Origin of the sequence: Thioclava arctica, assembly GCF_040892615.1 — a bacterium.
Lineage (GTDB): Bacteria > Pseudomonadota > Alphaproteobacteria > Rhodobacterales > Rhodobacteraceae > Thioclava > Thioclava arctica.
Window position 1 is genome coordinate 57,349 of record NZ_JBFRYC010000012.1, and the last position, 47,582, is coordinate 104,930.

Consider the following 47,582-nt stretch of genomic DNA (forward strand, 5'->3'; position numbering starts at 1 on the left):
CACGTGGCGGGTGAGACCAAGGTGCGGATCGTGGCCGATAGATTGAAACCTGACGGCGACGGTGAGTGCGACTGCTGCGCGGTAGGGGCTCCTGTGTGAGGCCCAATCGCCTGCCTGGGACGGCAGTTGCTTTCAACGCAGGGCAGGCGATCGGGCGGCTAGAACGGCACGAACACTGTCTGACACCAGCGCCTATGGGTTCAAAGTGCGAGATTTGATAGCCAGCGCTGACCCGGGACAGAAGTATTTTGCGCGGTGATGAGGGGGTGTCTAATTTTCTCTTGCGGCTCATGTGGGCTGTTTTGATCCCAGCGATAGGGGCGACTGGCGAATGAAACGACCCCGACACCTGTAGGGGGGCTGTGAGCCATGTGTTGGTGCCGCAATCACTCTCCACAGGACCTTGTTCAGTTAATGTGACACCTCCCCCGCGACCGTTCGGATCTCGGGGGAGGTAAGACGGGCGGGCTTACATCGCCCAGGGGCCGTGGAAATCCGTGCCATCGCGATCCGTCCGCTCGAAGCCGTGCGCGCCGAAGAAATCGCGCTGACCCTGGATCATGTTGGCGGTGCCGCGTTCGGTGCGCATCGTGTCGAAATAGCTCAGCGCCATCGACAGGGCCGGAACGGCGAGGCCATAAGTGGCTGCAACGCTTACCATCTTGCGCAGCGCCGCGTGATGGGTCTTGAGCAGGGCCGCGAAATAGGGCGCGTACATCAGGTTGCGCTCGGGCGCTTCGGTCAGCGCGCGTGCCATATCATCGAGCATCGCAGAGCGGATTATGCAGCCGTCACGCCAGATCAGTGCGATCTCGGGCAGTGGCAGATCCCAGTCGAAGGGCGCATTGGCCGAACGCAGCATTTCGAACCCCTGCGCATAGCACAGGATCTTGCCCGCGATCAGTGCGTGCTCCGGGTCATCGGCGCTCAGCGTGCCCTCGGGCAACGCTTCGGGGGCGGACCCGAAAAGATCCTGCCCCTGCTTGCGCGCCTCTAGCCGAGCCGACAGGTTGCGCGCCATTACGGCGGCCTCGATCACCGGAACGGGGGCGGCGAGATGCTGCGCCTCGATCACGGTCCAGCGTCCGGTGCCCTTCTGGCCCGCGCGGTCAAGGATGATGTCGAGCATCGGCTTGCCGCTCTCGGGATCGGCGGTGCGGGCGACCTTGCCGGAGATCTCGATCAGGTAGGATTTCAGGGGGCCCTCATCCCACTTGGCAAAGGCGTCGCCGCAATCCTGTGCGCTCATCTTCATCCCGTCGCGCATCACGCCATAGATCTCGGCGATCATCTCCATGTCGGCATATTCGATGCCGTTATGCACGGCTTTCACGAAATGACCGGAGCCGCCCTTGCCCATGAAGCCCGCGCAAGGGGTGCCGTCGAACTTGGCCGCGATCGCAGTGAGGACGGGCGCCACGCGGTCCCAGTCCTGCTGTTCGCCCCCGCCCATGATCGCGGGTCCGTTGCGCGCGCCTTCCTCACCGCCCGAGACGCCAATTCCGAGAAAGCGCGGGCCGGCCTTGGCGGCCTCTGCCGCGCGGCGGTCGGTGTCGTGGAAATTCGCGTTGCCTGCATCAATGATCAGATCATCGGGATCAAGATAGTCCCGAAGCGCCGCGATCTGCTGGTCCACGGGATCGCCCGCAGGCACCATCAGGATGATCGCGCGTGGCTTGGCGATGGCGTGCACCAGCGCTTCAATCGTCTCGCAGGGCGTGATTTTCGAAGCGAGCCCGCCCGCATTTTCGTGGAAGGTCTTCGTCACGCTCGTGGTGCGGTTGAAGACCGCGATGTCAAAGCCCTTTTCGGCGATGTTAAGCGCGAGCATTGCGCCCATGGTGCCAAGGCCGATCAGGCCGATTTGCGAGTGTGACACGAGGTTTGTCTCCAAAAATAGTTGCGCAGGCGATAGCCCGCCCTTTGGGTCTTATGGGCCGGACGAAAGCCACGGACCGGCGTGAAGCTGCGAATGCGTGGGCCGTTGCAATACTGTGCGGCCGTGGGTTGAGAGCAGGATGTGGTGTTTTCCTGCGGCTTCAGTGAAACTGTTTGGCCACAAAGTCGATCTCCTTGGCAACCCCGATCCAGCAGTTCGAGAACTGTCCTTTACAGATGATGCGCCGGGCATCGATGTCAGCGAGGGTAATTTTAGCTCCGGCCAGGCTGACGGCTATTGGCATGTGATGGCTCAAACGCTGACAGATCGGCGTCATCTCAAACGTCGCAAGCTGGTGCAACATAAGGGGCATCGTCAAGTTGTTGCCTTATGCTGAGAAATTGGCGATTTGCGTCAGCTCATGCGGCGAGTTCACCCGCGTATTTGTCCCACTGACGAAATGCATCAGCTCGGTTCTGGCGGAAGGTTGTTGCGTTCATCTTATGACGGCGGGGGCGGAACAGGTTCGCGGTTTCCTCATGGATAGCCAGGAACCTCTGGGCTTGGCGCGAGGATTTGAACCGGCCCTGTATCTTCTCCCGTTTTCGCGTCGGCCTGTGTGATCCTTCAACGCGATTATTCAGCCCCTTGTGCACTCGGTGGTCCAGCTCCAACCCAAGCTTGCGTAAGGCCGCGCCGTAGCTGCGCAACTTGTCTGTAATGATGATACGCGGTATTGGTAAACACGGCGACGCCGCGACGACCCGTGCGAACAACAAGTCGCCATGGGACACGATGCATCCTGGTCGCAAATGGGCCGAAGGAAATCCAGAGGCCAAATACGCTGACGATATTCGCACGGATGTTGCTGAGCATTTTCGAACCAAACCTATGTTTAGAACAACAGAAGATGTATTTCGCGCTTTTGCGGAAGGCATACGACAAGCTGATCGTCTCGATCCTGACGACGAGACCAAAATGGAAGACGAAGCGGATGAGATCAGCTGATTATTCGCGCAATCTTTACATAAGACGGATTACAGGATTATTGTATGTAAGCGCAAAGTTAGAATGTCTCACATCTGCAAAGTAGAAGTGTCACACTTCCCTGTCGATCAAGCAGGATTGGAGTGTGGCCGTGGGATTGATCATCATGAGCGAACGCGAGCTGAACCGCATTGAAGTACTGAGCCAACTGACACGCGGTGCGATGACGGCCGTAACAGCTGCCAACGTGCTGGGCCTGAGCCGACGACAGGTCCACAGGCTGCTGAAGGATTTTCTAATTGGAGGTCCTGGTGCCATCCGGCACAAGGCGCGTGGCCGAAGATCCAACAACCGGATCGATCCTGCGATACGCGACTTCGCCGTCCTGTTGGTGCGTGAGCATTACATCGATTTCGGGCCTACGTTTGCCGCCGAGAAGCTCGCGGAAGATCATGGTTTGAAGGTCTCGCGTGAGACACTGCGCAAATGGATGCAGGACGCCGGGATCTGGCTGTCACGCAAGCAGCGCCGCACGTTCCATCAGCCCAGATTGCGTCGTGAATGCCTGGGCGAGTTGATCCAGATCGACGGCTCTGATCATCATTGGTTCGAGGATCGCGGTCCGGCCTGCACCCTGTTGGTGTTCATTGACGATGCGACGAGCACGCTGATGCAACTGCGGTTGGTGCCCTCTGAGAGTACGTTCAGTTATTTTGAAGCGCTGGACTTGTATCTGACAACGCATGGCAAGCCGGTTGCGTTCTATTCCGACAAGCACTCCGTGTTCCGTGTGGCCCAGCAAGGGGCCAAAACCGGTCACGGGATGACCCAGTTCGGGCGTGCCATGACTGAGCTGAACATCGAGATTCTGTTTGCCAACAGCTCTCAAGCCAAAGGGCGTGTCGAAAGGTCAAACCGCACGCTGCAGGACCGGTTGGTCAAGGAGCTCCGGCTGGCTGGGATCTCGGACATGGAGGCTGCGAATGCCTTTCTGCCTGTCTTCATGGAACGCCATAACGCCAAGTTTGCAAGGGTTCCGCGCCGTCCTGACAATCTGCACAGGCCCATGAACATCGAGCCGGACCGGTTGCGCGATGTCTTTTGCCTGCGCGATGAACGCTACGTCGGCGCGCAACTGACGTTCTCCTTCGAGCGGCAGCGGATCATCCTGGCGCAGAACGAGATTACGCGGGGCCTTGTGGGCAAATACGTCGACAGCTACGCCTTTCCGGATGGCCGGCTGGAGTTTCGCTGGCAGGGTATCTCACTGCCCTACTCTATCTTCGACAAGGACCAGCGCGTCACGCATGCGGCGATCACCGAGAACAAGCATCTCAGCGCGGTGCTGGAGCATATCAAGGCCGAACAGGACAAGGCACCCCCGAAGCCGCGCCGGGCTGGCAAGCAGGCGACGGTCTATGTTCCGAACGGCCGACGCAATGCCGAAGGCTGGAATTCAAAGCTCGCGCGAAGGGCAAAGCAGAAAGCTGAAGCTGCCGCGCCACATCCCGCCGAATGACCCAAACAGCATGGCTGTTCAGGGCTGCGATAGATGAGGTCTCCGCCCTGCCCAGCCATGCTGCGACACTGCATTTGAGACATTTCTACTTTGCACACCGAGGGACATTTCAACTTGGTTGCAACATTGTATATGATTAAAGCGTGCTCCAAACTGGGCCTCGAAATTTTCGCTAAATTATTGTTAATAAAAGAAAAATGAAAGTTGGCGCATATAAGGCAACACCTGCGCGAGCGATGCGCGATTGACGGTATATCGGGAATCTTCATTCCCTTCCGCGATGAGAGCCTACACGCAAATTAGTGAAAATGGAGATCAAGAGAAGGGTCACCATGAGGGGGTCACGGCTTTCAAAATTGATCAGAAATCCATTGGCCCCAATCGTAAACATCGCGACGCTGCACAAGAGATACGTTTGCAACTGCTGGAACGTATCGCGCACAGACAGGTCTGCCCCCTCCCCGCGTATTATTACGTTGCGGGCAGGCGGGCAGACCAGCTAGCCGCATGCCTGCGACTTTACTCAGCCGGAACGACGGCGGGTGTGGTTAACCAAGGGTGGGACGCAAAGCTGACGGCTTGTCCGGTTACGATCGATTCTTGCACCGCCTGCCCGATCGCTACGGCCGCCCAACCGTCCGCCAGACCCACTTCTGGCGCATCACGCTCACCGCGTACCAATGCCAAAAATCCTTCGTGCTGATGGAAGGTCGAGCCGTTATGATCGCCCGCTGCCAGCAACTCGGGTGGCACGGGCAGTTCGCGCTCAATCGGGCCGCTGGGATTGCGCGGCGAGATCACCAGCTTGGGCACCGGTGGTGCGCCCAGATGGTCGGGCCAGAACCGGGTCGGTCCGGGTACCAGTGCCTCGATCTTGCCCTTAGGCCCGACTGCGCAAACCTCTTCCTGATAGCGCGAGCCCTCGGCATACATGCACAGCTCCAGCATCGCGCGCGCGCCATTGGCGAACTCCAAAATCGCATAGCCCGCGTCCAGAATGTCGGGCACGCCCTCTTCGTTGATATGGTTGCGCGAGGGCGGGGCCGAGGCCATGACCCGCACCGGCTCGGACCCAATAGCCAGCCGCATCAGGTCGAAGAAATGACAGCATTTCTCAACAAAAGTGCCGCCCGTGTAGCGGTTGAAGCGATTCCAGTTGCCAACTTTGAACAAGAAGGGAAAGCGGTGCTCGCGGATGGTGAGCATGTTCAGTCCGCCAGTAGCCTCTTGCACCTGTTCTAAAAACGCGGCGATGGGGGGCATGTAGCGGTATTCCATCGCAACCCATACCGGCGCGGGGTAGCTGTCGTGGAACGCCATCAGGCGCGCAGTTTGATCGGGAGCCGTGAAAAGCGGCTTTTCCACCAGTACCGGCAGGGGCCGCGTCGTGGCGATCTCTTCGAGCTGCTCGAGATGGCGGAAATTCGGGCTGGTGATCACCAAACAATCGAGCGCCTCATGGGCCAGCGCCTCGGCGATCGAGCCCACCAGCTTGGCCGTGGGCGCAAAGTGCAGCGCTTGCGCGGCCATCTCGGCATCGGGCTCAAAAATCACCGTCACCTCTGCCCCGTCGAGCAGCGCGATGTTGCGCAGATGCTCCTGCCCCATCATCCCGCAACCGATCATCCCGTAGCGTATCTTTTCGCTCATAGGGTTTGTCCTCCTCTTTCGTCTCATCTCATGCGTTGAACGTAATGCGCGCGGCTGGTGTCGAACCAAGTGCGCGAAAATTCGATCGAATCTGCCGTATCAGCCCAGCTTAAGCGCTCGATATAACCAGCGGTGTCGCCGGGTTTGCAGGCAAGCGCGGGTGGGCCCCAGTCGGGCAGCGGAGCAAAGCTCACCCGGTCCTCGGCACGGGTGATCCAGAAATTGAGCGCGCGCTTGTAGTATTCATAAAGCGAATCCTCGAGGCCATCTGCAGCAACCTCGCCCATCGATCCATCAAGCCAGATCTCTTCCAGCGCGATCGGCGTCTCATCCAGCAGGCGCAAGCGGCGGATGCGGCTGGCGCGCGGCGCGGTGCCGAATGCGGGGAGATCATCGGGCTTGTCGAGCACATCGATCGACAGGACGCGCGCATTGGGAAACCCACCACCTTCCAGCAGCTCGATGCGGAACATCGAATAGAAATGGCTTCGCAGGTTTTGCGTGCGGATGTAGTTCCCCGAGCCCTGTACCCGCTCAAGCAAGCCCTTCTCTTCAAGATCTTCGAGCGCGCGGCGCAAGGTGCCCACCGCGATTCCGATATCGGCGGCCATGACGCGCTCGGGGGGCAGCCGTTCGCCATCAGGCAATCGGCCCGCTGCGATGTCACGAATCAGCATTTCGGAAATCTGCTGATAAATCGGCAGTCCGGTGCGCGCCTGCGGCTGATTTGCCTGTGTCATTTGGTCGCTCCGAAAATTGATACAGTATTGATCTATATCAAGGCGGCTGCTAAGTGAAGGGAAATCGCACGGATTCTCTGGGAGGAATTGATGACTGTTGTGCCGGTAAAATCAGCCAATCTGGATGCAGCCGAGGTATCGTGGTTCGCGGCGCTGTGCTCGGATGATTACCGCTACTTAGGCCAGCCCGAGGGGGATCTGCGTTCGAACTGGGCGCATTGCTCTGATATCGTTCGCGAGGCCGAGCGGCAGGGGTTTCGCAACATCCTGTGCCCCTCCTCCTATCAGGTCGGGCAAGACACGCTGAGCTTTGTGGCCGGAGCCAGCCAAGTTACCAACCGGATGAATTTCCTTGCCGCCGTGCGCTGTGGCGAGATGCAGCCGATCATGCTGGCGCGCACGATTGCGACGCTTGATCACATGCTGGAAGGTCGACTGACGGTGAACATCATCTCGTCGGATTTTCCGGGTCAAAAGGAAGACAGCGCCTATCGCTACCAGCGCTCGCGCGAGGTGGTCGAAATTCTCAAACAGGCCTGGACCCGCGATGAGATCAATTTCAAGGGTGAGATCTACGACTTCAAAGGGCTAAGCACCGATCCGGTGAAACCCTATCAAACCGGCGGCCCGCTGTTGTATTTCGGCGGCTATTCGCCCGCTGCGGTCGAGCTTTGCGCCGAGCATTGTGATGTTTACCTGATGTGGCCCGAGACCAAAGAAGAATTGGCAGGCCGCATGAAAGTGGTCAACGAGGCCGCCGAACGTCACGGGCGGGTTCTTGATTACGGGCTGCGGGCGCATGTGATCGTGCGCGACACCGAGGCCGAGGCCAAGGAATACGCGCAAGAACTGGTATCCAAGCTGGATGACGAAGAAGGGCGCAAAATCCGCGAGCGCGCGCTGGATGCTGGGTCGTTGGGCGTGTCCAAACAGGCGCGCAACCGCGAGTTGGCCGATGAGAGCGGCTATGTCGAGCCCAACCTGTGGACCGGCGTGGGCCGGGCACGCTCGGGCTGTGGCGCGGCGCTGGTGGGTTCTGCCGATCAAGTGCTGAGCAAACTGGAAGAGTATCGCAAGATGGGCATTCGCGCCTTCATCCTGTCGGGCTATCCCCATATCGATGAAGCCCGCCATTTCGGTCGCCTCGTGATGCCCCATCTCGATACGGTCTCGCTGCCCGAGGTCTATGGCCGTGTGCCGATGGGGCCACCCGCCACACCACTGGCCGAAGGGGAGCGCCGCTGATGGAAAAGATCAAACTCAGTGATGACGTGGCGCTCAGCCGGATCGTCTATGGCATGTGGCGTCTTGGCGATGATGCTGACACCTCGCCCACCCATGTGCGCGCCAAGATCGACGCTTGCCTTAACCAAGGCATCACCACCTTTGACCACGCCGATATCTATGGTGATTACGGGGCCGAGGGGATTTTCGGCGCGGCTTTGCGCGCGGATCCCGCCCTGCGCGACCAAATCGAAATCGTCACAAAATGCGATATCGTGGCCCCGATCGGACGCTATGCGGATCGCCCTGTGAAACATTACGACACCTCGCGCGCCCACATCATGGCGTCGGTCGAAACCTCGCTGCGTGAACTCGCCACCGACCGGATTGATCTGCTGCTGATCCACCGCCCCGATCCGTTCATGGACCATCATGAGACCGGCGCCGCGCTGGATGATCTGGTGGCCTCGGGCAAGGTGCGCGCGGTGGGCGTGTCTAATTTCCGCCCCTGGGATTGTGAATTGCTGCAATCGGGCATGCAAACCCCGCTTGCGACGAACCAGATCGAGATCAGCCTGTCGCGACTTTCGCCCTTCACAGATGGCGATCTGGCCTTTCATCAGCGCAAGGGGCAGCCTGTGATGGCCTGGTCGCCGCTGGGTGGCGGCGCGCTGATGTCGGCTCAGGGCCCTGCGCAAGACGTGCTGGATACGGTCGCTGCCGATCACGGGGTTGATCGCGCCGCCGTCGCCACTGCGTTCTTACTGGCCCACCCGGCCCGAATTCTGCCAGTGATGGGCACTAATACCTTGTCGCGGATCACAGCACTGTCGGATGCGCTGAAGGTCAAGCTCGACCGGGAAACGTGGTTTCGCCTGTATGAAGCGGGTCTTGGTCAGGAGGTTCCGTGATGAATGCCGCCCCCGAGTTCCAACCCCGCGCATTTGTGCCTGGCCCCGACAACACCCGACTGCTGCGCGACGCCTTTGGCCGCTTTGCAACCGGCGTGACGATCGTCACCGCCGCAAGTGAGTCCGGCCCCGTCGCGATCACCGCCAACAGCTTTTCGTCGGTCTCGCTTGATCCGCCGCTGGTGATCTGGGCGCCGGACCGGAATTCCCGACGCTTCCCGCATTTCGAGAGCGCCGAGCATTACGCGATCCACGTGCTGGCCGCTGATCAGGATGCGCTGTGCTTTGCCACCGCCAAAAATGTGCACGCCTTGCTTGAGCACAGCCACCACACCAACGCCCATGGCGTCCCCCTGATCGATGGCTGCCTTGCGCGGTTCGAGTGTCGCCGGGTTGCCTGCCATGAAGGCGGCGATCATCTGCTGGTGCTGGGCCAGGTCGAGCGCGCAGTTCTGCGCGACGATGGCGATGCGCTGGCATTTTTCCGCGGACAGGTCCGCAAGATCGACATGAACTGATGTGATAGAGACATGCCCCGCGCGCGCCTGTTGAGGAGGAAACGCAGGCGCGGGCAATGGGGCCGTGGGAGGAAACGCGCGAATGACAACGACTTTAAGTCTGCTCAGGCCCTTGGTCTGGTTGAACGATGTGCTGCTTTTGGCCGGCCGCTGGATTGGCGTGCTGGCCGTGGCGCTTATGGTCTTGGCGATCCTGATCCAGATCTGGTTTCGCTACGTCCTCAACAATGCGCTGCCATGGCCCGATGAGGCCGCGCGATTTTGCATGCTTTGGATGGCGGGGCTGATGGCCCCTTCGGCCCTGCGCGCGGGCGGGTTCGTAGCCATTGACATGTTGACATCAATGCTGCCGCGCGGCATCGGCAAAATACTGGCACTTGTGCTTTTGGTACTCTCGCTGATCGTCAGCGTCACCGCGTTGAAGCTGGGCTGGGCGGGGGTTACGGGCTTTGGCGGCAAATTCGCCACCGCCTCGCTTTGGATGCCAGACAGTCTGGCTTTTGATCACTGGATGAGGGTGCCACGCAGCTGGATGATGGCTTCACTGGTGGTGGGCTTCGCGATGCTTGTTCTGGTAAATATAGAATTGCTCGCGCGCAATCTGCTTTCGCTATTTACAGGCGCGGACCCGCTGCCTGCCATTATGTCCATCGCCGGGGGGGCTGAGTGATGCTGGTCTGGTTCCTCCCACTCTTTCTGGTTTTGATCATGATCGGGTTTCCGATCTTTTTCGCGCTGCTGGCTGCCCCCGGCGCAATGTTGCTTCTCAACGGGCAAGAACGCGATTTTGCGCTGCTTTATCGTAATCTTTATAACGGGATGGACAGTTTTCCGCTGCTCGCGATCCCGTTCTTCATGTTGGCCGGCGAGATGATGAATTCGGGCGGTATCACCCGTCGTCTGGTCGAGTTCTCCGAAGCGATGATGGGCCATTTGCGCGGCGGGCTGGCGCATGTGAACATCCTCTCCTCAATGTTGTTCGCGGGGCTTTCGGGCTCGGCTGTGGCCGATACTTCCGCCCTTGGCTCGATGTTGATCCCGGCGATGGAGCAACAGGGGTATACTCGGAAATTTGCCGCCGCGATCACCGCAGCGAGCTCGGTGATCGGGCCGATTATCCCGCCCTCGGGGATCATGATCATTTACGCCTATGTGATGGGCCAATCGGTCGCGGCGCTGTTTCTGGCCGGAATTGTGCCGGGGATCTTGGTGGGCGTGGGGCTGATGTTGATGGTCAAGTTCATGGCCAACAAATACGATTTTCCGATCGCCAAGCCCCGCTCGAACTGGCCTGAGCGCGGGCAGGCCTCCTTGCGCGCCTTTTTCCCGCTGATGACCCCGGTGATCATCTTGGGCGGTATCTTGGGCGGCATCTTTACCCCGACCGAGGCCGCAGCCATCGCGGTCGCTTATGCCTTGATCGTGGGGCTGTTCATCTTGCGCACTCTACGCTTTGGCGACTTGCCCAACATCCTGATGCGGGCGGGGCTGACATCGTCGGTGGTGCTGTTGCTGGTGGGCGCGGCCATGGCGTTCAAAACGGTTGTCAGCCTTGCCCACGCGCCCGAAGCGCTGGCGAGCTTTATCCTCGGCCTGTCCGATAATCCGCTGATATTGCTGTTCCTGATCAACATCTTGCTGTTCATCGTGGGTATGTTTTTGGATGCTGGGCCCGCGATCATCGTGCTGGGGCCGATCTTGGCGCCGATCTTTACCGGGCTGGGTGTCGACCCGATTCATTTTGCTATCATTATGAGCGTGAACCTGACGGTGGGGCTTGCCACGCCCCCAATGGGGTTGGTGCTATTCGTGGCCGCTGCTGTGTCTAAAGAAAAGGTCGAGACGATAGCGCGCGCGATCTTGCCGTTCCTTGCGGTGGAAGTGGTCGTGATCTTTTTGATCACCTATTTCCCCGCGATTTCCATGACCATTCCCCGTCTGACGGGGTTCGCCAACTGAATTGCAGAGCATAAGGGAGGATACAATGCTCAGAAACTTTATCACCACACTGGCCCTCAGCGCCACAATGGCTGCGGGCTTTGCCGGCACCGCGCTGGCCCAGACCAGCACGATCACGCTGCGCGCGGTCGCCAACTCCAACACCAATGACGAGGATTACGACGGGCTCGTCGTGTTCAAAAACTATGTCGAGAACGCCTCGAACGGCAAGATCAAGGTTGATCTGTTCATCGGCACGCAACTTTGTTCGAACGGGGCGGAATGTCTGCAAGGCATCTCGGATGGCTCGCTTGATATCTACATCTCGACCTCGGGGGGGGCGTCGGGGATCTTCCCCTATGTTCAGGTGCTTGACCTGCCCTATCTGATGCCCAATGATCGGGTCGCCGAAGAGGTGCTGACCCATACCGCCTTCACCTCCGAGCTGCGCAAGATGGCGTTGGCTGATAGCGAAGATACGATCCGCCTGATGACCATCGGGAATACTGGAGGCTGGCGCAACTTCGCCAACACCAAGAAAACGGTGAAAACGCCCGCTGATCTGAAGGGCATGAAAATCCGCACGATTGTCGCCGATCTGCCGCAAGAGCTGGTCAAGGCGATGGGAGCTTCGCCGACGCCGATCCCGTGGCCCGAGCTGTTCACCGCGATGCAGACCGGCGTGGTCGACGGCACCAAGAACGGTATCACCGACATCATGAACATGAAGTTTCCCGAAGCGGGGCTAAAGCATCTGACCCTTGACGGTCACGCCTACATGGCGGCGCTGTGGTGGATGAACAACCAGAAGTTTCAGGAAATGTCGCCCGACATGCAGCGCGTGATCCTCGACGGCTTTTATGCGTTGCAACAGGCGACCTTCGCTTCGCCCAAGCGTAAATCCATCGCTGCCTATGAAGAGTTCAAGAAAGACGGCGGCGAGATCTACGTGCCGACCCCCGACGAGAAGGCGCGATTCCAAGAGGCCGCCCAACCCGTCTACGGTTGGTTCAAGGACAATGTCCAAGGCGGGGATAAGGCCTTCACCGACCTACAAGCCGCCGTTGATACCGCGCAAAAGACGATCAAGGCCCAGCGTGAATCCGAGCTGAACTAAGCGACGAGATCTCGCCCTTTCAAACAAAGAGCCCGTGCCTATGGCGCGGGCTCTGCCATTCCACGATCACACAAGATATGCGCTGACATCGGTCGTTTCGCAATGGGCCGGGGGGGTTGAAATATGAACAATCAAGCCGCGTAAGCCGCAGCCTCAATAAGCACTTAAGTTACGTCGAGACCTCTGCTGATTTCAGAAATACCGGACAGCGATTACGCTAATTCCCGGACAGCTCGGGCACGGCTGATCCTCTGCCTGCGATCATGTTTCGGTTGGGATAGTTTCGGTGTTTTCGGCGGAGGTCAAGGCCGCGTTCCGATCCTTTCTGCGCACGCTGTCTCCCTTGAGTTCAATGCGGTGTGCGTTGCGGACGATCCGGTCGAGGATGGCATCTGCAATGGTGGGCTCGCCGATCATGTCATGCCATCCTGACACGGGCAGCTGGGCGGTAATGATGGTGGCGCTCAAGCTGCCAGAAGATGTGGCGGCGCGGCCGTGGCCTCTTCAGCACGCAGGGCGCTGAGCCGGTCGGTGTATTCGTCCGTCAGAAGACAGAATGCACACCGCAAACCCGGTACCCTCAGCGTCAGTCGTAGTGCGGGCGCAGTTGTGGAGATATAGAATTAGCGGTGTCCTGAAGCCATGGGAGAATCTCGGCACGGATGCGTTCTACACTCCAATGATGGGATGACACCGAACAATGTACAGCCGCGTAGGCGCGTCCGTCGGGGCCGCAAATTGCACAGGCGATGCCTACCTCGTTCAAGATCATCTGGTTGTGGGTGATGGCGTAACCTGCTCTTGACGCTGCGTCGATTTGGCAAGCGATTTCCGCGCGGTCCATGGTAGTTCGCGGTGTATGCGAGTGCAGGCCCCAATCTCGCACGGCCTGCGCGCGTTCCTCCGGTGGGAAGCTGGCCAATATGACCTGCCCCGCAGAAGTGTTCAGCGCGGGCACCATGCGCCCCGGCACCGATGCGGCGAAGATTGTCCGCGTGCAAGGAAGGCGCGCGGCATAGATGATGTTCTGACCTGAGAGTTCGGCCAGATTTACCGTTTCTCCGAGGCGTTGCGACAAATCGATCAGCTTGGGCATCGCGCGCGCGATCAGTGGATCGGACCAGTAATAGGCATAGGCCATTTGCAGCCAGGCATGGGATGGACGATAACGCCGCGTTACCGGATCCTTATCTAGCATCCCCTCAATATGCAGAGTGTTGGCCATTCTTTGCACCGCGCTTTTGTCGAGCCCGGTGAGTTGTGCGATGTCACCCAAAGACAATTCGGTATGAGTTTCGTCAAATGCCCGCAGCACGCGCAGGCCCTTGGCAAGGGTGCCAGCGAAGAGGGTATTTTGCTTACTCTTTTTGCTCTCGTTCATGGGATCGTCGCTCTCGTTAGAAAAATTGAACGCTTCGTGAAGTTGAGGGTTGATTTTCAAATCATCCCGACGTTCAAATAGATTATATCATGATCTATGGTATCATTATTTGATACATAGGGTTGTGGAATTGTCAATGCGATCATCAATAGCGACAGCGCGGCTGTGGCATGGAGGGTTTGAAATGAAAGTGACATTGCTTAAGGCCAGCGCACTTGTTCTGGCCGTTTCGGTGGCTGCCACTGGCGCCGCGTTGGCCGACAAGGCCAACGACACGCTGAAAGTCGCCTATACGAAAGAGTTGGAGAACGTCGATAGCTACTTCAACTCGTCTCGCGAGGGCGTCGTGTTACAGCGCGCTATCTGGGATGGTTTGATCTACCGCGATCCGATCACGAACGAATACAAAGGCAACCTTGCGACCAGTTGGAAATGGGTCGATGATAAGACGCTCGAATTGAAACTGCGCGAAGGCGTGAAATTCCACGACGGGTCGGACTTCGACGCCGATGACGTCGTTGCTACAGTCAATTTCGTCGCGGACGAGGCCAACGGCGTCAAGACGCAGCGCAACGTGAACTGGATGGAATCTGCCGAGAAGGTGGACCAATACACTGTAAGGATCCACACCAAGGACGTGTTCCCGGCGGCGATCGAATTCCTATCCGGTCCGGTATCGATGTATCCGGCCGAATACTATGCCAAAGTCGGTCCATCGGGCATGGGGCTGAAGCCCGTCGGCACCGGCCCCTATAAGGCGGTCGAGGTCGTTCCGGGTCAGCATTTTGTGCTGGAGAAGAACGAGAACTACTTTGACGGACCCAAGGGCCAGCCGACAATCGGCAAGATCGACATCCGCACGATTCCAGACGTCAACACCCAGATCGCCGAACTCTTTTCGGGCAATCTTGATCTAATCTGGCAGGTCCCTGCGGATCAGGCGGAGAAGCTGGCCGAAATGGGCGATCGTTTCACAGTGGCGAATGAATCGACTATGCGCATCGGCTATTTGACAATGGACGCAGCCGGGCGCTCAGGCGCGGACAACCCCTTCACCAACTTGAAGGTACGGCAGGCTGTCAACTATGCCATCGACCGCAATGCGCTGGTGAATAACCTGCTGAAAGGCAAGTCGAAGGTTGTTTGGTCGGCATGTTTCCCCAGCCAGTTCGGCTGCACGTCGGATGTCCAAGAATACGCCTATGACCCCGAAAAGGCAAAGCAACTGCTAGCCGAGGCAGGTTACAAAGACGGTTTCACAACGCCCTTTTATGCCTATCGTAACCGCGACTACGCCGAGGCGATTTCCAGCTACCTGAACGCCGTGGGTATCAAGACCGACTTTAAGATGCTGCAATATTCTGCCTTGCGCGAGAAAAGCATGAAGGGCGAGATCCCGTTGCAATTCCTGACTTGGGGCAGCTTCTCGATCAATGACGCGTCGGCGATCGTAAGCCAGTTCTTCAAGGGTGGCGAATTGGACGATGCACGCGACAAGCAGGTCGAGGAATGGCTCGCGGTGGCCGACAGTGCAACCGACCCCGAGAAGCGTAAGGAGTACTACAAAAAGGCGTTGCAGCGTATCGCAGACGAAGCCTATTGGGCGCCGATGTTCAGCTACAACACAAATTACGTTTCCTCCAAAGAGGTGAACTACACCCCGACGGCAGACGAGGTGCTGCGCTTTACCACTATGAAGTGGAACTGATCAGTTCAATGCAGGATCCGGCGGTATCCGGGTCCTGTTGCTCGGGCGGGCCGTTGCGGCTCGCCCCCTTTTCAGCCAGGAGATTTTCGTCACAATGATGCGCTACATCCTCAAGCGGGTCGGCCTTGCGATCCTTGTGGCATTCACCGTCAGCCTCATTAGTTTTTCACTGCTGTATTTATCGGGTGATCCGGCTGTTGCACTTGCGGGTGAAGGAGCCAATGCCAATGACATTGAATCGTTGCGTGTGCTCTACGGTTTTGATCGCCCGATGCTGGTGCAGTATGGCGACTGGTTGTGGCACGCGCTACAGGGTGACTTCGGACAGAGCTATTATTTCAAGCTGCCGGTCGCCAGCCTGATTGCCGACCGCTTGTCGATCACAATGACGCTTGGCGCCTGCGGTATTTCTTTTGCTCTGCTGACGGCTGTGCCCTTGGGTGTCGCCGCGGCTATCCGCCCCAATTCGATCGTGGATCGTGTGGCGCTCTTCTTGTCGGTGGCAGGGCAGGCGTTGCCAAGCTTTTGGTTTGGCCTGATCCTTATCGTGCTCTTTACGATCAAGCTCGGTTGGTTGCCGGCCTCTGGCTCAACTGGTTGGCAGAATTACGTAATGCCGACAGTCGTTTTAGGCTATTATGCCATGCCCGCCATCATGCGCCTGACGCGTGCAGGGATGCTGGATGTATTAAATTCCGATTATATCCGCACCGCACGAGCCAAGGGTGCGGGCGAGTGGCGCGTGATGTTTAAGCATGCGCTGCGGAACGCGATCATCCCGGTGGTCAGCTTGGCGGCCGTGCAGATGGGCTTCATGCTGGGGGGCTCAATCGTGGTCGAGTCGGTCTTTGCACTACACGGCGCAGGCTATCTGGCTTGGGAAAGTATCGCGCGCAACGACCTGCCGACAGTGCAGGCACTAATATTAGTTTTTTCGATGTTCTACATCGTCTTCACGTTTCTTGCGGATGTGCTGAATGCATGGCTCGATCCGCGCATGAGGAGTTCCTGAGATGGCCGAACTGGATATGGCTGGGCAAAAGCTGGGCGACCCGCTGCTTGAAGAAATTTCCGGTCCGTCTCCGCGCCAGATCTTGCGTAAGCGAGCACTGGGGCATCTCGGGTTGATCTTTGGAGTTAGCGTGGTGGCGCTATTGCTGGCGGTGGCGATCTTTGCTCCGCTGCTGGCACCGCACAGTCCCTACGCTCAGAGTCTTGGCGAAAGGATGCTGCGCCCGGTCTTTATGGGTGGCTCTTGGGATCACATCCTAGGGACCGATCACTTGGGCCGCGACTACCTATCACGGCTGATCTACGGCGCACGGGTGTCGCTGCTGATCGGCGCGGTGGCCGCGCTGATTTCGGGGGTTATCGGAACCACGCTAGGCGTCGCTGCGGGCTATTTCGGGGGCAAGGTGGATGCGGTCGTTACCTTTCTGATCAATGTGCGTCTTGCCATGCCGGTCGTTCTGGTCGCACTTGCTGTCGTGGCTATTCTTGGCGGGTCGTTGAACGTTTTGATCGGAGTGTTGGGGCTGCTGCTGTGGGACCGCTTTGCAGTGGTGATGCGCGCCTCGACGCTTCAGGTCGTACGGCGTGAATACATCTCTGCCGCGCAAGCAATCGGTGCATCGACGCGCCGCGTGATCCTGTCCGAGATCATGCCAAATATCGTCAATAACCTGATCGTGATCGTAACGCTGGAAATGGCCCATGCGATCCTGCTGGAGGCGGCGCTGTCCTTCCTCGGGCTTGGCGTTCAACCGCCTACGCCTAGTTGGGGCCTGATGGTGAGCGAAGGCAAGAACATGATGCTGTTCGAACCGTGGCTTGTGCTGATCCCCGGTGCCGTCCTTTTCGTGCTGGTGCTGGCGATCAACTTGATGGGCGACGGTCTGCGCGACGTCACCGCCCCCGAAAACCGGAGCTGACCTGATGACAGACGCAACCGCCAAACCCCTTCTATCCGTGCGGGGCTTGACGCTGGATATCCCCTTGGCCAGCGGAATTCTGCACGCAGTGCGTGGAATTGATTTCGATGTTCACCGGGGCGAGACGCTGTGCATCGTGGGCGAGTCCGGCTCGGGGAAATCCCTGACGTTGCTCGCGATCATGGGCCTACTGGAAAAGAACATCAAACGTTCGGCAGAGCGCATGGATTTCGACGGAATCGAGCTGACGACGGCTTCGCGCCGCCAGATGCGCGCTTTGCGCGGCGATCGGATCGCGATGATCTTTCAGGAACCGATGACCTCGCTGAACCCGGCCTATACGATAGGCGACCAATTGATCGAGGCGCTACAACTACACCGAAATGTCAGCCGCGAAACTGCTCGCAAGCGCGCGGTCGAGCTTCTGGAGAAGGTTGGCATCACGGCAGCGGCCAGCCGTCTGGGACAGTATCCCCACCAGTTGTCAGGCGGTCTGCGCCAGCGCGTCGTAATCGCGATGGCCTTGATGTGCGAACCCGAGCTGATCATCGCGGACGAGCCGACGACGGCGCTGGACGTGACCATTCAGGCGCAGATCCTACGGCTGCTGGTTGACCTGACCAAGGAGATGGGCGTGGCCATGATCCTGATCACGCATGATCTGGGCGTCGTGGCACGTGTGGCCGACAAGGTTGGCGTGATGTATGCGGGTGAGTTGGTGGAAACCGGCCCTGCGAGCGACGTGTTCGGCACACCCCTCCATCCTTATACGCGCGGCCTGCTGCGTTGTATCCCGCAACCGGGCAAAACCGAGCGTGGCGCCGAGCTGGGGACCATCCCCGGTATCGTGCCCTCGCTGGTGGGCAAGGTAGAGGGCTGTGCGTTTCGGACCCGCTGCCCCCACGCAATTGCGGCCTGCCGTGAGGCGATTCCTGAACAGGGCACGCCGCCGCACGAGTTTCGATGCATTTTTGCGGACGGTGCGCGCGCGGCAGAAGGAGAAGCAGCATGAGCGACCCAGTCCTCGAACTACGCGGCGTCTCCAAGACGTATCGCGTCAAGCAGGGCCTTTTTGGAACGCCGGTGCCGCTGCGCGCCGTCGATGACGTTTCCTTTTCGCTGGGCCGAGGGGAGGTTCTGGGCCTCGTCGGAGAATCGGGTTGCGGTAAGTCCACGCTGGCGAAGATTCTGCTGGGACTGGACATGCCGACCAAGGGTAAGGTCTTGGTCGATGGCGAAGAAATCGGCGGTCAGGACCGGCTCGCGCTGGCGCGACGGATCCAGCCGATTTTTCAGGATCCCTATTCCTCGCTAAACCCGCGCAAGACCATCCATGATATCGTATCGCTTCCTCTACGTGTCCACGGTATTGGCGACGCGACAAGTCGCGATAAAGCGGTGCGCGAGACGCTGGACCTCGTTGGCTTACCAGTCCGCGTCGTCAATACCTATCCAAGCCAGATGTCGGGCGGCCAGCGCCAGCGTGTCGCCATTGCGCGCGCCCTAATTATGCGCCCCGAGATCGTGATTTGTGATGAGCCCACATCGGCGCTGGACGTCTCAGTGCAAAGTCAGATCCTGAATCTGTTGAACGATCTGCGCAATGAATTTGGGCTGACATATCTTTTCATCAGTCACGATCTGGCCGTTGTCGAGCATCTGGCGACCCGCGTCGCTGTGATGTATCTGGGCCGTATCGTAGAAGAAGCGAGCGTGGCCGATCTTTTCGACGCGCCGCGCCATCCCTACACGCGTGCGCTGCTGAATTCGGTTCTAACGCCTGATCCATCGCAGGGGGTACCGGATACGCAGTTGGGCGCAGCCTTTCCCAATCCGATCGCGCCGCCTTCGGGTTGCCATTTCCACCCGCGCTGTCCCTTCGCGCAAGACCATTGCAGCGCGCAGGCCCCGCGCGCTGTTCCGCGCTCGGGTGGGCATGTGGAATGTCACCTGCAAGATCCCGACAGCCCGATGTATCGCCCCGATTTCACGGTCTGACTTCTATTTATTATTGAAGGAGCAATCAAAATGGCCTCGTCTTTGTCGCGCACCATGCGAACCCGCAAGGTCGTGATTGAAACTGCGGGCGGCGTCGTTGCCTCGCAACATCGACTTGCCGCAGAAGCGGGCGCTGAGGTGCTGCGCGCAGGCGGTGATGCTGTCGACGCGGCGGTCGCCACTTCTTTCGTTTTGGGGGTGCTTGAACCTTGGATGAGTGGCCCCTCAGGCGGAGGCACGATGATGCTTTGGCGCGCGGATGAAGGTAAGCCCGTCGCAGTCAATTACGGAATGCGCTCGCCCAAGGGGTTGCGCGTCGAGGATTTTCCGCTGTCGGGCGAGGGTGTCGCTGGCGATCTGTTCCCTTGGGAGAAGGTCGAAGGCGACGTTAACGTGCAAGGCGCGAAATCCATCGCTGTCCCCGGTGTCGTAGACGGCTTGGGGCAGGTTCATGTCCGCTATGGTCGCATCCCATGGCGCGATCTGCTGGGGCCCGCCATTGCCCATGCACGTGAAGGGATGCTGGTAGATTGGTATGCTGCGCTGATTATCGCCTCTTCGACCCGAGCGCTATCTGCGGACGCGGATGCCGCTGCGCTGTTTCTGGAAGACGGGCAGTGGCCGACGATTTCGGGTTGGACGGCGCTGGCCGAGAAGCGGTTGGACCAAAGCCGTATGGCCGATAGTCTAGATATTCTGGCACGCGATGGCTCACGCGCACTCTATGATGGCGATCTGGGGGCTGCGATGGCGCGCGATGTACAACAGAAGGGTGGTTATCTCAGCCACGATGATCTTTGCCAGTACCACGCCGAGATACAATCGCCGCTGAGTTTCAGCTACCGCGATGCGCGGTTTCATGTCATGGACGGGCTTACAGCGGGCCCGACTTTTGCCCATGCGATGCAAGAACTTGAAAAGTCCGTGCTCGACGACAAGCCGACGGCCTTCGCGGCTTATGCAGACGCTCTGAAATCTGCCTACGTAGAACGCCTTGGCAAGATGGGTGACACGGGCGAAAGCCCGCACGCGCCCGGCTGCACGACACATTTTTCCGTTGTCGACCGCGCAGGCAATATGGTGTCGCAGACGCAAACGCTGCTTTCAATCTTTGGCAGCCGCGTGGTGTCGCCCTCGACCGGATTTCTGATGAACAATGGCATCATGTGGTTCGACCCCGTGCAAGGACGACCGAATTCACTTGCGCCCAATAAACGGTGCCTGATGAATGTTTGCCCGGTAATTGGTGAGGCGGGTAACCGTCGCTTTGCCTTCGGGGCCTCCGGGGGGCGCAAGATAGTGTCTGCGATGACGCAGATGGCGTCCTTCGTCGCGGATTTCGACATGGATATTGAGGCTACTTTCCTTCATCCGCGCATCGACATGTCGGGGGGCGCGACAGTGGTCGCTGACGAGGCGCACGCTCCCGAGGTGTTGGAGCGTCTAAGTAAGAAGCATGACGTGGTGACCGCCCCACGCACGGTATTTCCCTATGCATTTGCTTGCCCTGCGGGTGTCATGCACGAGGGCGAAATGAATACTGGCTGTACCGAGATAATGTCGCCCTGGGGCGACGCTGCACTGGAAGATGAGGAATGATTCATGAGCCGTAACACCGCCATCGACGCCGTCACTGAATATTTCGATGAGGGGCTCTTCCAGCGTGAACTGGCCGGGCTGGTCGCTTACAAAAGCGAAAGTCAAAACCCCGACGCGGCGCCAGAATTGCTGCGCTATCTGAAAGAAGCGATGCTGCCACGGCTGGAAAAGCTGGGCTTTGCCTGCGAGATCATCGACAATCCCGACCCGCGCGGTGGTCCGTTATTGATTGGCGAGCGGCATGAGGGCGATGCCTTGCCCACCGTGCTGACCTACGGCCATGGGGACGTGATCCGCGCGCAGGAAACTATGTGGCGCGAGGGGTTGGCGCCCTTCGAGTTGATCGAAGAGGGGGATCGCCTGTACGGGCGCGGCACCGCCGACAATAAGGGGCAACACCTGATTAACATCGCCGCGCTCGAGGCGGTGCTGGCGACAAGAGGGCATTTGGGCTTCAACAACCGTATCGTATTGGAGATGAGCGAAGAAGTGGGATCGAGCGGCTTGGCCGATGTCTTCCGCATGCATAAGAACCGCCTGACCGCTGATGTGTTGATCGCGTCCGACGGGCCGCGCTTGCAGCCCGAGGTGGCAACCGTCTTTATGGGGTCGCGCGGTGGTGTGACATTCGATCTGGAACTGACGCTGCGCGAAGGAGCGCACCATTCGGGCAACTGGGGTGGGTTACTCGCAGATCCGGCGATTATCTTGGCGCATGCGCTGGCAACGATTACCGATCAGCGCGGGCAAATCCTGATCGAGGAATGGCGACCCGACAGCTTGACCGACGACGTGCGCGCGGCGCTTGATGGCCTGCCTGTGGCGGGCGGGGAGGGACCAGACGTCGATGTCGATTGGGGCGAGCAAAGTCTAACTCCAGCCGAGCGCGTCTATGGCTGGAACAGCTTTGCCATTCTCGCCATGACCAGCGGCGTGCCAGAGGCACCGGTCAACGCAATTTCCGCGTCGGCCCGCGCTACCTGTCAGCTGCGCTACGTTGTTGGAACGGACCCGCAGGATATCATCCCGGCGCTGCGCAGGCACCTTGATGCGCACGGATACGAGGCGGTAAAGATCCACCCGCATGATCGGGGTTTCTTTGCAGCGACGCGGCTGGACCCGAAACACCCTTGGGTGGGGTTTGTGACCGACTCTATCCAGCGGACGACGGGCAAGGCACCGCATGTGTTGCCCAATTTGGCGGGCTCTCTGCCCAATGATAGTTTTGCCGACATCTTGGGTCTGCCGACGGTGTGGGTTCCTCATTCCTATCGCGGTTGTTCGCAGCACGCGCCGAATGAACATGTCCTGAAATCTCTCAGCCGCGACGCGCTGCGTGTGATGGCGGGAGTATTTTGGGATTTGGGCGCAGGCGACACTGCGCTACCTTCCAAAACCGGGCGCTGACGTAAGCTCCGATTTGCTGTCTGTTGATCTTCGACAAGAAGAAGATCAGAGATGTCGAGACGGAAGCCGTATTCGCCTGAGGCCAAGGTGAAGGACACCCGAGAAAGATGATCTGCGGATCGTGAAGCTCGAAGTGATCAAAGCCGATCTCGACCTGAAGACAGCGCAAAAATCGCGTCTGCTACGGGTCAGCTTGCCACCCCTTGCAAGGTGTGGCGAAGGGGGCGGATTGAATAGCCCCGCGTTTTCTAGACGCCTTCGGGTCTCAGTTTCCGCTGCCGTTCGAACTCGACGGGCGACAGCATCCCGTTTCTCGCATGCTTGCGCTTCGGGTTGTAGAACATCTCGATGTAATCGAACACGTCCTGCCGGGCCTGTTCGCGGGTTTTGTAGGTCCGGCGCCTGATCCTTTCGCGCTTGAGAAGGTTGAAGAAGCTCTCGGCAACCGCATTGAAGCTCCTATATTCGTCAAGCGGCGATTTGAGCTGATTTGGGCACACAGAGCTGGCTGTAGATTTCGCGAACGATGTAGCGTTTTAGACAGCGAATGATCTCGCTTTTACTCTTCCCGTCTCTGGTGCGCTTCTTGACATAGGCAAGGGTCGGTTGGTGGCTTCGCATTCTAACGATTGCAACGCGATATAGGGCAGCGTTGGCTTGCCGATTGCCACCACGGTTCAGGCGGAATCGATGTGTTTTGCCGCTGGACGCCGGAATTGGACAAACTCCGCACAGCTTTGCGAAGGCCGACTCTGAGCAGATGCGCGTTGGATCGTCGCCGACCAAAATCAGCATCTCTGCCACCGTCAGCGTCGCAATTCCATGAGATGCCATCAATTCGGGTGCGCGCTCCGTGACTAGGCGTTCCAGCTCCTTGTCGTGCTCTATAGTCTCTTCATGCAGCGACAACCATCGACGCGCCAATGCCCGCATGGCCGCTTTTGCTGAAGCCACTGGACTGTTGATGTCACCGGGGCGAAAGGCTGCAATATGCCGGATCAGTGCGACTTTTCCACGGATCTGATCCAGTGCGTCGCGCAAGTCGGCTGGTGCATTTATGATCAACGTCTTTAACGTCACCATTGCCTGCGAGCGTGACTTAACAGCGGTATCACGTGCAATCTTTAGATGCCGGATCATTTCTGAATGCCCCGTTTGTGTTTTGGGCCGAGCCGTTGCCTGCCCAGAGAGAACTGATCGCGCGGCCCCTTCTGCATCCAGGCTATCTGTTTTGCCTTGCGTGTATCGCAGCTGCCGATTTGGCCGCGTAACCTCAATGACATTGTGGCCTTGAGCTACCAACGACCGAGAAAGGCCTGCGCCATATGAGCCGGTGCCTTCGATCCCAAATGCCACAACTTGCCCAAGCGATCGCGACCAACGTTCCAGTTCCAAATACCCCTTTGGGTTGGTCGGAATGGAGAGCACCGCCAAACGGGTGCATTGCGTATCAATTGCAACAGCGACATGAGTTGCTTTGTGCGTATCGATGCCGATGATAACTGGATGTGTGGTCTTCATGGTGCCCGCATTGCTAAGAATGCCCAGGCACCGATCCGAGGGGACAGGACTGTGAAGGGGCGTCCCCGCCAAGCTCCTATAAGGTCACATCTCGCCCGTTGCCGGGGCGACTTGACGGTCGACACGTCAACGCAATGACACGTAGTCAATCGTAACATGGGTCAGGCCATCAAGCCGCAATACCATACTTACAGTCGTGACAGTTTCCGCGACGGCTCATCGAATGCTCCAGATTGTGGCCTCGCAGGAACGCGGCCCAGTCCATGCTGGTGAATTGGCTGCCCTGGTCCGAATGGATCAGAACCTTTCCCTTCGGCTTGCGGCGCCAGACGGCCATGTGCAGAGCCTGCAACACAACGTCCGTAGTCTGCCGGCTCTGCATCGACCAACCAACCACGCGGCGCGAGAAGAGATCGATGACGACCGCCAGGTAGGCAAAGCCCTCCTGCGTGCGGATGTAGGTGATGTCGGTGACCCAGACCTTGTCGGGCGCCCCCACGTCGAACTGCCGGTCGAGAGTGTTGTCGACGACGACCGACGGCCTGCCGCCATATCCACCGGGGCGGCGCTTGTAGCCGATCTGAGCCTTGATCCCAGCCAGCTTCGTCAGACGGGCAACAGGGTTCACGCAGATGCTTTCGCCCTGTTCGATCAGGTCGTCGTGCAGCTTGCGGTGACCATAGACCTTGCCGCTCTCGACCCACGCCTCCTTCAGCATCCTGGTCTGCCGCAGATCCTCTTGGGCCCGCTTGCTCAGCGGGGTCTTCAGCCAAGCGTAGAAGCCGCTCAGTTGGATGCGCAAGCATCGGCACATCGCCCGCACAGAGAACTGCCCGCGATGCTCAGCCACGAACGCGTATCTCACTTGGTATCCCTGGCGAAATACGCGGTGGCCTTCCTAAGAAACAGCCGCTGTCGCCGGGATAGGCGCCAATGCAAATCCCATGGCTTTGGCACGCCTCTGGAGGTTTGAAAGCACGCGTTGCCGATGTCGCTCGTCGTAAGCCGCCGCCCCCTGATCCTGATAGGTCATGCCATGGCGGATGGTGTTGTAGAACAGCACTGCTATTTTGCGCGCTGTCGCCGTAACCGCCTTCTGCTTGCCGATGCGTGATGACAGCCGCCGATAGAACGCGCCCAGGGCCGTGTCGCTTCGTCCAATCGTGACGGCAGCCAACCGCAGCAGGGCCGCCGCGCGGCTTGAAGATCGGCGTGTGCGCGAAGACAGCAGCTTACCGCCAGAGATCTTGTTGCCCGGTGCCAGACAGAGCCACGACGTGAAGTGCTTGGCGCTCTTCCAGGCGCGCAGGTCCGTGCCGCATTCGGCCACCAGCTTCAGTGCCAGCGATGGTCCGAGGCCGTGGATCTGCGTTAGATCAGTTCCCAACACCCCGTAAAGCGCAGCTCGCACGTCGAAGGACGGCGCATTATGCTGTTTGCCCTTGATCCGTGCCTTGGGCAGCGGAGCCAGATCATCGTGGGCCCGGACAGTCAGCGCGGTAACCGCTGCCTCCAGCCTGTGGTCACAAGCCTCGATCTGCGCTTTGTAGAAGTCGTAAAGCTCCAGCGACTGGGTCAGTGCAAAGACGTGCTCATCACGGTTGTTGCCGACCAGTGCCGCCTTAATCGTATCCATCGATGACTTGCAGCGGACATCCCGGAACGCGGCGAGAGCCTCCGGATCGCGCTCGCCACCGACGATGGCGCGGATGATCCGCATGCCGGTCACGCCAGTGACATCGGAGACGACATGATGCAGCTGGAGATTCATCTCCATCAACGCCTTCTGCATGTGCTGGATGTGGGCGGCGGCATACTCGGTGAGCCGTTCCCGTTGGCGCATATAGGCGCGCAAGGTGGCGATCTCGGCTTCAGGTCGGAAACTGCCACGCAGCAGGCCATAGGAGTGGAGCTGCCGCAGCCATCCCGCGTCACTGACATCGGTTTTGCGGCCCGGCACATTCTTGGCGTAGCGGGCATTCACCAGAATGACTTCGAAGCCGTGCTCCTCCAGGATCTCAAAGGCCGGTATCCAGTAAACGCCGGTCGATTCCATGGCCACGCTGGTGACGCCGCACGACCGGAACCAGGCGGCAAGATCGTGCAAATTCTGGGTGAATGTCCCGAAGGCGCGCACTGGCATAATGTCGGTGTCAGGGTTCACTGCGGCCATGTGCATGGTCGAGCCGATGTCGATCGCGGCCACATTTGGGTTGACCATCTTCAAACCCGGGTGGTCGCCGGTCTTACGTTTCGCCATGGCATATCCTCCATTCAAGAAGAAGGGCGTGGGCCATGCAAGTTCGTCATCTTCCTAACCGGGATCACCGCGATGGCGGTGTCACCACTCTCAAGTGCGCATCGGCCCATGTGCCACGTTTTTTAACGGGGTCCAGCCCACCAATAAGCCATCGGCAACTGCCCTTCTGGCGCAGCATAGCACAGGCTGTTTATACTGCGCACAGGCGGGCTGTGGCCCGGAACGGTTTTTTAGGATATCGCGCTCCTCCGTCACCCGCGTCAGTTCCCGCTTCAGACGCCGGATCTCAGCATCCTTCTCTGTCTCGCCGGACGACGCCTTCGCGAACTTGCGCTTCCATGCATAGAGAGAGTGCGCGCTCACCCCGAGCCGCTGCGAAACCTCCGAAACCGGGTATCCACGTTCGGTGATCTGCGCGACAGCGTCTCGCTTGAACTCGTCGCTGAAATTGCCTTTGCCCATCTCGGCCTCCTTGCCTCAAAATTAAGGAAGAAGGCGTCTACGAATCTAGGGGCTATTCACACTACCCACGTCAATGCCACGTTCGAGCAGCATCTCCTCAACCTCACGCAAGCTCAGATTGAACCGGACGTAAAGCCAGACCGCATGGGCAATGATCTCAGGCGGAAAGCGGTGGCGCTTATAGCTGATTGACGGTGTCTGCATCAGCACCGGCTACCTTCAAATCGCGGACCGGGCAATCGGAAGTAGATAATGTGACAACGCCACTTTCGACTATAATTCACTGACCGCTCAGAAATCGCTCAACGCTGGTCGCCAAAGCTACCGGCGTTTCGTTCATCGGGTAGTGCCCGGCATTGGGCATCACCTCTAATTCAGCATTCGGATACCACTGCATGTAGGTGGCCTCCATCACATCGGCGGACAGCGCGGGATCATTCGCCCCAACGATGACTTTCAGCGGCACCGGATTACCAGCGATTTCCTGATGGAAGTCAGCTTTGGTCCAAGAGGGCAGGTAGGCGGCAAAGGCGTCGTCCCGCGCCGTCTCGCCCGAGTAGCGTGCCATAGCATTGATCCAGACCGAGGTGAGCCGGTTGCCGGTGGTGAAGTCAATAATGGCACTGCGGTTGTCCATGTTGGCCGCAGCGCCGCCGAACAGTTCGGCCGAGCCTTCGTCCAATGGCACGCCCGAGGCAGGCACCGGGGTGAGCGCGACCATCTTTTCCACCCGATCAGGCGCATCGGCCAGCACGCGTTGTATGGCCATGCCACCCATTGAGTGGCCGATCAGACTGAACCGTTTCCACCCAAGAGCATCGGCCAGTTCCAGTACATCAGCTGAAATCTCGGCCATGTCATAAGACCCCGTCAACTCACGCGAAGCACCATAACCGCGGTACGAAGGGCAAACATAGGTAAAGGCTTCGGTGTTCAACGCCAGTTTCATAGGATCAAGCATGGTTTGATCCCCGAACCAGCCGTGCAAGGCCAAAACCTTCAACGGCCCATGACCGATTGTCTCATATCCAAGTCGTGCCATTGCGCTTCCTTTACTGTTGGTTAGGGGCGCGTTTTGCGCCTTTCATTGCCAGCCTCGCTTTGGGGAATCGGGCGTTTCTTATTCGACTAGAATGATTATTTGTTGCGCATCACAAAGCAAGCTTGATCCGCTGCCCGTTTTTCGCGCGCGAACAGCATGACATCATGCGCCGGTTCTCGGTACGCTCTGACCTAGTCAAAACCTTGTCGCGATGATCGACGCCACCTTGCAGCACCGTGACTTCGCAGCTGCCACATAGGCCCTCGCAGCAATCGCTGGGCACATCCACACCCGCATTACGCAACGCGTCGAGCAAGGTCTCATCGGCTGCGACGCTAAGATTGAGCCCGGAATCAACCAGTTCCACCTCGAAGGCCCATTCCTTGTCGGGATCAAGCGCGACATTCTGCGCGGTGAAATGCTCGAAGTGGAAGCTGCCATCGGGCAGATCCGCGGTCTGCGCTTCCAGATCGGAAATCATCCGGTCCGGACCGCAGGCATAAATCCGTCCGTCCTCCGGCAGTTCCGCCACAATCTGCGCGAAATCGGCCCGCCCGGTTTCATTGCCGATATGGAGGTGAACGCATCCGCTTGATCCATGATCTGCTTGCAACCGCTCGCGTAGCGCCATCGCACGCCGCGAACGGCCGCAGTAATGAACTTCGTAATCAGCGCCGATCGCCTTGAGCCTGTCTGCCATCGCGATGATCGGCGTGATCCCGATCCCCCCCGCAATCAGGACATGATGAGGGGCGGCCTCGTCCAACCGGAAGAAATTCGACGGCCCACGCAAGCGCAGCTCACCGCCCTCGCGCAGGTGCTCGTGGAAGTGACGCGATCCGCCGCGCCCGGCATCCTCGCGCAGGATCGCGATCTCGTAGCGACCATTGCCTGGCCGCCCGCACAGTGAGTATTTCCGCTCCACATCTCCTAGGCAAAGCTCAATATGCGCGCCCGCACTCCAGTCCGGCAAGGGCCGTCCACGGGCATCTTCCAGCGTGACCCCGATGACACCTTCCGCCTCTTGACGCAGCGCCGAGACCCGAACGCTGCGCGCAATCTCCTTCGCCGCAGGTGCCCCGACGGGGAAGTGCCGAACCTTTTCAGCCAGCGCATGATCATCACGCTCGGGATTGAGCGCGGGATCCCATTCGACCCAAAGCCGATCCGGCCCACGAAACGAGGTGCTCGGCATGTAGCTGAACTCCTGCTCTGCGAGGCGCAGATGGGGCAGACGACGGGTCATTTCTTCTAAGAAAATCCGCATTTCCATTCGACCGATATTCTTGCCCATGCATTGATGTGCGCCATAGCCGAAGGTTAGGTGATCGACGGCATTGTCGCGGTAGATATCGAACCGGTCCGCATTTTCGAAATGCCGCTCGTCTTGGTTCCCCGAAGCCTGCACGATCAAGAGTTTCGCCCCCTCGGGCAGATCGACACCCCCGACCGTCGCGGGCCCGGTTGTCTGACGCCGCCAAGCCACGATCGAGCCGGCATAACGCAGACACTCTTCGACCGCGTTCGGGATCAGGGACGGATCGGCACAAATGTCTTCCCAGGCGGAACGATGGCTTAGCAGCGTCTTGAACATATTGGCCGAGGCAAGCGAGGTGGTCTCATGCGCCGCGACAATGATCGCCATCATCATCGAATGAACATAGCTATCGGTCACGATCTCGGGCATCTCGGCGTTCTTACGGATTGTGTAATGCATCCAACCATCGCCTGCGGTTTCGGCACGCATCTTCTCGATCACCTCGCCAGCATATTGCCAGAACCGCCCGACATCATGGGCGACCTGCACTTGCTGTTCGGGCGTTGGCTTGCCCCAGGTATTAACAGAATGCGCCAGTGAGAAGGTTCGTAGGGTTGCAATCTCATCCTCGGGCACCCCAAGGAAATGCAACGCGACCAGCAGCGGAACCTCGTAGAGCATCGCATCTATCAGCTCAACGCGGCCGCTGTCGATGAAGGCATCAATCCGTTCCCGCGTGAGTTGCCGCACCATCTCCTGCTGCCGCTCTAGGCGTTCGGGCAAAAAATGATCAATCAGCGCGCGACGCCGCGCCATATGGGCGGGTTCGTCCTCGTTCACCATGGTGCGATCCATCGCGTAATCATAGCCGCGTAGCACCTCCACTGCCTCCTTGGTCGGGGGAGTGATCTTTTCCAGCACGTTCTTAGGTGAGAACAGGATCGGGTCGCGGAACACCGCCTTGATATCGTCATAGCGGCTGACCACCCAGTAGCCGAGCTTGGGACTGTAGAAAACGGGCAGTTGATCGCGCGACCAGCGCAGCGCCTCGGCCGGATCGACAAGATATGGCCCTTCGAACGGATCGAACTGCGCCGCCATCTCGGATGCTGGGCAGCCCTTCGCATTCACCGCCGACGAAAATGGACACCCCTGTTCGCGTTGCGCGCGCAACGATGCATCTGACGGCGACATGTCTTCTTCCTCTCTCCGACTCCCTAACGGTGCAATCACACTATTTTACTATTAACGCACAATCAACATTTTTTATCGCACAATCCCTTGCGTACCTTCATCGGGCATTATATCTGGCACGCGCGGGCTGCGACCCTGTAAAACAGCTATCATCGTGGCGTGATTATTTATAAACTGCAGAGCGACTTGTTCATTCAGCGGCACCTCGCAACTTTTGGAGAGGAACCACCCCGTGAAGCCCAAGGGCGATAACTTGCTTCAAACCCTGCGTCGCGGAATGGACGTTTTCACGCTTGTGGCCGAGCGATCTGAGGGGTTGAACGTAGCACAGATCTCCGAGCATCTGGGAGTTGACCGCGCAATCGCCTATCGGCTCGTGGCAACACTTGAGGCGGATGGCTTCGTCGCCCGCGGCGCGGAGGGGCGCGTTCATATGGGGGGCGCAGTCCTAGCACTCGCCGCCGCGATCGAGCCCCAGCTACGCTCCATCGCCGAGCCCGCTTTGCGTCGCATGACCAAACTGGTCGGCGCGACAGCCTTTATGACCGTCGCGCGCGGCAACGAGGCCGTGGCCATCCTCACCGCCGAAGCGGAGACAGGGGTGTTGCGGGTCGGGTACCGCCCCGGAAGCCGACATCCGCTCAACTGCGGCGCGGCGGGCTTAGCAATTCTCTCGGCCCGCGCCGAACATGCCGATGATTCCGATGCGGTGCGCGAGGCGCGGCGAGATGGTTACAGCCTCAGCCAAGGCCAGTTGCAGCGCGGTGCCATTGGCATCGCGGCTCCGCTGCGCCTTGCCCGAACCGGGGCAACGGTGTTCGAGGCCTCGGTGGGTGTTGTCACGCTTGACGATCTCGACCCGGCGCAGGTTGCCCCGCATGTCATCGCCTGCGCCACGGAAATCAGCGCAACACTCGGGTTCTGAAGACACTCACTCCTGACGGCATAGCGCAAAGAGCGCCCCGCGCGAGGCGATTCCCAGCTTGTCATAGGCGCGCTTGCGGTAAGTAGTAACGGTGACTGGCGACACCCCGAGCTGGCCCGCGATAAGCTCGGCCTTTTTGCCCGCCAAGAGACTCTGTTGATGGCGTGGATGCCCCTCCCGACGGCATCGCAATGTGCCATTGTGGTGAGTGTTGAAGCCATCACAGTAGGAAGGAGCATCCATGTCCGAAGTTACAATTATCGGTGTCGACTTGGCAAAGCGCGTTTTCCAGTTGCACGGGGCATACAATGACGGATCCGTCGCGTTTCGTAAGAAGCTTTCACGAGGTCAATTTCTCGCTTTCGTGGCACAGCAGCCTAAATGCATGATCGCCATGGAGGCATGTGCGACTGCGCACGGTTGGGGCCGGGAGCTGGAGAAGCTGGGGCATGAAGTCCGTCTGATCCCGCCGGTTTATGTGAAGCCGTTCGTCAAGCGCCAGAAAAACGACGTGGCTGATGCTGAGGCGATTGCTGAGGCGGCGTTGCGTCCGACCATGCGCTTTGTCGCCGTGAAGACGGAGGATCAACAGGCCCGCGCGATGCTGTTTCGCACACGGCAGATGTTCGTTGGCCAGCGCACCCAGATGATCAACGCCTTGCGCGGTCACCTCGCCGAGCATGGCCTGGTTGCGGCGCGAGGGCCTGCCCATCTTAAACGGCTGGCGGACGCGATCGCAGATGATGACACCGCGCTACCCGACGAGGTTCGGGAGCTTGGCCAGATGTATCTGGAACAGATTGCTTGCCTGACCGCCCGGGTTTCAGAGCTTGACGGAAAGATGAAGCGCGCTGCCAGAAAAGCCAATCTGGTACGTCTGGCGCAAACCATGCCTGGGGTCGGCCCTATCACGGCTTTGGCGATCGAGACATTTGCACCTGACTTGGCCACCTTCAAGCGTGGGCGCGATTTTGCTGCCTGGCTCGGGCTCGTGCCAAGACAGCACTCGACGGGCGGTAAAGCACTGCTCGGGAAGACTTCGAAGATGGGGCAGCGCGATATCCGCACGCTTCTAGTCTCGGGTGCGATGGCTGTTCTTCAAGCGGTCGAGCGGTTTGGAACGCCGAACAATGGCTGGCTCAAGCGTCTGCTGCCCCGCAAGCCACGCATGGTTGCCGCGATTGCGTTGGCGAACAAGATGGCACGTGGCCTCTGGGCCATGATGACGAAACAAGAGGACTACCGGAACCCGGTGACGGAAATGGTCTAAGCGTACCGCGCTTGCCAATTCGTCCCGGCACGTCGGGGGTGTGAGGAGGTCACTGAACAGTAAGGGCAAAGGATCGATCAGATCCGGGGCAGAGAAAGCAGAATTTGTGCAGGAGCCACGAGCTCGGTCTGTTGATATGCCTCTGGTCCGCGCATCGCCATACCGGCCCGCGGCTCTATCAGCGCCGCACATAGAGGCCTGATACATGACCGCACCCGATCACACGCTCGCGCCGTTCAAAAATCACTTGCACCAACGGGGGCATCCATACATGCGCAAATCCTTGGGGGGATTCATCATGGGAATCCAGCGTGGTAGCTGAGCGTCATGAGCAGACCTACACCCCCGACCTACAAGACTAGGAACTGGCCGACCTACAATGAAGCGCTCAAGCGCCGGGGCTCGCTGACGATCCATTGGCCGGTAGGCGATTGCTTGCAATCGCCGTAAGGCTGGTTCGACCCCGAGATGACCTGGGATGCGACGCCGTCAGGCAGGCGGGGCCGCCAGCAGACCTACAGCGATAGGGCCATTCAAACCTGTCTGACGATGAAAGTCTTGTTCGGCGTGGCGCACCGACAAACGACTGAATTCGTCGAGAGCCTGCTGAAGCTGATCGGCTTGGACTGGGCGGTGCCCGACTTCAGCACGCTATCCCGCCGCCAGAAGACCTTGGCCGTGAACATCCCGTATCGCAGCTCGAAGGGGACTTTTTTGCATCTGCTGATCCCCTCTCGTAACATTGCTGCGCAATGCACTGCCGGGCAGTGGACAGCACCGGCATCAAGGTCCCCTCTCGGCCGCATCTTTCAGATGCGCCTGCCGGGCATTGGAGGGTGAAGGCGAGTGGAATGCGCGCAAGCGTGGCGGTCCCAAACGGCGGGTCTGGCGCAAAATCCACCTCCGCTGTCCGGCAGGCGATTGCAAGCAATCGCCGAGAGGGGGATCGACGAGAAAACGCTGGAGATCCGAGCCGTCGAGTTCACCAGAAGTGGCATCGGCGATGCCCCCATGCTGCCGGAATTGCTCGATCAGATACCACCCGAACAGGAGATCGGTAGCGTTACCGCAGATGGCGCCTACGACACGTGCAAGTGCCATGATGCCATTGCGGATCGAGGCGCCGCCGCGTTCGGGCATTCTTTCGGACCAGTGGCAGTCATGCCCTCACTCCCGCCCCGCAAGAGCGCGAAACCATGGAAGTCAAACGGTTCTGTTGAAATTTTTTTGTTCGGCTTGAGGCGAGCTTATCTTCGGGCAGAATTATGCTGCGAGCGCGGCAAATCGCTGGAAATCGGAAAGGCCATTTCGGTCGAACTGACCTTTTCGGATCATATGTGCGGTCTCGATGCCGGCAATGGTTGCCGTGACCGAGGGGATGGCTTTGAAATCGAGCATGGGCCCAGTGATGCGCTAAATGAACCTGTGATCTTGTTCGAGAATATTGTTGAGGTATTTCTTTTGCCTGATGGTAATCAGCTGGCCATTGCCCTTAAACTTGAGGATCACGTTGATCGCCTGAAGCCCTGAAAAATTAGCGCCGCTTTTGTCGGTATTGACCAGCGCAGGTTGGCCATTTGGAGCGATAGCCTGCTTGAAGAAGCGCCGCGCTGCAGCCGTATCACGCCGTTCGGAGAGCATAAAATCAAGGTTTTACCCCAGCGGTCCGTGGCTCTGTGCAAATACATCCACTTACCGCGAACCTTGATATAAGTCTCGTTCGCACGCCAAGTTCCGACCAACTTGCGCTTTTGGCGCTGCGCATTGGTGGCGATCTCGGGGGCGTATTTTACAACTCAGCGGTTAAGGGTCGTATGATCAACTGCAACACCGCGCTCAGCCAAAATTTCTTCGAGATCGCGATAAGACACCGCTTAGCGGGCGAAAAAAACGGCATGAAAGATCACGGATTTCGGATAGCGCGCACCTTTGAAATTTACCGTCACCGAAACATCCTGCTGCTTGTTTGTCGTAGCCATCAGTTGCAAATTAGAGCCAAAAGCGGAAGCCCGCAAATATTTGCAACAGTACCATCTAGACCGCTTATATGATCCGCAAGGGTCAGATCCCGAGCAACGGCACTAACACCTTTCATATCTTGGCGGCGCTCGCAGTATAATTGTGTCCATTGAACAGGCCGACTACGGCTGCGGCAAATCTTTGCGAAACAACCAGCAAAACTGCGCTCCTGACTCATTACGCTACTCTGCGACCAACTCGCCACTTTCGATTTGCTCACGCTCAATCGATTCAAACAGCGCCTTAAAATTGCCCTCGCCAAAGCCGTCATCGCCTTTGCGCTGAATGAACTCAAAGAAGATCGGTCCGATCACCGTTTTCGAGAAAATCTGCAGCAGAATCTTTGTCTCACCGCCCCCCAGCACGCCTTCCCCGTCGATCAGGATGCCGTGTTTCATCATCCGATCAACCGGCTCTTCATGCCCCGTCACCCGGTCGTAGCTCAGGTCGTAATAGGTCTTGGGCGGTGCGGGCATGTAGCGAATACCGCGCTCGGCGATCGCATCGGTGCTGGCGTAAATATCCTCAGACCCGACTGCGATATGCTGAATCCCCTCGCCCTTATACTTCTTGAGAAAGGATACGATCTGACCGGTTTCGCCGCGATCTTCGTTGATCGGGATGCGGATACGCCCACAAGGCGACGTCAAGGCGCGCGAAAACAGCCCGGTAAATTTGCCCTCGATGTCGAAAAACCGGATTTCGCGAAAGTTGAACAGATCGCCGTAGAAGTGGAACCACTTGTCCATGTTACCCTTGAAGACGTTGTGGGTCAGGTGATCGAGATAGTAAAACCCAACGCCCTTCGGCTTTGACGTCTTCAGCCAGTTGAATTCCTCATTATAGGGCGAGGTGGCGTAATACTGATCGGTGAAATAGATCAAGCTACCACCAATGCCGCGAATGGCGGGCCAATCCAGCGTTTTGTCAGCGCCCTCATAAGGCTCTGCGCCCATCTTCACCGCATGATCGAACGCGTGCTGCGCATCCACCACGCGCCAGCCCATTGCCGGTGCGCAGGGGCCATGTTCGTCCACAAAACGCGCAGCAAAGCTGTCGGGATCTGCGTTGATGATGTAGGTGATATCGCCCTGCTGCCAAAGCTCGACCGGTTTGGCTTTATGCGTAGCGACATGTTCATAGCCCATCTTGGCGAACAAATCGCGCAGCTCCTGCGGGTCGGGATGGGCGAATTCGACGAATTCAAACCCGTCGGTGCCGGCGGGGTTTTCGTCAGAAATCTTGGCTTGCGGGGCGTCGTGCGGGAATGGTCCCATGGGTTTCTCCTCCTGTTCGCTGGTTTCAGATTACCCCCCGACGCCCGCGTGGTTTGCGCAAAAGTGATTATTGTCACGCCCAATACGCGTGTGACTTGCGGCCATTGAACAAAAGATGCATTTTTTACGCATGCTGGATGACATCGACAAACGCCTCCTCGCGGAGCTGCAACAAAACGCGCAACTGACCTCGCAAGAGCTGAGCGAGCGGTTGAACCTGTCAGCAAGCCAGATCGGACGGCGGCGGCAGCGCCTTGAGGCAGACGGTCTGATCCGCGCCTATGGGGCGAAACTCGATGCCGAGCGGCTGGGCTTGGCGGTGCAGGCCTTTGTGCAGGTGCAAATGACGCGTCACGGGGCCGAGGCCGCGCGGAATTTTTCACGCCTCATCGCGCTGCAACCCGAGGTCGTGTCGGCTTGGACGCTGACGGGCGAGGCAGACTATCTGCTGCGGGTCTATTGCGCTGACTTGTCCGCCCTGCACCGGCTGATCCATGAGGTGCTGCTGGCGCACACCACGGTCGCCCGCGTGCAAAGCCAGATCGTCATGAACCAGCTAAAACAGGACGCGCCGCTGCCAATTTAGGCGCTGCGTCGCCCGTGCTTAAAAAGCGCCGCGCAACGCGCGCAGTCCAGCGCCGAGCGTGCCGACATCCGAACCAACGGCCAGAAATTCGACGCCCATGTCGCGATAGCTTTGTGCCAGCGCGTGATCCGAGGTCAGGATGCCCGCCGCTTTGCCGCCCGCGCGAATCCGGCTCAGCGCATCGCGCACAGCCGCTTGCACCTCAGGCGCGCCGGGATTGCCAAGGAACCCCATATCGGCGGCCAGATCGGCCGGACCGATAAACACGCCATCTACACCCTCGAGCGATGCAATCTCGTCAAGCGCACCCAGCCCTGCGCGGCTTTCGACCTGCAAGAGCAAACAGGTTTCGTCATTCGCCCGCGCAAGGTAATCGGGGATCGCATTATAAGCCGAGGCGCGCGCCAGCCCTGCCCCCACGCCGCGCACGCCCAGGGGGGGATATTTCATCGAGCGCACAGCCTCGCGCGCCTGCTGCGCGGTTTCCACCATCGGCACCAGAATGGTCTGCGCCCCGATATCCAGCATCTGCTTGATCCCCGCGCGGTTGTCATCGCGCACCCGCACGACCGGATGACTCGCACTGCCGATTGCGCGCAGTTGCGCCAGCACATCGCGCAGCCCGTTCGGCCCATGCTCGCCATCCACCACCAACCAGTCAAAACCGCAATGCGCGGCAAGCTCGGCGGCAGAAGGATCGCCCAAGCTTAGCCAAAGCCCGATCTGGGTCTCACCTGTTTTCAGTCGGGCCTTGAATTGGTTTGTCAGCTTGGGCATGGGGTGTCCTCATTCAAAATCTATACAAACATGGCCGAAGGGGCCGAAATCTGCCGCAATAGCGGTGTGCGCGGGGCATTCTATCGGCGCGATGAACGAGCCGGACAAGATCACCTGCCCCGCCTCGATCCGCTGGCCGTATTGGCCCATCCGGCGCGCCAGCCAGACGATTCCCGTCACCGGATCATTCAGAACCGCCGCGCCCAAGCCCGTCGCCTCGACCGCGCCATTCCTAGTCACAATCGCGCCGGTCCAGCGCAAATCCACGTCCTGCGGATCATGGCGCGCAGCCCCCAGAACGATTCCGGCATTGGCGGCATTATCCGATACCGTGTCACAAATCTTGCGCGCAACACCCGTTGCGGGATCGCAGCGCAAGATCCGCGTATCCAGAATTTCCAGCGCGGGGGTGACGTAATCCGTCGCCGCCAGCACCACCTCGCGAGTGACCTCGCCTTCCAGAGGGGCTTTCATCACAAAGGCAATCTCGGCCTCGATCCTAGGTTGAATGAACCGGCCTGCGGGCACGATGCCCCCGCTATCAAACGCCATGTCATCATACAGCACACCGGAATCCGGCGTCTCGATCCCCAATGCGGCCTGCATGACCTTTGACGTCAGCCCGATTTTCCACCCGAGAATGCGCCGCCCCTGCGCCCGTTTCTGCACCGTCTGCGCGGCTTGAATCGCATAGGCATCATCGAGCGTCATGTCGGGGTGACGCAAACTCAGCAGGCCGATTTGCGTGCGCTCGGCCTCGGCGCGCAGCAGGTCGGCAGCAGCCGTGTCGATCTGGCTCTGGCTTAGCATCGCTCGTCCTCAACGGTGTTGCGCAGACAGCCGATACCCTCGGCCTCGACCTCGATCACATCGCCCGGTTTCAGCCAGACCGGCGGATCAAACCGCGCCCCGGCCCCGGTCGGCGTGCCGCACACGATCACATCGCCGGGCACCAGCGTGGTAAAGGTCGAGACGTAATTCACGATATAGCGAAAATCGAAAATCATCCGGCCCGTGCGATCCTGTTGGCGGATCTCGCCATTGACGCGAGTCTCTAGCGCAATGTCATCAAGCTGCGCGGCATCGCGAAACGGCACGAGCCACGGCCCGATGGCACCCGAGCGATCCCAGTTCTTGCCTTGCGTCACGTTGAACTTCGCGTGACGCACCCAATCGCGGATCGTGCCCTCGTTGCACAGGGTCAGCGCGGCAATGTGGTCATAGGCGTCTTCGCGCGTAATCCGGCGCCCGCCCTTGCCGATCACGATCACCACCTCGCCCTCGTAATCAAGCTGCGGGGATTCCGGCGGGCGGATCAACGGTTGGTTATGGCCGGTAAAACTGCGCGGGAAGCGGATGAACATCGACGGATAGGGCGGTGCCTCTTGGCCGTCCTTATACTCGGCGTTGCGATCAGGGAAATTCACGCCAATACAAATCAGCTTTTCGGGCGCGGCGATTGGAATGAGAAACGCGACCTCGGCCTCGTTGAACGTCGGCGCGCGCCCCTCGGCAGCCGCAATGACCTCATCCAGCGCACCAGCCTCGATAACTTGCTGTAGCCCTTTGAAACGCGACCCGAACTCTGGTGTGAGATCGACAATGCCCGCATCGCGCATCACCCCGTAGCGGTCAACGCCATCGGCACGAAACGCGACAAGTCTCGGAGGCGTTTTCTGGTCCATCATCTTTCCTCGGCTTTCAGGCCCAGACCGTCAAGAATGGCGGCATAGGCAATATCAATATCGGCTTCGCGCATCGCATGAGACCCCGCCTGAAAGCGGATCACAAGACGCCCGTCGACACGCGTCTGGGTCAGATAAATCCGCCCGTCGTCATTGATTGCGGTGACATGCGCAATCGTGTCTGCGTCCAGCGCGCCCTCGCGGCGAAACGAGAACAGCGACAAAACCGGCGCGGTCACAATTTCCACGCCCGGCGTCGCGGCCAGTCGATCATGCAAGTCCCCGGCCCAACGCACATGATCGCGGATCATGCTGCGCAGCCCTTCCAGCCCGTGAAAGCGCAGCAGGAACCACAGTTTCAACGCGCGGAACCGGCGGCCAAGTGGCACGGACCATTCAGAATAATTGATGATCCCGTCTTGACCGTGCGTCTTGAGATATTCGGGCTGGATCGCCAGCGTGCGCACCAGAATTTCGGGATCGCGAATGAAATGCGCCGAGCAGTCAAAAGACGCGCCAAGCCACTTATGCGGGTTGAACACAACCGAATCCGCGCCCTCGACGCCCGCCCAAAGATCGCGAAACTCGGGGCAGATCATCGCTGATCCCGCCCAGGCCGCATCGACATGGATCAGCAGGTCATGGGCATGCGCGACCTCAACCAATTTGGCGATGTCATCGCTCGCCCCGGTGCCCGTTGCCCCCACGCAGCCGATCACCCCGGCGGGGGTGTGGCCAGCCGCTATATCGGCGCGGATCGCCGCCTCAAGCTGCTCTGGCGGCAGCGTACCGCTCAGCGGATCTGCGGGAATCTTCACAAGATTATCCTGCCCGATCCCCGCAATCCAGATCGCGCGATCAATCGAGGAATGCACCTGATCGGAGCAATAGATCCGCAGACGCGGCATTTGCGACAGCCCCGCGCGGTTGCCCTGCCAGTCCAGCGTGCGCTCGCGCATCATCAGCACCGCCGCCAAGGTCGCTGACGAGGCGCTGTCCTGAATAACGCCCGAAAAGGTCTCGGGCAGGCCCAGTGCTGCGCCCAGCCATTCCACCATCCGGGTCTCCAGCTCGGTCGCCGCCGGAGAGGTCTGCCACAGCATACATTGCGCTGCCATCGCGGTGACAAGATATTCCGCCACCACCGAAACGGGCGCCGCGTTGCTGGGAAAATACGCAAAAAAGCGCGGGTGCTGCCAATGAGTCATGCCCGGCTCGATCAGCGTTTCGAACTCTTCGAAGATCCGCTCCATCTCTTCGCCGGTTTCAGGCGGTTTGGGCGGGATCGCGCGATAAATCTCACCCGGGCTGGTGCGCGCACGCACGGGGCGATCCGCCAGCCTGTCGCGATATTGCACGCCCCAAAGCGCAGCGCGGCGCGACCATGTTTCGAAATCCAACTTATCCATGTCTTGCCTTTCTCGGATGGCGGCGCAGCTTATGGTTCCCGCACCGTTACGGCGCGATGATCGGCGTGGCTTCCATGTCGCTTGCAACCGGTGTGACATCTTTGAAAACCGACCCGTCTTCGAACCAGCTGCGCGGAGCGGGCGCGCCCCAAAGCGTCTGGCGTTGCGGATCTTTGAGATCCCATTTGATCGGTTCAAGATCGGGATCAACCGTCTGGTAATCCGAGCAGTAAATCTCGATCCGGTGGCCATCGGGGTCAAGGATATACAGAAAGAACGCGTTGGAAATCCCGTGCCGCCCCGGTCCGCGCTCGATATTGGCGACATAGCCGGTGGTGGCCATCAAATCGCACAGGTCGATGATGTTAAGCGGCGTGGGCACCCAGAATGCGGTGTGATGCAGGCGCGGGCCAAGACCGTTGGTAAAGGCAAGGTCATGCACGCCGCCCTTGCGATGCGTCCAGGCCGCCCAAAGACGCCCGGTTTCCTCATCCTCGGTATATTCGGTGACGCGGAACCCGATCTGGTTGTAGAAATCGACCGCCTTGTCCACGTCGCTTGCGAAACAGTTGAAGTGATCAATTCGCAGCGGTTTGACGCCTTTATACAGCGCGTATTTCTGATGGATCGGAGGCAATCGGTCCATCTTGAAATAGAGCTCGATCGGCATTCCGAAACAATCCTGCGTGCGCAAGGTGCGCCCCTGATAGGCGCGCTCGACCCATTCCACGGTGTGGCCTTGGGCGGCAAACCAGTCATACGCCCTGTCCAGCTCGCCCTCGTCATAGACCTTGAACGCCAAGGAGCGCACATCGCTTTGCTCTGATTTGACCAAGACCATGCAGTGATGGCCTCGCTCTTCCATAGCGCGCAGAAAGATGTGGCTGTCGTCCTCATCAGTGACTTGCAGACCCAGCGTATCAACGTAAAAGGCGCGGCTGGCGGCCGGATCCTTGACGCCGAACACGACATGGGACAGCCGGATGATATTGAAGGGCGGATAGAGGTTCGGGGCTGGAATGGGCATATCTCTCTCCCAGAGTTTGGATCAAATGGGCAGCCCTCCTCGGCCACCCGAAGAAGGTTCAACCAAGTTTCGGCACTTTGTGAATCTGGCGCGGGAACGAGACGTTGACCGTCTCCATATAGAAATCGAACGACCAGTCGCCGCCGTCGCGCCCGATACCGCTGGCTTTCACCCCGCCAAACGGTGCAGGCAGATGGCGCACGTTTTCGGAATTCACCCAGATCATGCCCGCGTCTAAATCATCGGTCATCCGCATCGCGCGGTTCAGATCATTCGTCCAAAGATAGGCGGCAAGACCATATTGCACGTCATTGGCCAGCGCGAGCGCCTCGGCTTCGTCCTTAAAGGAAATCGCCGTCAGCACGGGGCCGAAAATCTCCTCTTGCGCAATCGTCATGTCATTGGTCGCGTGGGTGAACAGGGTCGGCGCGACATAGCAGCCTGTCTCGCCCAGCTTTTTACCCCCGGCAGCGATGGTCGCCCCCTCGGTGCGCGCGGCGTCGAAATAGGACAGCACCTTGGTCTCATGCTCGGGATGGATCAACGGCCCGACCACGGTTTCAGGGTCAAGCGGATGGCCGACCTTGATATTGGCCGCAACCTTGGCGACGCGGGCGGTGAACTCCTCGTAAATGCTATCCTGCACCAGAAGCCGCGACGAGGAGGTGCAGCGTTCGCCATTCAGCGAGTAGATCATAAAGGACGCAGCATCTGCGGCGCGCTCCAGATCGGCATCCTCGAACACGATAACGGGGTTCTTCCCGCCCAGTTCGAAATGCACCCGCTTGAGCGTATCCGCCCCCTGTTTCATGATCATCGACCCGGTGCGGCTTTCGCCGACAAAGGCGATTGCCTTGATATCGAGATGTTCAGTCAGGCGTTTGCCCGCATCCTCGCCAAAGCCGTTCACAAGGTTCAGCACGCCTTTGGGCAGACCCGCCTCTTCGGCGATCTCGACCAGCAGCTTGGCCGTCATCGGCGAAAATTCCGCAGGCTTGTGCACCACCGTGCAGCCCGAGGCCAAGGCCGGTGCGATCTTCCAGGTGGAGAGCATAAAGGGCGTATTCCACGGCGTAATCACCCCCACCGGCCCGATCGGGCGGCGCGCAGTCACGTTCATCTGGTTGGCATTGCGCAGGCTCAGCCCGTCTTCCGCCATCGGGGCCTTATCAGCAAAAAACCGGAAATTCGCCGCCCCGCGCAGCGCCGCCTTGGACATGAAGCGCAGCGCCTGCCCGGTATCAAGACATTCCGTAAACGCGATGCGCTCGGCATTGGCCTCAATTGCCTCGGCCACTTTGATCAGGATTTTGCGCCGCTCGACGCCGGGCGTTCTGGACCACGTCTTGAACGCCTCTTTCGCAGCGGCGACGGCGCGGTCGATATCCTCGGCCCCGCCCTTGGCGACCTTGGCAAGCGGTGTCAGATCAACCGGCGAGATCGTGTCAAACGTCGCCCCCGAAACCGCAGGCACGCTTTGGCCGGCAATATGGTTTTGCACACCCGTATCGGCGAAATGGGCGATATAGCCCTGCGCCCGCAAAAGATTGTCTGTCAGATCGCTCATTTGTGGTCCTCAGCTCTTGCCCGACAGGCGGGCATGGATCGGGGTCTGCTTCCAGCTTAGCTCCGGGTCGATCACACGGATTTCCAGCGAAAGCGCGAAATGGGGGGTGGCAAGGGGAGCTTTGAGTGCTGTTTGCGCCGCCGCGAAAATAAGATCGCCCGCGCTGCGCAGCGCGTCATTGGAGCGCCCCGCCCCAACCGACAGCGTCATCGCGGCAAAGTCGTTTTCAGCCAAACCGTCGGCAATGATCGCGTGGTCGGCGCAAAAGGCGCGCACGCGAATTCCCGCAAGCGGAAAAATTCCGGCGGCGCACATCGCACCATGCACGGCGTGACACAGCGCGGCAATATCGGCGCGCTCGCCAAGGCCGCGCGAATATTCGATCCTCAGATGGGGCACGACTCTCCTCCCGTGATCCCTTTTGTTTAACATGTTAAGTTTGGCGCGTCTTGTCAAGCGCGCAAAAGAACAAGATGTTGCACGCATTGACCTGCAACAACGAAAGAGTGCGAAATCATGGCCGAAAAGGCTCCCCTTCCGGCTGTGCGCGACGGGTTCGAACTGACTGCGGCGCAGCGTTCCTTGCCTATTGCCCTGCTGCGCGCGCGAGAGATGGTGATGGAGCGCTTTCGTCCGATGCTGAACGCCCATGACGTGAGCGAGCAGCAATGGCGCGTGCTGCGGGTGTTGCGCGAAAGCGGTGCGATTGATGCGACGAAACTGGCCGAGCGCGCCTGTGTTCTGGCCCCCTCGCTGACCCGAATGCTGCGCAGCCTTGAAGGGCGCGGCCTTATCGAGACCCGGCGCGACACCGAAGATCGCCGCCGCGCGCGGGTCGCCCTTACTGCGCAAGGCGACGCGTTTTTACGCGCAGCCTCGCCGCAGAGTGCCGCGATCTATGCCCAGCTAGAGGCCGAGGTCGGCGCGCAGCGCATTGCCCGCCTGCTGGACGAATTGAACGACTTCATGGCCGCACTGGACCAATCACAAGGCCCGACAAAGCGCTGACGTTGATCGTTTCATTTCAAATGAAATCCTTTAAGATAGCTGCGCATAGATCGGATTTCGCATGAAACTAGAAGAGTTCTTCCCCTATCGCCTTGCCATCGCGGCCGAGGCCTTCTCGCGCAACCTGCAAGATGTGTATGCGCGCGAATTCGGCCTGTCGCGTGAGGAATGGCGCTTGATGTCCATCCTTGATGGGGTTGGGCGCATCAGTTCGCTCGACATCGCCCGGCGTACGACGCTTGATAAGGTGCAGGTCAGCCGTGCCGCCGCGCGCCTTGAGGCCAAGGGCCTAATCGCGCGCCATATTCCCGACAGCGACCGGCGGTTGCGCGAATATGAATGCACCCCAACCGGGCATGACATCTATGTAAAGGCCCGCAGCAAGGTGAACGCCCGCGCGCAAGCGATGCTGGATGCCATGCCCAGCGCGCAGCGCGAGGCGCTTGAACAGGGCGTCAACGCCCTGATCGAAACGCTCGCGCTGGATATCGAGACGCGCAAAGACCCAAGCTAACCGCCCACCAGCCAAAGCGAGATGATCGGGAAGGCCACGATCAGCGTGATGCGCACGATATCGGCCACCCAGAACCACAAGATCCCGCGAAACATCGTCGAAAGCGGCACATCCGGCAGCACCGAGCGCAGCACAAACACGTTCATCCCCACTGGCGGCGTAATTAGCGAAATCTCGGTTGCAACGACCACGATCACCGCAAACCAGATCAACGCGTTATCGGGGTTCGACAAAATGCCCGAACCGAAATCGAGCTGATAAATCAGCGGGTAGAAAATCGGCACGGTCAGCAAGATCATCGACAGGCTTTCCAGCACCATCCCCAGCACCATGTAGATCAGCACGATCAGGATGATGACCTCATAGCCGCCAAGGCCAAGGTTGTTGACCAAATCCGCCAGCGCATCGGGCAGCCCCGCGAAGGTGATGAAATTACCGAAAATCTCGGCCCCGATTACGATGGCAAAAATCATCGCCGAGGCAATCGCCGCATCAATCAGCGCGCCCCAAAGCGCCTTGAGCCGAAGCCCCCCAACCGCCGCCGCGATGACAACAGCCGCCGCAGCGCCCATGCCTGCCGCTTCAATCGGGGTGAAGAACCCGCCGTAAATGCCCACCATGATAAAGATAAACAGCGCCAGCGTTGCCAACACGCCGACGATATCGGTGCGCTTCATCGCGACGGGTTTGCGCACCTCGGGGGCGAGTTCCGGCTTCAGGCGTACCGCCACCATCACCGCAACCAGATACAGGCCAATGCCCAAGATGCCCGGCACGATGCCCGCGATGAACAGCTTACCGATATCGCTTTCGGTAAGCAGGCCAAAGATGATCATGATCACCGAAGGCGGGATCAAAATTCCCAGCGTGCCCCCCGCCGCAATTGCTCCGGTCGCAAGACTGTCGTGATAGCCAAACCGGCGCATCGACGGCATCGCCACTTTCGACATTGTGGCCGCCGTGGCCAAGGACGAGCCGCACACAGCCGAAAACCCGCCGCAAGACAGGATCGTAGCCATCGCCAGCCCGCCGCGCATCCGTCCGAAGACCCGATCTGCGCCGGTGAACAGACCGCTTGCAATGCCAGACCCCGCCAGCACATTGCCCATAAAAATAAATAACGGCACGACCGAGAGCGAATAATTCATCCCGGTCTCAAATACCGCGCTGCCCACCATCGACCCCGCAGCGTCAACGCCCCGCATCGCGGCAAAGCCCGCCCCGCCCACCAGTGCCATCGCAAACGCAATCGGAACACGCAAAAACACAAGCGCCAGCAGAATGGCAAGCGCAATAAGAGAGATCGTCATGTGGGCCTCCGAAGGATCGCGACCACTGCGGAGACAGCAAAGCTAAGACTGCCAATCACGCCCAAATACCAAAGCTTGATGCCAAGGCCCGATGTTGCAAGTTGTGTGTGGAACTGGTCTTGCGTCAGGATCACAAGCCGCCACGCGAAATACGCCATGACCAGTGCCGCGACTGCCCCGCCGATCCGCGCCAGCGCGCGCTGCACGACCGCCGGGAGAAGCGGCACCAGCAGATCGACCTCGACATGCCCGCCCTTGCCTGTGGTCAGCGGCATTGCCACAAAGACCAGCGCGCCCAGCAGCACCTGCGTGATTTCGTACGCGCCGGTCAGCGGGTTGTTGAAAGCATAGCGGCCAATCACGTCGATGCAGGTGACGAGGATCAACCCCGTCACCAGACCCGCTGCGATCGCCTCAAGAATGAAGCGGACGCGTGCAATCATACGGACACGCCCGTCATCTTGCGGAATTCGGCCAGTGCGGCGCGCCCGTCATAGGCGCTGTCCAGACTTGCACTCCACTCATCCTCGAATTTGCCGCCCTTTATGCGGATCGCCGCGATCAGTTCGTCGGGCGCTGCGGTAACCTCGATCCCGGCCTTCTTTCCAGCTGCAACACCGAGTTGATCGGCGTGATCCCAAGCTTTGCCCCCGCGTTCGGCGAATGCCAGCCCAGACAGCGCGGTGATCGCGTCTTGGTCGGCAGGCGAAATCATGTTCCATTTGGCGGGGTTCATCACCAAGAACCAAGTAGTATTGTAGATGCCGCCAGGAATGGTCGTGGTGTATTTGAGCAGTTCCGCCAAATTGTAGGAATTGAGCGGATCCTCCGGAAAGGTCACCCCGTCAACCACCCCGCGCGAGAGTTTCTCGTAAACCTCGCCCGGCGACGTCATGATCGGCACCGCACCGAATGCGGTCATCAGATCCGCGATGTAGCCCCCAGGAGTGCGCAGCTTCATCCCTTCGAGATCTTTTGCCGCCAAAACCGGACGCAGTGTATTATGGATCACACCCGGACCATGGTTGAACAACCCCAGCAGATGCGTTCCGGCGTGTTCCTTATCGGCACCCAGCTTTTCGGTGTAGACCGTCCAGAAAGCCTTCGAGATGGACACGGCGTCATCGCCGAGCAGGCTGAACTGACCGATCCGTGAATTCTTGAACCGATTATCTTGGGTAAAGCTGTGCAGACCGTAGGTGATATCGGCAACGCCATCGCGCGCCATATCGAAATGCGACGGCGGCGAGCCGAGCGGCTTGACCAGCACACGAATGCGCACGCGGCCTTCGGTGGCTTTCTCGATATCCTTGGCCCAGGGCTTGATTGCATCCACAACAATCGGGTGGCGCGGCGGTAGCCAGCTCGATAGCACCAGATCGACGCCATCAGCGCGCGCCGGAATTGCCGGCAACGCAAGGGCTGCGCCCGCCATCGCGGCCGTTCCCAGGAATGCTCGTTTGGTTAGTTTACTCATCATCGTTTCCTCCCCTGAATGATGAATTCACGCGAAATTTCGCGCTTCCTCTTGTTGTCTCAACGCGTCAAACGCCTGTCGAAATCGGGCGCGGCGTTGCGCTTTCGGCTGCAGCTTGCACAGCACGACCCGCCAGTTCAAAGGCGTCCTCAAGCACCTGCGCATCGCCGATATGGTTCATCAAGATCAGGATCAGGCGGGCGTTGAACGCAGCGCTTTGCGCCTCGCTCAGCCCCTGATGCGCCGCGATCAGCCGTTCATAAATCCCGTCGTGATCTTGCATATTGAGCTGCGTAATCAGGCTCATCATCGCCCCTCCGTGATCGCTGCAAGTTGCGCTTGGATTGTATCCGCATCGGCCTCGGTCCAGCGCGCTGCCACGATTTGATCGGGCCGGATCAGATACAAAGCCTGCCCCGCCTGCCCCAGATAGCGTTGGCGCAGCTCGGGGGTCTCGGGCAGTTCCAGCACACGCATCCCGTACCCT

General features: G+C 59.3%; 43 protein-coding genes and 8 pseudogenes. 22 read left to right on the forward strand and 29 right to left on the reverse strand.

What is annotated here, in order from left to right:
- Positions 1-469: 469 nt before the first annotated feature.
- Positions 470-1,879, reverse strand: coding sequence for an NADP-dependent phosphogluconate dehydrogenase (gene gnd / locus AB4874_RS16085; RefSeq protein ID WP_368392736.1), 1,410 nt, complete (start codon positions 1,877-1,879; stop codon positions 470-472).
- 163 nt (positions 1,880-2,042) lie between these two features.
- Between gnd and AB4874_RS16090 the strand changes: the two genes are divergently transcribed.
- Positions 2,043-2,276, forward strand: a complete 234-nt coding sequence (locus AB4874_RS16090) for a hypothetical protein (RefSeq protein ID WP_368392737.1) — start codon at positions 2,043-2,045, stop codon at positions 2,274-2,276.
- A gap of 22 nt (positions 2,277-2,298) precedes the next feature.
- Here AB4874_RS16090 and AB4874_RS16095 read toward each other — a convergent pair.
- Positions 2,299-2,613 (reverse strand): annotated as a pseudogene (locus AB4874_RS16095) (DDE-type integrase/transposase/recombinase); the annotation flags it as partial.
- Between AB4874_RS16095 and AB4874_RS16100 the strand changes: the two are divergent.
- Positions 2,603-2,887, forward strand: coding sequence for an Eco29kI family restriction endonuclease (locus AB4874_RS16100; RefSeq protein WP_438273494.1), 285 nt, complete (start codon positions 2,603-2,605; stop codon positions 2,885-2,887). The pseudogene AB4874_RS16095 and the gene AB4874_RS16100 overlap by 11 nt on opposite strands.
- Before the next feature lie 130 nt (positions 2,888-3,017).
- Positions 3,018-4,385 carry an ISNCY family transposase gene (locus AB4874_RS16105; RefSeq protein WP_368392738.1) on the forward strand — a complete coding sequence of 456 codons (1,368 nt, stop codon included), beginning with the start codon at positions 3,018-3,020 and terminating at the stop codon, positions 4,383-4,385.
- A 519-nt stretch (positions 4,386-4,904) separates the two neighbouring features.
- Here the strand turns inward: AB4874_RS16105 and AB4874_RS16110 are convergent.
- Positions 4,905-6,035, reverse strand: coding sequence for a Gfo/Idh/MocA family protein (locus AB4874_RS16110; RefSeq protein ID WP_368392739.1), 1,131 nt, complete (start codon positions 6,033-6,035; stop codon positions 4,905-4,907).
- Positions 6,036-6,058: 23 nt separating this feature from the next.
- Positions 6,059-6,775: a GntR family transcriptional regulator gene (locus AB4874_RS16115; RefSeq protein ID WP_368392740.1), complete on the reverse strand. Its 717-nt coding sequence runs from the start codon at positions 6,773-6,775 to the stop codon at positions 6,059-6,061.
- Between the two features lie 90 nt (positions 6,776-6,865).
- Here AB4874_RS16115 and AB4874_RS16120 point away from each other — a divergent pair, with 90 nt between their 5' ends.
- The 6 genes from AB4874_RS16120 (at position 6,866) to AB4874_RS16145 (ending at position 12,483) form a co-directional block, all read left to right on the forward strand.
- Positions 6,866-8,020 (forward strand): LLM class flavin-dependent oxidoreductase, encoded by a 1,155-nt coding sequence (locus AB4874_RS16120; RefSeq protein ID WP_368392741.1) that lies wholly within the window; start codon positions 6,866-6,868, stop codon positions 8,018-8,020.
- The gene (locus AB4874_RS16125; protein WP_368392742.1) at positions 8,020-8,910 is read left to right on the forward strand and encodes an aldo/keto reductase; all 891 of its coding nucleotides are present in this window, start codon (positions 8,020-8,022) and stop codon (positions 8,908-8,910) included. The genes AB4874_RS16120 and AB4874_RS16125 overlap by 1 nt, the downstream gene beginning before the upstream one ends.
- Positions 8,910-9,428 carry a flavin reductase family protein gene (locus tag AB4874_RS16130; RefSeq protein ID WP_368392743.1) on the forward strand — a complete coding sequence of 173 codons (519 nt, stop codon included), beginning with the start codon at positions 8,910-8,912 and terminating at the stop codon, positions 9,426-9,428. Before AB4874_RS16125 ends, AB4874_RS16130 begins: the two co-directional genes overlap by 1 nt.
- An 82-nt stretch (positions 9,429-9,510) precedes the next feature.
- The gene (locus tag AB4874_RS16135) at positions 9,511-10,098 is read left to right on the forward strand and encodes a TRAP transporter small permease (protein ID WP_368392744.1); all 588 of its coding nucleotides are present in this window, start codon (positions 9,511-9,513) and stop codon (positions 10,096-10,098) included.
- Positions 10,098-11,387: a TRAP transporter large permease gene (locus tag AB4874_RS16140; protein ID WP_368392745.1), complete on the forward strand. Its 1,290-nt coding sequence runs from the start codon at positions 10,098-10,100 to the stop codon at positions 11,385-11,387. The genes AB4874_RS16135 and AB4874_RS16140 overlap by 1 nt, the downstream gene beginning before the upstream one ends.
- Positions 11,388-11,412: 25 nt before the next feature.
- Positions 11,413-12,483 carry a TRAP transporter substrate-binding protein gene (locus AB4874_RS16145; protein ID WP_368392747.1) on the forward strand — a complete coding sequence of 357 codons (1,071 nt, stop codon included), beginning with the start codon at positions 11,413-11,415 and terminating at the stop codon, positions 12,481-12,483.
- Between the two features lie 261 nt (positions 12,484-12,744).
- Here the strand turns inward: AB4874_RS16145 and AB4874_RS16150 are convergent, their stop codons facing one another.
- Both AB4874_RS16150 and AB4874_RS16155 read right to left on the reverse strand, forming a co-directional pair.
- The gene (locus AB4874_RS16150; protein WP_438273495.1) at positions 12,745-12,900 is read right to left on the reverse strand and encodes an ATP-binding protein; all 156 of its coding nucleotides are present in this window, start codon (positions 12,898-12,900) and stop codon (positions 12,745-12,747) included.
- A gap of 169 nt (positions 12,901-13,069) precedes the next feature.
- Positions 13,070-13,864 carry an IclR family transcriptional regulator gene (locus AB4874_RS16155; protein WP_368392748.1) on the reverse strand — a complete coding sequence of 265 codons (795 nt, stop codon included), beginning with the start codon at positions 13,862-13,864 and terminating at the stop codon, positions 13,070-13,072.
- Positions 13,865-14,048: 184 nt separating this feature from the next.
- Here AB4874_RS16155 and AB4874_RS16160 point away from each other — a divergent pair, with 184 nt between their 5' ends.
- The 7 genes from AB4874_RS16160 (at position 14,049) to AB4874_RS16190 (ending at position 22,507) form a co-directional block, all read left to right on the forward strand.
- Positions 14,049-15,572: an ABC transporter substrate-binding protein gene (locus tag AB4874_RS16160; RefSeq protein ID WP_368392749.1), complete on the forward strand. Its 1,524-nt coding sequence runs from the start codon at positions 14,049-14,051 to the stop codon at positions 15,570-15,572.
- A 94-nt stretch (positions 15,573-15,666) separates the two neighbouring features.
- Complete coding sequence (locus AB4874_RS16165; RefSeq protein WP_368392750.1) at positions 15,667-16,584, forward strand: ABC transporter permease; 918 nt, start codon at positions 15,667-15,669, stop codon at positions 16,582-16,584.
- Between the two features lies 1 nt (position 16,585).
- Positions 16,586-17,503 carry an ABC transporter permease gene (locus AB4874_RS16170; RefSeq protein ID WP_368392751.1) on the forward strand — a complete coding sequence of 306 codons (918 nt, stop codon included), beginning with the start codon at positions 16,586-16,588 and terminating at the stop codon, positions 17,501-17,503.
- A gap of 4 nt (positions 17,504-17,507) precedes the next feature.
- The gene (locus AB4874_RS16175; protein ID WP_368392752.1) at positions 17,508-18,515 is read left to right on the forward strand and encodes an ABC transporter ATP-binding protein; all 1,008 of its coding nucleotides are present in this window, start codon (positions 17,508-17,510) and stop codon (positions 18,513-18,515) included.
- Positions 18,512-19,501, forward strand: a complete 990-nt coding sequence (locus AB4874_RS16180; protein ID WP_368392753.1) for an ABC transporter ATP-binding protein — start codon at positions 18,512-18,514, stop codon at positions 19,499-19,501. Before AB4874_RS16175 ends, AB4874_RS16180 begins: the two co-directional genes overlap by 4 nt.
- 30 nt (positions 19,502-19,531) lie before the next feature.
- The gene (locus tag AB4874_RS16185; protein ID WP_368392754.1) at positions 19,532-21,100 is read left to right on the forward strand and encodes a gamma-glutamyltransferase; all 1,569 of its coding nucleotides are present in this window, start codon (positions 19,532-19,534) and stop codon (positions 21,098-21,100) included.
- Positions 21,101-21,103: 3 nt separating this feature from the next.
- On the forward strand, positions 21,104-22,507 hold the full coding sequence (locus AB4874_RS16190) for a M20 family metallopeptidase (protein ID WP_368392755.1): 1,404 nt from the start codon (positions 21,104-21,106) through the stop codon (positions 22,505-22,507).
- Between the two features lie 248 nt (positions 22,508-22,755).
- On the opposite strand, the pseudogene AB4874_RS16195 reads toward AB4874_RS16190, so the two are convergent.
- The 8 genes and pseudogenes from AB4874_RS16195 to AB4874_RS16230 all read right to left on the reverse strand — a co-directional run.
- Positions 22,756-22,959: pseudogene (locus AB4874_RS16195) on the reverse strand (IS3 family transposase); the annotation flags it as partial.
- Positions 22,960-22,975: 16 nt separating this feature from the next.
- On the reverse strand, positions 22,976-24,028 hold the full coding sequence (locus AB4874_RS16200; RefSeq protein WP_368392756.1) for an IS110 family RNA-guided transposase: 1,053 nt from the start codon (positions 24,026-24,028) through the stop codon (positions 22,976-22,978).
- Positions 24,029-24,221: 193 nt separating this feature from the next.
- A pseudogene (locus tag AB4874_RS16205) lies at positions 24,222-24,917 on the reverse strand (IS3 family transposase); the annotation flags it as partial.
- Positions 24,918-24,926: 9 nt separating this feature from the next.
- Positions 24,927-26,288, reverse strand: a complete 1,362-nt coding sequence (locus AB4874_RS16210) for an IS110 family RNA-guided transposase (RefSeq protein ID WP_368392757.1) — start codon at positions 26,286-26,288, stop codon at positions 24,927-24,929.
- Positions 26,289-26,516: 228 nt separating this feature from the next.
- Positions 26,517-26,750: pseudogene (locus AB4874_RS16215) on the reverse strand (transposase); the annotation flags it as partial.
- Positions 26,751-26,816: 66 nt separating this feature from the next.
- Positions 26,817-26,954: pseudogene (locus AB4874_RS16220) on the reverse strand (IS6 family transposase); the annotation flags it as partial.
- 76 nt (positions 26,955-27,030) lie between these two features.
- Entirely contained in the window at positions 27,031-27,792 is a 762-nt protein-coding gene (locus AB4874_RS16225; protein WP_368392758.1) for an alpha/beta fold hydrolase, read from the reverse strand.
- 109 nt (positions 27,793-27,901) lie between these two features.
- Entirely contained in the window at positions 27,902-30,244 is a 2,343-nt protein-coding gene (locus tag AB4874_RS16230) for a cytochrome P450/oxidoreductase (protein ID WP_368392759.1), read from the reverse strand.
- A gap of 232 nt (positions 30,245-30,476) precedes the next feature.
- Between AB4874_RS16230 and AB4874_RS16235 the strand changes: the two genes are divergently transcribed.
- Positions 30,477-31,169, forward strand: a complete 693-nt coding sequence (locus AB4874_RS16235) for an IclR family transcriptional regulator (RefSeq protein ID WP_368392760.1) — start codon at positions 30,477-30,479, stop codon at positions 31,167-31,169.
- Between the two features lie 6 nt (positions 31,170-31,175).
- Here AB4874_RS16235 and AB4874_RS16240 read toward each other — a convergent pair whose 3' ends face one another.
- A complete protein-coding gene (locus AB4874_RS16240) occupies positions 31,176-31,412 on the reverse strand; it encodes a helix-turn-helix transcriptional regulator (RefSeq protein WP_368392761.1) in 237 nt (78 codons plus the stop codon).
- Between AB4874_RS16240 and AB4874_RS16245 the strand changes: the two genes are divergently transcribed.
- Entirely contained in the window at positions 31,411-32,439 is a 1,029-nt protein-coding gene (locus AB4874_RS16245) for an IS110 family RNA-guided transposase (RefSeq protein WP_368392762.1), read from the forward strand. The two genes, AB4874_RS16240 and AB4874_RS16245, sit on opposite strands and share 2 nt — an antisense overlap.
- A 327-nt stretch (positions 32,440-32,766) precedes the next feature.
- A pseudogene (locus AB4874_RS16250) lies at positions 32,767-33,645 on the forward strand (transposase); the annotation flags it as partial.
- 57 nt (positions 33,646-33,702) lie between these two features.
- Here the strand turns inward: AB4874_RS16250 and AB4874_RS16255 are convergent.
- Together AB4874_RS16255 and hppD are read right to left on the reverse strand one after the other, a co-directional pair.
- A pseudogene (locus tag AB4874_RS16255) lies at positions 33,703-34,418 on the reverse strand (IS6 family transposase).
- Positions 34,419-34,640: 222 nt separating this feature from the next.
- Complete coding sequence (gene hppD / locus AB4874_RS16260; protein WP_368392763.1) at positions 34,641-35,735, reverse strand: 4-hydroxyphenylpyruvate dioxygenase; 1,095 nt, start codon at positions 35,733-35,735, stop codon at positions 34,641-34,643.
- A gap of 130 nt (positions 35,736-35,865) precedes the next feature.
- Between hppD and AB4874_RS16265 the strand changes: the two genes are divergently transcribed.
- Positions 35,866-36,321 (forward strand): Lrp/AsnC family transcriptional regulator, encoded by a 456-nt coding sequence (locus AB4874_RS16265; protein ID WP_368392776.1) that lies wholly within the window; start codon positions 35,866-35,868, stop codon positions 36,319-36,321.
- An 18-nt stretch (positions 36,322-36,339) separates the two neighbouring features.
- On the opposite strand, the gene AB4874_RS16270 is transcribed toward AB4874_RS16265, so the two are convergent.
- From AB4874_RS16270 to AB4874_RS16300, 7 genes are read right to left on the reverse strand one after another with little or no spacing between them, the layout of a single operon-like run.
- On the reverse strand, positions 36,340-37,098 hold the full coding sequence (locus tag AB4874_RS16270; protein WP_368392764.1) for an aldolase/citrate lyase family protein: 759 nt from the start codon (positions 37,096-37,098) through the stop codon (positions 36,340-36,342).
- Between the two features lie 9 nt (positions 37,099-37,107).
- On the reverse strand, positions 37,108-37,908 hold the full coding sequence (gene hpaH, locus AB4874_RS16275) for a 2-oxo-hept-4-ene-1,7-dioate hydratase (protein WP_368392765.1): 801 nt from the start codon (positions 37,906-37,908) through the stop codon (positions 37,108-37,110).
- Positions 37,902-38,783, reverse strand: coding sequence for a fumarylacetoacetate hydrolase family protein (locus tag AB4874_RS16280; protein WP_368392766.1), 882 nt, complete (start codon positions 38,781-38,783; stop codon positions 37,902-37,904). Before AB4874_RS16280 ends, hpaH begins: the two co-directional genes overlap by 7 nt.
- Positions 38,783-40,192, reverse strand: coding sequence for a pyridoxal phosphate-dependent decarboxylase family protein (locus AB4874_RS16285; RefSeq protein ID WP_368392767.1), 1,410 nt, complete (start codon positions 40,190-40,192; stop codon positions 38,783-38,785). The genes AB4874_RS16280 and AB4874_RS16285 overlap by 1 nt, the downstream gene beginning before the upstream one ends.
- 46 nt (positions 40,193-40,238) lie before the next feature.
- Complete coding sequence (gene hpaD / locus AB4874_RS16290) at positions 40,239-41,219, reverse strand: 3,4-dihydroxyphenylacetate 2,3-dioxygenase (RefSeq protein WP_368392768.1); 981 nt, start codon at positions 41,217-41,219, stop codon at positions 40,239-40,241.
- Positions 41,220-41,277: 58 nt separating this feature from the next.
- On the reverse strand, positions 41,278-42,786 hold the full coding sequence (hpaE, locus tag AB4874_RS16295; RefSeq protein WP_368392769.1) for a 5-carboxymethyl-2-hydroxymuconate semialdehyde dehydrogenase: 1,509 nt from the start codon (positions 42,784-42,786) through the stop codon (positions 41,278-41,280).
- Positions 42,787-42,795: 9 nt separating this feature from the next.
- The gene (locus AB4874_RS16300; protein WP_368392770.1) at positions 42,796-43,185 is read right to left on the reverse strand and encodes a 5-carboxymethyl-2-hydroxymuconate Delta-isomerase; all 390 of its coding nucleotides are present in this window, start codon (positions 43,183-43,185) and stop codon (positions 42,796-42,798) included.
- Between the two features lie 117 nt (positions 43,186-43,302).
- Between AB4874_RS16300 and hpaR the strand changes: the two genes are divergently transcribed.
- Together hpaR and AB4874_RS16310 are read left to right on the forward strand one after the other, a co-directional pair.
- On the forward strand, positions 43,303-43,794 hold the full coding sequence (gene hpaR, locus AB4874_RS16305) for a homoprotocatechuate degradation operon regulator HpaR (RefSeq protein ID WP_368392771.1): 492 nt from the start codon (positions 43,303-43,305) through the stop codon (positions 43,792-43,794).
- A 61-nt stretch (positions 43,795-43,855) separates the two neighbouring features.
- Positions 43,856-44,308, forward strand: a complete 453-nt coding sequence (locus AB4874_RS16310; protein ID WP_368392772.1) for a MarR family winged helix-turn-helix transcriptional regulator — start codon at positions 43,856-43,858, stop codon at positions 44,306-44,308.
- On the opposite strand, the gene AB4874_RS16315 is transcribed toward AB4874_RS16310, so the two are convergent.
- From AB4874_RS16315 to AB4874_RS16335, 5 genes and pseudogenes are all read right to left on the reverse strand, one after another.
- The gene (locus tag AB4874_RS16315) at positions 44,305-45,618 is read right to left on the reverse strand and encodes a TRAP transporter large permease (RefSeq protein WP_368392773.1); all 1,314 of its coding nucleotides are present in this window, start codon (positions 45,616-45,618) and stop codon (positions 44,305-44,307) included. The two genes, AB4874_RS16310 and AB4874_RS16315, sit on opposite strands and share 4 nt — an antisense overlap.
- Positions 45,615-46,061 (reverse strand): TRAP transporter small permease, encoded by a 447-nt coding sequence (locus AB4874_RS16320; RefSeq protein WP_295533620.1) that lies wholly within the window; start codon positions 46,059-46,061, stop codon positions 45,615-45,617. The genes AB4874_RS16315 and AB4874_RS16320 overlap by 4 nt, the downstream gene beginning before the upstream one ends.
- Positions 46,058-47,095, reverse strand: coding sequence for a TRAP transporter substrate-binding protein (locus tag AB4874_RS16325; protein ID WP_368392774.1), 1,038 nt, complete (start codon positions 47,093-47,095; stop codon positions 46,058-46,060). Before AB4874_RS16325 ends, AB4874_RS16320 begins: the two co-directional genes overlap by 4 nt.
- A 67-nt stretch (positions 47,096-47,162) precedes the next feature.
- Complete coding sequence (locus AB4874_RS16330; protein ID WP_368392775.1) at positions 47,163-47,402, reverse strand: DUF2783 domain-containing protein; 240 nt, start codon at positions 47,400-47,402, stop codon at positions 47,163-47,165.
- Positions 47,402-47,582: pseudogene (locus tag AB4874_RS16335) on the reverse strand (FAD-dependent oxidoreductase); the annotation flags it as partial. The pseudogene AB4874_RS16335 and the gene AB4874_RS16330, both read right to left, overlap by 1 nt.

Bases quoted from the DNA above. Each gene is read 5' to 3' on its own strand.
- AB4874_RS16100 (WP_438273494.1), top strand. From the start codon at position 2,603: ATGATACGCGGTATTGGTAAACACGGCGACGCCGCGACGACCCGTGCG.
- AB4874_RS16110 (WP_368392739.1), bottom strand. From the start codon at position 6,035: ATGAGCGAAAAGATACGCTACGGGATGATCGGTTGCGGGATGATGGGG.
- AB4874_RS16115 (WP_368392740.1), bottom strand. From the start codon at position 6,775: ATGACACAGGCAAATCAGCCGCAGGCGCGCACCGGACTGCCGATTTAT.
- AB4874_RS16120 (WP_368392741.1), top strand. From the start codon at position 6,866: ATGACTGTTGTGCCGGTAAAATCAGCCAATCTGGATGCAGCCGAGGTA.
- AB4874_RS16125 (WP_368392742.1), top strand. From the start codon at position 8,020: ATGGAAAAGATCAAACTCAGTGATGACGTGGCGCTCAGCCGGATCGTC.
- AB4874_RS16130 (WP_368392743.1), top strand. From the start codon at position 8,910: ATGAATGCCGCCCCCGAGTTCCAACCCCGCGCATTTGTGCCTGGCCCC.
- AB4874_RS16135 (WP_368392744.1), top strand. From the start codon at position 9,511: ATGACAACGACTTTAAGTCTGCTCAGGCCCTTGGTCTGGTTGAACGAT.
- AB4874_RS16140 (WP_368392745.1), top strand. From the start codon at position 10,098: ATGCTGGTCTGGTTCCTCCCACTCTTTCTGGTTTTGATCATGATCGGG.
- AB4874_RS16145 (WP_368392747.1), top strand. From the start codon at position 11,413: ATGCTCAGAAACTTTATCACCACACTGGCCCTCAGCGCCACAATGGCT.
- AB4874_RS16150 (WP_438273495.1), bottom strand. From the start codon at position 12,900: ATGATCGGCGAGCCCACCATTGCAGATGCCATCCTCGACCGGATCGTC.
- AB4874_RS16155 (WP_368392748.1), bottom strand. From the start codon at position 13,864: ATGAACGAGAGCAAAAAGAGTAAGCAAAATACCCTCTTCGCTGGCACC.
- AB4874_RS16160 (WP_368392749.1), top strand. From the start codon at position 14,049: ATGAAAGTGACATTGCTTAAGGCCAGCGCACTTGTTCTGGCCGTTTCG.
- AB4874_RS16165 (WP_368392750.1), top strand. From the start codon at position 15,667: ATGATGCGCTACATCCTCAAGCGGGTCGGCCTTGCGATCCTTGTGGCA.
- AB4874_RS16170 (WP_368392751.1), top strand. From the start codon at position 16,586: ATGGCCGAACTGGATATGGCTGGGCAAAAGCTGGGCGACCCGCTGCTT.
- AB4874_RS16175 (WP_368392752.1), top strand. From the start codon at position 17,508: ATGACAGACGCAACCGCCAAACCCCTTCTATCCGTGCGGGGCTTGACG.
- AB4874_RS16180 (WP_368392753.1), top strand. From the start codon at position 18,512: ATGAGCGACCCAGTCCTCGAACTACGCGGCGTCTCCAAGACGTATCGC.
- AB4874_RS16185 (WP_368392754.1), top strand. From the start codon at position 19,532: ATGGCCTCGTCTTTGTCGCGCACCATGCGAACCCGCAAGGTCGTGATT.
- AB4874_RS16190 (WP_368392755.1), top strand. From the start codon at position 21,104: ATGAGCCGTAACACCGCCATCGACGCCGTCACTGAATATTTCGATGAG.
- AB4874_RS16200 (WP_368392756.1), bottom strand. From the start codon at position 24,028: ATGAAGACCACACATCCAGTTATCATCGGCATCGATACGCACAAAGCA.
- AB4874_RS16210 (WP_368392757.1), bottom strand. From the start codon at position 26,288: ATGGCGAAACGTAAGACCGGCGACCACCCGGGTTTGAAGATGGTCAAC.
- AB4874_RS16225 (WP_368392758.1), bottom strand. From the start codon at position 27,792: ATGGCACGACTTGGATATGAGACAATCGGTCATGGGCCGTTGAAGGTT.
- AB4874_RS16230 (WP_368392759.1), bottom strand. From the start codon at position 30,244: ATGTCGCCGTCAGATGCATCGTTGCGCGCGCAACGCGAACAGGGGTGT.
- AB4874_RS16245 (WP_368392762.1), top strand. From the start codon at position 31,411: ATGTCCGAAGTTACAATTATCGGTGTCGACTTGGCAAAGCGCGTTTTC.
- AB4874_RS16240 (WP_368392761.1), bottom strand. From the start codon at position 31,412: ATGGATGCTCCTTCCTACTGTGATGGCTTCAACACTCACCACAATGGC.
- hppD (WP_368392763.1), bottom strand. From the start codon at position 35,735: ATGGGACCATTCCCGCACGACGCCCCGCAAGCCAAGATTTCTGACGAA.
- AB4874_RS16265 (WP_368392776.1), top strand. From the start codon at position 35,866: ATGCTGGATGACATCGACAAACGCCTCCTCGCGGAGCTGCAACAAAAC.
- AB4874_RS16270 (WP_368392764.1), bottom strand. From the start codon at position 37,098: ATGCCCAAGCTGACAAACCAATTCAAGGCCCGACTGAAAACAGGTGAG.
- hpaH (WP_368392765.1), bottom strand. From the start codon at position 37,908: ATGCTAAGCCAGAGCCAGATCGACACGGCTGCTGCCGACCTGCTGCGC.
- AB4874_RS16280 (WP_368392766.1), bottom strand. From the start codon at position 38,783: ATGGACCAGAAAACGCCTCCGAGACTTGTCGCGTTTCGTGCCGATGGC.
- AB4874_RS16285 (WP_368392767.1), bottom strand. From the start codon at position 40,192: ATGGATAAGTTGGATTTCGAAACATGGTCGCGCCGCGCTGCGCTTTGG.
- hpaD (WP_368392768.1), bottom strand. From the start codon at position 41,219: ATGCCCATTCCAGCCCCGAACCTCTATCCGCCCTTCAATATCATCCGG.
- hpaE (WP_368392769.1), bottom strand. From the start codon at position 42,786: ATGAGCGATCTGACAGACAATCTTTTGCGGGCGCAGGGCTATATCGCC.
- hpaR (WP_368392771.1), top strand. From the start codon at position 43,303: ATGGCCGAAAAGGCTCCCCTTCCGGCTGTGCGCGACGGGTTCGAACTG.
- AB4874_RS16310 (WP_368392772.1), top strand. From the start codon at position 43,856: ATGAAACTAGAAGAGTTCTTCCCCTATCGCCTTGCCATCGCGGCCGAG.
- AB4874_RS16315 (WP_368392773.1), bottom strand. From the start codon at position 45,618: ATGACGATCTCTCTTATTGCGCTTGCCATTCTGCTGGCGCTTGTGTTT.
- AB4874_RS16320 (WP_295533620.1), bottom strand. From the start codon at position 46,061: ATGATTGCACGCGTCCGCTTCATTCTTGAGGCGATCGCAGCGGGTCTG.
- AB4874_RS16325 (WP_368392774.1), bottom strand. From the start codon at position 47,095: ATGAGTAAACTAACCAAACGAGCATTCCTGGGAACGGCCGCGATGGCG.
- AB4874_RS16330 (WP_368392775.1), bottom strand. From the start codon at position 47,402: ATGAGCCTGATTACGCAGCTCAATATGCAAGATCACGACGGGATTTAT.